The sequence below is a fragment of the Streptomyces sp. NPDC005551 genome (assembly GCF_042871785.1).
Classification (GTDB): Bacteria; Actinomycetota; Actinomycetes; order Streptomycetales; family Streptomycetaceae; genus Streptomyces.
Genome location: NZ_JBIAJE010000004.1, coordinates 515,177 through 572,847, shown reverse-complemented (window position 1 = coordinate 572,847; position 57,671 = coordinate 515,177). Strand labels below are relative to the sequence as shown.

The 57,671-nt window shown below is 70.6% G+C and carries 46 protein-coding genes, 1 tRNA gene and 1 pseudogene (2 of these 48 running past the window's edge); 21 read left to right on the top strand and 27 right to left on the bottom strand.

All coding sequences use genetic code 11. From position 1 onward, the window contains the following. From tmk to bldG, 8 genes are all read right to left on the bottom strand, one after another. Positions 1 to 2,033, bottom strand: partial view of a dTMP kinase gene (gene tmk, locus ACFYP4_RS14925; RefSeq protein WP_388785597.1) — the 5' portion only. Its footprint begins 1,408 nt before the window's first position; the window shows 2,033 of its 3,441 coding nt (coding positions 1–2,033); its start codon is at positions 2,031 to 2,033; its stop codon lies off the left edge, out of view. Positions 2,034 to 2,246: 213 nt separating this feature from the next. After that, complete coding sequence (gene topA, locus ACFYP4_RS14920) at positions 2,247 to 5,060, bottom strand: type I DNA topoisomerase (RefSeq protein ID WP_388785595.1); 2,814 nt, start codon at positions 5,058 to 5,060, stop codon at positions 2,247 to 2,249. Positions 5,061 to 5,319: 259 nt separating this feature from the next. Further along, positions 5,320 to 5,517 (bottom strand): hypothetical protein, encoded by a 198-nt coding sequence (locus tag ACFYP4_RS14915; RefSeq protein WP_388785593.1) that lies wholly within the window; start codon positions 5,515 to 5,517, stop codon positions 5,320 to 5,322. 381 nt (positions 5,518 to 5,898) lie between these two features. After that, on the bottom strand, positions 5,899 to 7,416 hold the full coding sequence (locus ACFYP4_RS14910; protein ID WP_388785591.1) for a methyltransferase: 1,518 nt from the start codon (positions 7,414 to 7,416) through the stop codon (positions 5,899 to 5,901). Between the two features lie 338 nt (positions 7,417 to 7,754). Next, positions 7,755 to 8,348 (bottom strand): small secreted protein, encoded by a 594-nt coding sequence (locus ACFYP4_RS14905; RefSeq protein WP_388785590.1) that lies wholly within the window; start codon positions 8,346 to 8,348, stop codon positions 7,755 to 7,757. Between the two features lie 202 nt (positions 8,349 to 8,550). Continuing rightward, entirely contained in the window at positions 8,551 to 10,959 is a 2,409-nt protein-coding gene (locus tag ACFYP4_RS14900; protein WP_358852880.1) for a sodium-translocating pyrophosphatase, read from the bottom strand. A gap of 491 nt (positions 10,960 to 11,450) precedes the next feature. After that, positions 11,451 to 11,894 carry an ATP-binding protein gene (locus ACFYP4_RS14895; protein ID WP_358852881.1) on the bottom strand — a complete coding sequence of 148 codons (444 nt, stop codon included), beginning with the start codon at positions 11,892 to 11,894 and terminating at the stop codon, positions 11,451 to 11,453. Between the two features lie 126 nt (positions 11,895 to 12,020). After that, positions 12,021 to 12,362, bottom strand: coding sequence for an anti-sigma factor antagonist BldG (gene bldG / locus ACFYP4_RS14890; RefSeq protein WP_010986038.1), 342 nt, complete (start codon positions 12,360 to 12,362; stop codon positions 12,021 to 12,023). 78 nt (positions 12,363 to 12,440) lie between these two features. Between bldG and ACFYP4_RS14885 the strand changes: the two genes are divergently transcribed. Continuing rightward, complete coding sequence (locus tag ACFYP4_RS14885; RefSeq protein ID WP_388785587.1) at positions 12,441 to 15,062, top strand: DEAD/DEAH box helicase; 2,622 nt, start codon at positions 12,441 to 12,443, stop codon at positions 15,060 to 15,062. Between the two features lie 19 nt (positions 15,063 to 15,081). On the opposite strand, the pseudogene ACFYP4_RS14880 reads toward ACFYP4_RS14885, so the two are convergent. From ACFYP4_RS14880 to ssd, 7 genes and pseudogenes are all read right to left on the bottom strand, one after another. After that, positions 15,082 to 15,333, bottom strand: a pseudogene (locus ACFYP4_RS14880) (Rv3654c family TadE-like protein); the annotation flags it as partial. Between the two features lie 89 nt (positions 15,334 to 15,422). After that, the gene (locus tag ACFYP4_RS14875) at positions 15,423 to 15,818 is read right to left on the bottom strand and encodes a TadE family type IV pilus minor pilin (protein WP_388785585.1); all 396 of its coding nucleotides are present in this window, start codon (positions 15,816 to 15,818) and stop codon (positions 15,423 to 15,425) included. A gap of 94 nt (positions 15,819 to 15,912) precedes the next feature. Next, entirely contained in the window at positions 15,913 to 16,146 is a 234-nt protein-coding gene (locus ACFYP4_RS14870) for a DUF4244 domain-containing protein (RefSeq protein ID WP_388785583.1), read from the bottom strand. 87 nt (positions 16,147 to 16,233) lie between these two features. Continuing rightward, positions 16,234 to 17,007: a type II secretion system F family protein gene (locus ACFYP4_RS14865; protein WP_388785581.1), complete on the bottom strand. Its 774-nt coding sequence runs from the start codon at positions 17,005 to 17,007 to the stop codon at positions 16,234 to 16,236. Next, positions 17,004 to 17,876, bottom strand: a complete 873-nt coding sequence (locus tag ACFYP4_RS14860) for a type II secretion system F family protein (RefSeq protein ID WP_388785579.1) — start codon at positions 17,874 to 17,876, stop codon at positions 17,004 to 17,006. The genes ACFYP4_RS14865 and ACFYP4_RS14860 overlap by 4 nt, the downstream gene beginning before the upstream one ends. Before the next feature lie 36 nt (positions 17,877 to 17,912). Next, a complete protein-coding gene (locus tag ACFYP4_RS14855; RefSeq protein ID WP_388785577.1) occupies positions 17,913 to 19,187 on the bottom strand; it encodes a TadA family conjugal transfer-associated ATPase in 1,275 nt (424 codons plus the stop codon). After that, positions 19,184 to 20,278: a septum site-determining protein Ssd gene (gene ssd / locus ACFYP4_RS14850; protein WP_358852888.1), complete on the bottom strand. Its 1,095-nt coding sequence runs from the start codon at positions 20,276 to 20,278 to the stop codon at positions 19,184 to 19,186. The genes ACFYP4_RS14855 and ssd overlap by 4 nt, the downstream gene beginning before the upstream one ends. Positions 20,279 to 20,850: 572 nt before the next feature. Here ssd and ACFYP4_RS14845 point away from each other — a divergent pair. Beyond that, the gene (locus tag ACFYP4_RS14845) at positions 20,851 to 21,684 is read left to right on the top strand and encodes an HAD family hydrolase (protein ID WP_358852889.1); all 834 of its coding nucleotides are present in this window, start codon (positions 20,851 to 20,853) and stop codon (positions 21,682 to 21,684) included. Between the two features lie 450 nt (positions 21,685 to 22,134). On the opposite strand, the gene ACFYP4_RS14840 is transcribed toward ACFYP4_RS14845, so the two are convergent. After that, positions 22,135 to 22,959, bottom strand: coding sequence for an oxidoreductase (locus ACFYP4_RS14840; protein WP_388785574.1), 825 nt, complete (start codon positions 22,957 to 22,959; stop codon positions 22,135 to 22,137). A 100-nt stretch (positions 22,960 to 23,059) separates the two neighbouring features. On the opposite strand from ACFYP4_RS14840, the gene ACFYP4_RS14835 reads away from it, so the two are divergent. Next, positions 23,060 to 24,067, top strand: a complete 1,008-nt coding sequence (locus tag ACFYP4_RS14835; protein ID WP_388785572.1) for an ATP-binding protein — start codon at positions 23,060 to 23,062, stop codon at positions 24,065 to 24,067. A gap of 4 nt (positions 24,068 to 24,071) precedes the next feature. Here ACFYP4_RS14835 and ACFYP4_RS14830 read toward each other — a convergent pair whose 3' ends face one another. Next, positions 24,072 to 25,343, bottom strand: coding sequence for a hypothetical protein (locus ACFYP4_RS14830; RefSeq protein ID WP_358852892.1), 1,272 nt, complete (start codon positions 25,341 to 25,343; stop codon positions 24,072 to 24,074). Between the two features lie 337 nt (positions 25,344 to 25,680). Between ACFYP4_RS14830 and ACFYP4_RS14825 the strand changes: the two genes are divergently transcribed. The 6 genes from ACFYP4_RS14825 to ACFYP4_RS14800 all read left to right on the top strand — a co-directional run bounded on the left by ACFYP4_RS14825 (position 25,681) and on the right by ACFYP4_RS14800 (position 33,865). After that, positions 25,681 to 28,083, top strand: coding sequence for a bifunctional SulP family inorganic anion transporter/carbonic anhydrase (locus ACFYP4_RS14825; RefSeq protein ID WP_388785570.1), 2,403 nt, complete (start codon positions 25,681 to 25,683; stop codon positions 28,081 to 28,083). Between the two features lie 300 nt (positions 28,084 to 28,383). After that, the gene (gene acs / locus ACFYP4_RS14820) at positions 28,384 to 30,384 is read left to right on the top strand and encodes an acetate--CoA ligase (protein ID WP_358852894.1); all 2,001 of its coding nucleotides are present in this window, start codon (positions 28,384 to 28,386) and stop codon (positions 30,382 to 30,384) included. A gap of 213 nt (positions 30,385 to 30,597) precedes the next feature. After that, positions 30,598 to 32,052, top strand: a complete 1,455-nt coding sequence (gene nhaA, locus ACFYP4_RS14815; protein ID WP_388785568.1) for a Na+/H+ antiporter NhaA — start codon at positions 30,598 to 30,600, stop codon at positions 32,050 to 32,052. A 43-nt stretch (positions 32,053 to 32,095) separates the two neighbouring features. Further along, positions 32,096 to 32,584 (top strand): phage holin family protein, encoded by a 489-nt coding sequence (locus tag ACFYP4_RS14810; RefSeq protein WP_358852896.1) that lies wholly within the window; start codon positions 32,096 to 32,098, stop codon positions 32,582 to 32,584. Then, positions 32,581 to 33,531 carry an alpha/beta hydrolase gene (locus tag ACFYP4_RS14805; RefSeq protein WP_358852897.1) on the top strand — a complete coding sequence of 317 codons (951 nt, stop codon included), beginning with the start codon at positions 32,581 to 32,583 and terminating at the stop codon, positions 33,529 to 33,531. The genes ACFYP4_RS14810 and ACFYP4_RS14805 overlap by 4 nt, the downstream gene beginning before the upstream one ends. 154 nt (positions 33,532 to 33,685) lie before the next feature. Beyond that, complete coding sequence (locus ACFYP4_RS14800; protein WP_388785565.1) at positions 33,686 to 33,865, top strand: hypothetical protein; 180 nt, start codon at positions 33,686 to 33,688, stop codon at positions 33,863 to 33,865. A gap of 57 nt (positions 33,866 to 33,922) precedes the next feature. On the opposite strand, the gene ACFYP4_RS14795 is transcribed toward ACFYP4_RS14800, so the two are convergent. The 3 genes from ACFYP4_RS14795 to nth form a co-directional block, all read right to left on the bottom strand. Further along, positions 33,923 to 35,122, bottom strand: coding sequence for a MarP family serine protease (locus tag ACFYP4_RS14795; RefSeq protein WP_358852899.1), 1,200 nt, complete (start codon positions 35,120 to 35,122; stop codon positions 33,923 to 33,925). Positions 35,123 to 35,135: 13 nt separating this feature from the next. After that, positions 35,136 to 35,903 (bottom strand): NUDIX hydrolase, encoded by a 768-nt coding sequence (locus ACFYP4_RS14790; protein WP_388785562.1) that lies wholly within the window; start codon positions 35,901 to 35,903, stop codon positions 35,136 to 35,138. Positions 35,904 to 35,964: 61 nt separating this feature from the next. Continuing rightward, positions 35,965 to 37,044 carry an endonuclease III gene (gene nth / locus ACFYP4_RS14785; protein WP_388785705.1) on the bottom strand — a complete coding sequence of 360 codons (1,080 nt, stop codon included), beginning with the start codon at positions 37,042 to 37,044 and terminating at the stop codon, positions 35,965 to 35,967. Positions 37,045 to 37,379: 335 nt separating this feature from the next. Between nth and ACFYP4_RS14780 the strand changes: the two genes are divergently transcribed. Further along, positions 37,380 to 38,054, top strand: coding sequence for a Crp/Fnr family transcriptional regulator (locus ACFYP4_RS14780; protein WP_016642758.1), 675 nt, complete (start codon positions 37,380 to 37,382; stop codon positions 38,052 to 38,054). Between the two features lie 167 nt (positions 38,055 to 38,221). After that, positions 38,222 to 39,043 (top strand): nucleotidyltransferase domain-containing protein, encoded by an 822-nt coding sequence (locus ACFYP4_RS14775; protein WP_388785560.1) that lies wholly within the window; start codon positions 38,222 to 38,224, stop codon positions 39,041 to 39,043. Positions 39,044 to 39,094: 51 nt separating this feature from the next. Here the strand turns inward: ACFYP4_RS14775 and ACFYP4_RS14770 are convergent, their stop codons facing one another. From ACFYP4_RS14770 to ACFYP4_RS14755, 4 genes are all read right to left on the bottom strand, one after another. After that, positions 39,095 to 39,925 carry an MBL fold metallo-hydrolase gene (locus ACFYP4_RS14770; protein ID WP_358852901.1) on the bottom strand — a complete coding sequence of 277 codons (831 nt, stop codon included), beginning with the start codon at positions 39,923 to 39,925 and terminating at the stop codon, positions 39,095 to 39,097. Continuing rightward, on the bottom strand, positions 39,922 to 40,791 hold the full coding sequence (locus ACFYP4_RS14765) for an NUDIX hydrolase (RefSeq protein WP_388785558.1): 870 nt from the start codon (positions 40,789 to 40,791) through the stop codon (positions 39,922 to 39,924). The genes ACFYP4_RS14770 and ACFYP4_RS14765 overlap by 4 nt, the downstream gene beginning before the upstream one ends. 175 nt (positions 40,792 to 40,966) lie before the next feature. After that, entirely contained in the window at positions 40,967 to 41,434 is a 468-nt protein-coding gene (locus ACFYP4_RS14760) for a RidA family protein (RefSeq protein ID WP_358852903.1), read from the bottom strand. Further along, positions 41,431 to 41,592 carry a DUF4177 domain-containing protein gene (locus ACFYP4_RS14755; RefSeq protein ID WP_010986011.1) on the bottom strand — a complete coding sequence of 54 codons (162 nt, stop codon included), beginning with the start codon at positions 41,590 to 41,592 and terminating at the stop codon, positions 41,431 to 41,433. Before ACFYP4_RS14755 ends, ACFYP4_RS14760 begins: the two co-directional genes overlap by 4 nt. A gap of 72 nt (positions 41,593 to 41,664) precedes the next feature. Between ACFYP4_RS14755 and ACFYP4_RS14750 the strand changes: the two genes are divergently transcribed. Together ACFYP4_RS14750 and ACFYP4_RS14745 are read left to right on the top strand one after the other, a co-directional pair. After that, on the top strand, positions 41,665 to 42,642 hold the full coding sequence (locus ACFYP4_RS14750) for an ArsA-related P-loop ATPase (RefSeq protein WP_358852904.1): 978 nt from the start codon (positions 41,665 to 41,667) through the stop codon (positions 42,640 to 42,642). After that, positions 42,639 to 44,201 (top strand): ArsA family ATPase, encoded by a 1,563-nt coding sequence (locus ACFYP4_RS14745; RefSeq protein ID WP_388785555.1) that lies wholly within the window; start codon positions 42,639 to 42,641, stop codon positions 44,199 to 44,201. The genes ACFYP4_RS14750 and ACFYP4_RS14745 overlap by 4 nt, the downstream gene beginning before the upstream one ends. Positions 44,202 to 44,544: 343 nt before the next feature. Here the strand turns inward: ACFYP4_RS14745 and wblA are convergent, their stop codons facing one another. Then, positions 44,545 to 44,883, bottom strand: a complete 339-nt coding sequence (gene wblA / locus ACFYP4_RS14740) for a transcriptional regulator WblA (protein WP_059133594.1) — start codon at positions 44,881 to 44,883, stop codon at positions 44,545 to 44,547. A gap of 409 nt (positions 44,884 to 45,292) precedes the next feature. Here wblA and ACFYP4_RS14735 point away from each other — a divergent pair, with 409 nt between their 5' ends. Next, positions 45,293 to 47,617, top strand: coding sequence for a transglycosylase domain-containing protein (locus ACFYP4_RS14735; protein WP_358852906.1), 2,325 nt, complete (start codon positions 45,293 to 45,295; stop codon positions 47,615 to 47,617). A 296-nt stretch (positions 47,618 to 47,913) separates the two neighbouring features. Here ACFYP4_RS14735 and ACFYP4_RS14730 read toward each other — a convergent pair whose 3' ends face one another. Further along, the gene (locus ACFYP4_RS14730; RefSeq protein ID WP_358852907.1) at positions 47,914 to 48,381 is read right to left on the bottom strand and encodes a GatB/YqeY domain-containing protein; all 468 of its coding nucleotides are present in this window, start codon (positions 48,379 to 48,381) and stop codon (positions 47,914 to 47,916) included. A gap of 164 nt (positions 48,382 to 48,545) precedes the next feature. On the opposite strand from ACFYP4_RS14730, the gene ACFYP4_RS14725 reads away from it, so the two are divergent. The 7 genes from ACFYP4_RS14725 (at position 48,546) to ACFYP4_RS14695 (ending at position 56,055) form a co-directional block, all read left to right on the top strand. Then, on the top strand, positions 48,546 to 49,472 hold the full coding sequence (locus tag ACFYP4_RS14725) for a metallophosphoesterase (RefSeq protein WP_388785552.1): 927 nt from the start codon (positions 48,546 to 48,548) through the stop codon (positions 49,470 to 49,472). Positions 49,473 to 49,869: 397 nt separating this feature from the next. Further along, complete coding sequence (locus ACFYP4_RS14720) at positions 49,870 to 50,649, top strand: Pr6Pr family membrane protein (protein WP_358852909.1); 780 nt, start codon at positions 49,870 to 49,872, stop codon at positions 50,647 to 50,649. A gap of 33 nt (positions 50,650 to 50,682) precedes the next feature. Further along, positions 50,683 to 50,756: transfer RNA gene (locus tag ACFYP4_RS14715), tRNA-Pro, on the top strand. Between the two features lie 170 nt (positions 50,757 to 50,926). Continuing rightward, the gene (locus tag ACFYP4_RS14710; protein WP_388785550.1) at positions 50,927 to 51,802 is read left to right on the top strand and encodes a hypothetical protein; all 876 of its coding nucleotides are present in this window, start codon (positions 50,927 to 50,929) and stop codon (positions 51,800 to 51,802) included. Positions 51,803 to 52,287: 485 nt separating this feature from the next. Then, positions 52,288 to 52,734, top strand: a complete 447-nt coding sequence (locus ACFYP4_RS14705) for a hypothetical protein (RefSeq protein WP_388785548.1) — start codon at positions 52,288 to 52,290, stop codon at positions 52,732 to 52,734. A 16-nt stretch (positions 52,735 to 52,750) separates the two neighbouring features. Then, positions 52,751 to 55,279, top strand: a complete 2,529-nt coding sequence (locus ACFYP4_RS14700; protein WP_388785546.1) for a hypothetical protein — start codon at positions 52,751 to 52,753, stop codon at positions 55,277 to 55,279. Positions 55,280 to 55,308: 29 nt separating this feature from the next. Next, positions 55,309 to 56,055, top strand: coding sequence for a hypothetical protein (locus tag ACFYP4_RS14695; RefSeq protein ID WP_388785544.1), 747 nt, complete (start codon positions 55,309 to 55,311; stop codon positions 56,053 to 56,055). Between the two features lie 187 nt (positions 56,056 to 56,242). Here ACFYP4_RS14695 and ACFYP4_RS14690 read toward each other — a convergent pair whose 3' ends face one another. Beyond that, positions 56,243 to 57,671, bottom strand: the 3' portion of a protein-coding gene (locus ACFYP4_RS14690; protein ID WP_388785542.1) for a LacI family DNA-binding transcriptional regulator. Its footprint extends 86 nt past the window's final position; only the last 1,429 of its 1,515 coding nucleotides appear in the window; the start codon falls outside the window, past its right edge; the stop codon is at positions 56,243 to 56,245.

Below are 57,671 nucleotides of genomic sequence, written 5' to 3'. Positions count from 1 at the left end.
GCGAGGGTGAGGAAACCGGCCCGCACGCGCGCGTGGAACTCGGCCGGCTCGGACTCCAGGCGGTCGGGCGCCTCCGTGAACCGCTCACGGGCCGTCTCCGGAGACACGTCCAGCAGTACCGTCAGATGCGGCACGAGACCGTCGGTCGCCCACCGCGAGATCCGCGCGATCTCGGTCGGCGACAGGTCGCGGCCGGCTCCCTGGTAGGCCACGGAGGAGTCGATGTAGCGGTCCGAGATGACGATGGCGCCGCGTTCGAGCGCGGGGCGCACCACCGTGTCCACGTGCTCCGCGCGGTCGGCCGCGTAGAGCAGGGCCTCCGCGCGGTTGGAGAGGCCGGCCGAGGACACGTCGAGCAGGATCGACCGCAGCCGCTTCCCGACCGGCGTCGCCCCGGGCTCGCGGGTGACCACGACCTCGTGTCCCTTGGCACGGATCCAGTCCGCGAGGGCCTCGGCCTGCGTGGACTTGCCGGCCCCGTCGCCGCCCTCCAGGGCGATGAAGAAGCCGGCTGCGGCGGGCGCCTGCTCCGGGTCGTCGCCACCGCGCAGCGCGTCCCGCAGGTCGTGCCGCAGCGGCACTCCGGACCGGTCGTCGATCTTGGCGAGCACCAGCGCGGCCACCGGCAGCAGCAGCGCGCCGACGAGCATCAGCGTGAAGGCGGCACCGCCGTGCGCGAAGACGAACTTGCCGTTCTCCAGCCGGTGCGGACCGATGGCGGCGGCGACCAGGGGCGCCACCAGCACACCCAGCGCCACGAACACGCGCACGACCGCGTGCAGGTGCTCGGTCGTTCGCGGTCGGCGGTACTCCTCGGTCTCCTGGTCGAGCAGCGTGTGCCCGGTGTTGGCGGCGACACCCGCGCCGATCCCCGCGAGACCGACTATCAGCAGCACCGTCGTGACGTCCGGGACGAGTCCGGCGGTGAGCAGGGCGACGCCGGTGAAGGCGATGGCCAGCGCGAGCAGCCGGCGCCGCGACAGCGAGGGCAGCAGGGACGGCGCCGTACGGATGCCGATCACGACACCGCCGGTCAGCACGAGCACCAGCAGTCCGTACGTCACCGGGCCGCCGCCGAGGTCCTTGGCGTGCAGCACGAAGACGGCGACGGCGGCCGCGACGGCCCCGGCGACGGCGGCGCAGGCCGGCACGAGCAGCGGTATGGCCCCCGTACGGCCCTTGTCGACGGCCGTGCCGGTCTTGGGACGCCGCAGCCCCTCCAGGGGCGAACGGGCGCGGGGGGTGCGCGTGCCGGGCAGTTCCAGGGAGGTGAGCACGGTGAGGGAGGCGGCGAACAGACCGGCGGCGACGTACGAGGCGAGGGCCGCCTGGTGCTGCTCGAACCAGTCGAGCCCGGCGCCCAGCAGGTTGTTCAGCAGCGACACGACGACGAGTGCGGCGGCCGCGAGCGGCACCGACACGAAGGCCGTACGCAGCGACAGGCGCCGCAGTGCGTCCATGTGGTCCGGCAGCGGGCGCACCGTCGCGCCCTCCAGGGGCGGCGCGGGCAGCAGCGCGGGCGCCGCGCTCTCGCGGCACACGGTCCAGAAGCGCTCGGCGACGCCGGCCACGAAGGCGGTCACCAGGAGGACGGCCGGCGCGTCGTCCGGAGTCCAGTCGATCCACAGCGGCGCGACGATCAGGAGGGCGGCGCGTACGGCGTCCGCCCCGATCATGGTCCAGCGGCGGTCGAGCGGTCCCTCCTGGGAGGTCAGGGAGCTGAGCGGGCCGAGGAGTACCGCGCCGAAGAGCAGCGTCGCGAGGACGCGGGCCCCGAAGACGGCCGCCACGGCGAGGCTCACCCCGCGATAGCCGCCGCCGAAGGAGCCATCGGCGATGGCCGCCTGGAGGACGAGGAGGACCAGGACCAGCAGGGCCAGGGCATCACCGACTCCGCCCACCAGCTGCGCACTCCACAGGCGTTTCAACTGCGGTCGGCGCAGGAGTGCGCGGACGGCACGCTCCCGGGAATCTGCGACCAGGGCGTCGTCGGGGGCCCGGTGGTGGGCCGTTGGCTGCTCGGCTCGCGTCATCCTGACAGCCTATCCGGAGGGAACCGGCTCCCCGAAGGGGCGGCCGAACATACGAGCGCCCCCACATCTGGAGGTGTGGGGGCGCGCGAGGCGGGCAGAAGAGAGCCCGCGTGGGCGGCGGGGAGCCGCCCTGAGGGATCCGTGCGGACCTCCGGAAAAGGCGCTCAGCAGAGGCGGCCTTTGGAGAGACTCCCCGGAAGTCCTCCGCGGAAGTCAGCTCTCCGAGGCGGTCGTCTTCTCGGCGGCGGCCTTCTTCGCGGGTGCCTTCTTGGCGGGTGCCTTCGACGCCGTCGTCTTCTTCGCGGCCGTCTTCTTGGCCGGGGCCTTCTTGGTGGCCGCCTTCTTGGCCGGTGCCTTCTTCGCGGTCTTCTTGACCGGGCCCTTGGCGCGCTTCTCGGCGAGCAGTTCGAAGCCGCGCTCCGGGGTGATCTCCTCGACGCTGTCGCCGGACCGCAGGGTCGCGTTGGTCTCGCCGTCGGTGACGTACGGGCCGAAGCGACCGTCCTTGACCACGACCGGCTTCTGGCTGACCGGGTCCTCGCCCAGCTCCTTCAGCGGCGGCTTGGCGGCGGCGCGTCCACGCTGCTTGGGCTGCGCGTAGATCGCGAGCGCCTCCTCCAGCGTGATGGTGAAGAGCTGCTCCTCGGCGGTCAGCGACCGCGAGTCCGTGCCCTTCTTCAGATACGGCCCGTAGCGGCCGTTCTGCGCGGTGATCTCCACGCCCTCGGCGTCCTTGCCGACGACCCGCGGCAGCGACATCAGCCTGAGTGCGTCGTCGAGCGTCACCGTGTCGGGCGACATCGTCTTGAACAGCGACGCCGTACGCGGCTTGACGGCGTTCTTGCCGGTCTTCGGGGTGCCCTCGGGGAGCACCTCGGTGACGTACGGGCCGTAACGGCCGTCCCTGGCGATGATCTGGTGGCCGGTCGCCGGGTCGGCGCCGAGCTCGAAGTCGCCGCTGGGCTTGGCCAGCAGCTCCTCCGCGTACGCGACGTCGAGTTCGTCCGGGGCGAGGTCCTCGGGGACGTCCGCGCGCTGGTGGTTCTCGGAGTCCTTCTCGCCGCGCTCGACGTAGGGGCCGTAGCGGCCGACGCGCAGCACGATGTCGTTGCCCACCGGGAAGGACGACACCTCGCGGGCGTCGATGGCACCCAGGTCGGTGACGAGTTCCTTGAGACCGCCGAGGTGGTCGCCGTCGCCGTTGCCCGCCTCGGCGGCGCCGCTCGCCTCGCCCTCGCCGAAGTAGAACCGCTTCAGCCACGGCACGGACTGCGCCTCGCCCCGCGCGATGCGGTCGAGGTCGTCCTCCATCTTGGCGGTGAAGTCGTAGTCGACGAGCCGCCCGAAGTGCTTCTCCAGGAGGTTGACCACGGCGAAGGAGAGGAAGGACGGGACGAGAGCCGTGCCCTTCTTGAAGACGTATCCGCGGTCGAGGATCGTGCCGATGATCGACGCGTACGTCGACGGGCGGCCGATCTCGCGCTCCTCCAGCTCCTTGACCAGGCTGGCCTCGGTGTAGCGGGCCGGGGGCTTGGTGGCGTGGCCGTCGACCGAGATCTCCTCGGCGGACAGCGGGTCGCCCTCGCTCACCTGGGGCAGCCGGCGTTCGCGGTCGTCCAGCTCGGCGTTCGGGTCGTCGGCGCCTTCGACGTACGCCTTGAGGAAGCCGTGGAAGGTGATCGTCTTGCCGGACGCGCTGAACTCGGCGTCGCGGCCGTCGGAGGCCCGGCCCGCGATCTTGACGGTGACGGAGTTGCCGACCGCGTCCTTCATCTGTGAGGCGACGGTCCGCTTCCAGATCAGCTCGTACAGCTTGAACTGGTCGCCGGTCAGACCCGTCTCGGCCGGGGTGCGGAAACGATCACCCGAGGGGCGGATCGCCTCGTGCGCCTCCTGCGCGTTCTTGACCTTCCCGGCGTACGTACGCGGCTGGGCAGGCAGGTAGTCGGCCCCGTACAGCTGCGTGACCTGGGCACGGGCGGCGCCGACCGCCGTGTCCGACAGCGTGGTGGAGTCCGTACGCATGTAGGTGATGAAGCCGTTCTCGTACAGCTTCTGCGCCACCTGCATGGTGGCCTTCGCGCCGAAGCCGAGCTTGCGCGAGGCCTCCTGCTGGAGCGTCGTCGTACGGAACGGGGCGTACGGCGAGCGGCGGTACGGCTTGGACTCGACCGAGCGGACCGCGAAGGCGGTGTCCCCGAGGGCGGCGGCGAGCGCGCGGGCGTTCGTCTCGTCCAGGTGGAGCGTGTTCGGGCTCTTGATCTGCCCGAGGGAGTCGAAGTCGCGGCCCTGGGCGACGCGCTTGCCGTCGACCGCCGTCAGCCTGGCGACCAGCGACGACGGGTCCGACGCGTCACCCGCGCGGCCCGTGCCGAAGGTGCCGGTGAGGTCCCAGTACTCGGCGGAGCGGAAGGCGATGCGCTCACGCTCACGCTCGACGACGAGGCGGGTCGCCACGGACTGGACACGGCCGGCCGACAGGCGCGGCATGACCTTCTTCCACAGGACCGGCGAGACCTCGTAGCCGTAGAGGCGGTCGAGGATGCGGCGGGTCTCCTGGGCGTCGACCATGCGCTTGTTGAGCTCGCGCGGATTGGCGACGGCGGCGCGGATGGCGTCCTTGGTGATCTCGTGGAAGACCATCCGGTGGACGGGGACCTTGGGCTTCAGGACCTCGAGGAGGTGCCACGCGATGGCTTCGCCCTCGCGGTCCTCATCGGTGGCGAGGAAGAGTTCGTCGGAGTCCTTCAGCAGGTCCTTGAGCTTCTTGACCTGGGCCTTCTTGTCAGCGTTGACGACGTAGATCGGCTGGAAGTCGTGTTCGACGTCGACGCCGAGGCGGCGCACCTCGCCGGTGTACTTGTCGGGCACCTCTGCGGCGCCGTTCGGGAGGTCGCGGATGTGCCCGACGCTCGCTTCGACGACGTAGCCGGGGCCGAGGTAGCCCTTGATCGTCTTCGCCTTGGCAGGCGACTCGACGATGACGAGTCGGCGGCCGCCGTGTGCGGTGTCGCTGGTCGGGGACAACTTCGCTCTTCTCTCCGGATCGACGAGGGGGGTCTCCCCAGGTCTTGCTCCCGGGGGTCGTGTCGTGCTGACGCTGCGGAGTGTGACGGTACATCCCGCCCCCGTGTCAAACGGGAAAAGCCCGCAACGGCCACTCGAACGGTAACCCGACTACCGCCATTCCTGCCGCCCGGAGTGGCCACCGGCTGTTTCACCCCCATCCGGAGCGTGACCCCTCAATTACCGGACGCCGTCCGTCCGGAGACCGGCGAACCCCTCCCTACGCGCGCGTGAAGCACCAAGCGGCGAGCACCAGGGCGCCTGCCGAGGCGAGGCCCGCGAGCGTCGCCGATGCGACGGGGTTCACACCGAGGGCGACGGGCAGGCGGTGCCGCAGCCGCATCGCGGTCCACGCCAGCAGTGCCCCTCCGAACAGGGTGAACGCCGATCCCGCGAAGATCGCCGGCCCGCTTTCCATGGCTCCACCCTTCCGTCCCGCCGTCCCAGGGTGCGGAGACTGGCACGTCAGGGAAGCGGCCGGACGAACCCACGGTGAACGCGGAACGGCCGACCTCGGGGAGCGCCCGTCGGACGCGGCCCCGGTCAGGCGCAGACACCGCCGGCCGAGGCCCGCCGCCGTTCGAAGCGTCCGCACGCCGAGAGAGCCGCAGGCCGAGGGATCCACCAGATCAGGGAGTCTCCGGCTCAGGGAGTCTCCGGCTCAGGGAGTCTCCGGCTCAGGGAATGTCCGGCTCAGGGAGCCGGCTGAGGGAGTGGCCGGTGGGGCTCACGCGAGCCGAAGCCCCGTCGGCGCCGAGCGAGCCGCCGGCCCAGGGGCCAGGCGAAGAGCCGCGCGGTGTCACCTCACCGGCTCGATGAACCCCTGTTCCACCAGCAACCGGATCTGCTCGGGTGTGCGGTCGCGCAGCAGGACGGGGTCCTCGCCGATGAGTTGCGCGATGGCGTCCAGAATCCGCCCCGCGCTCAGCGTGCCGTCGCAGACGCCCGCGAAGCCCGCGCCGACGGTGTCCACCTTGGTCGCCCGGCGCATTCCGCGGTGCTGACGCAGCACCACGTGCTCGGGGTCCTCGGCACCGGGCAGTCCGACCTGCTCCTGGACGACCTCGGCCACGAGCCTGAAGTGGCCGGAAAGCAGGGCCGCGTCGTCGTGCTCCCGCAGGTAGCCGACGCGGTCGAAGTGCGCGCGCACGGCGTCACCGAGCGGCTGTTCGACCGAATGCGGCCATTCCTCGACCGTGACCGAAGGCTCCGCGGCGCCGGTCCTGCGCAGGCTGATCCAGCCGAAGCCGACGGCCCTCACCTTGCGCGCCTCGAACTCGTCGAGCCAGGCGTCGTACCGCGTCTGGTACTCGGCAGGGTCGCTGCGGTGGTCGCCCGCGTCCCGCAGCCACAACTCCGCGTACTGCATGACGTCCTGCACCTCGCGCTGCACGATCCACGCGTCGCAGCCGCGCGGCACCCACGAGCGGAGCCGGTCCTGCCAGTCCTCCCCCTCCACGTGCTGCCAGTTGGCGAGAAACTGCGCGTACCCCCCTTCGTTCAGCCGCTCCCCCGCCTGCTGAACGAGCGTGCGGCAGAGATCGTCCCCGTCCATCCCGCCGTCCCGGTACGTGAGCCGGGCGCCAGGTGAGATCACGAAGGGCGGGTTCGACACGATCAGGTCGTACTTCTCGTCGGCGACGGGCTCGAAGAGGGAGCCCTCCCGCAGATCGGCCGCCGGGGCACCGGAGAGCGCCAGGGTGAGTGCGGTGATGTGCAGCGCGCGGGGGTTGACGTCGGTCGCCGTCACGCGCGTCGCGTGCTGGGCGGTGTGCAGCGCCTGGATCCCGGAGCCGGTACCGAGGTCGAGCGCGGAGGCAACGGGCGTGCGCACGGTGATGCCGGCGAGCGTCGTGGACGCCCCGCCGACGCCGAGGACGACACCTTCCTCCCGGCTGCCGATGCCGCCGGCCCCGCCGACCGCGCACCCGAGGTCGGACACGATGAACCAGTCCTCGCCGTCCGTCCCGCCGTACGGCCTGATGTCCACGGTCGCGGCGACCTCGTCCCCGCCCACCGAGGTCAGCCATCCGCCGTCCAGGCAGTCGGCGACGGGCAGCACGTCCGCCACGCGCGCGTGCTGCACAGGCTGCTGCAGCAGGAACAGGCGTACGAGGGTCTCCAGCGGGGTGTCCCCGCGGGTCGCCCGGAGCGCGGGCACGGTCTCGCTGCGCGCCAGCGCCGCGTACGCGGGGGCGCCGAGCAGATCAAGCATCCCGTCGGCGGTGTAGGACGCGCCGAGCAGGGCGTCCCGCAGCCGCGCGGCGACGTCGGGACGGTCGGACGAGGGCAACGGTGACAGGCTGGTGTGGCTCACCACCCCATTGTGACCCGCAGGGCGCGACGACGGCGCGACCGGGCACCGCACGCCCGCCACCACCCCCGCGCACCCAGCACCCATCACCCATCACGCACACCGGGCTCCGCCAAGGCCGCCATCACCCCAGGCACCGCGGGCTCCGCGCACCGCGCCGCGAAGCCACCCACACGGGCCCAGCACCGTCAGAGCCGCCCCGGACACGGTCGACCGTCAGCCCACCCCGAGCACGGAAAACGCGGGAGCCACCCCCATGCCCGGCTGACCGTCAGCGCCACTCCCGGGCACGGGAAACCGGCCCCGCCGCCGACACCGCGGGGCGGGGCCGTTCGGCCGGGTCAGCCCTTGGTGACCTCGGGAGAGCCGGACGCGCTCTTGCAGCTCGCCTGCTGGGCCATGGCCTGGCCCACGTCACCCTCCTCGAGCTTCTTCAGCGCGTCGTTACCGCTCTGGCTCAGCTTGTCGAGTTCGGTGGCGACATCCTTGAGGCCGTCGGCGAACTTCGCCTGGTCCTTGGTGTCGAGCCCGTCGACCTGCTTGCGCAGATCGGCGTACGCCGAGGAGATGTCGTCGAGTTCCTTGACCGCGTCGGTCTGCTTCTTCTCGCCACCGTCGACATTCGGCGCCCCGGCCTTCTTCACGGCGGCGCCGATCGCCTTGTAGGCGTCGGACATGTCCTGGAACGCCTGCGAGTCGGTCGACTGGACCGCCTTGGGCGTGCTGTTGTCCGACGTCTCCTTCTGGATCGCGGCGTTGGCCGCCTCGATCTTCCTCGCCTGCGGCTTCACCGCGTCACAGACCTGCTTGGCCCACGAGTCCAGCTTCTCGTTGCCGTCGTCGCTGCTGCCGCATCCCGACAGCGCCATCACCAGTACCGCACCGCCGGACACCGCGGCCGCGAGCTTCTTGTTCACCGGATTGGTCCCTTCCATGGCTCTCGGCCCCGGAACATACACGCCAAGTGGGGGACAACCGTATGCCGGACATCTGCTTTATCCGTTATTGCGCCATTTGCCCCACGGAGACAAGGCTCACGGAGAGAGCGAGAACGAGAGCGGGCGGGTGGGCGGCGCGTCAATGCGCGCCGCCCACCCGCCCGTTGCTCGATACCCGACCGGGCAGAGGTCGCCGAAGCTACGAAACCACCGCCGGATCGGGCGACTTGGCCGACCTGTCCGCGTCGCCGTCCTCGTCGCCCATGGCGATGCCGCGCCGCTTGGAGAGGTAGACGGCACCCACGATCACGAGGAACGACAGCGCCGCGATCAGCACACGCAGCCCGACGCTCTTGTCGTCGCCGTACGAGAACTTGACGACGGCCGGCGCGATCAGCAGCGCCACCAGGTTCATCACCTTCAGCAGCGGGTTGATCGCGGGACCGGCGGTGTCCTTGAAGGGGTCGCCGACCGTGTCCCCGATCACCGTCGCGGCATGCGCCTCACTTCCCTTGCCGCCGTGGTGGCCGTCCTCGACGAGCTTCTTGGCGTTGTCCCACGCGCCTCCGGAGTTGGCGAGGAAGACCGCCATCAGCGTGCCGGTGCCGATCGCGCCCGCCAGGAACGAGCCGAGCGCGCCGACCCCGAGCGTGAACCCGATCGCGATCGGCGTCAGTACGGCGAGCAGGCCGGGCGTGGCGAGTTCGCGCAGCGCGTCCTTGGTGCAGATGTCGACGACGCGCCCGTACTCCGGCTTCTCGCTGTAGTCCATGATCCCGGGGTGTTCACGGAACTGCCGCCGCACCTCGTAGACCACCGCCCCGGCGGACCGGGACACCGCGTTGATCGCCAGCCCCGAGAAGAGGAACACGACCGCGGCGCCCGCGATGAGGCCGACCAGGTTGTTGGGCTGTGAGATGTCCATCATCAGGTTCAGCGGGGCGCCGCTGCCGGAGACCTTCTCGCCCACCTCTCCCGCGGCCGTGGTGATCGCGTCGCGGTACGAGCCGAAGAGGGCCGAGGCCGCGAGGACGGCCGTGGCGATGGCGATGCCCTTGGTGATGGCCTTGGTGGTGTTGCCCACCGCGTCCAGGTCGGTGAGCACCTGGGCGCCCGCGCCCTCGACGTCGCCGGACATCTCGGCGATGCCCTGCGCGTTGTCGGACACGGGCCCGAAGGTGTCCATGGCCACGATCACCCCGACCGTGGTGAGCAGCCCGGTGCCGGCCAGCGCCACCGCGAAGAGCGCCAGCATGATCGACGTACCGCCCAGGAGGAACGCCCCGTACACGCCGAGGCCGATCAACAGAGCCGTGTAGACGGCCGATTCGAGGCCGATGGAGATGCCGGCGAGGACGACGGTGGCCGCGCCGGTGAGCGAGCTCTTGCCGATGTCCCGCACGGGCCGGCGGGTCGTCTCGGTGAAGTAGCCGGTCAGCTGCTGGATCAGCGCGGCCAGCACGATGCCGATCGCGACGGCGAGGATGGCGAGGATCCGCGGGTCGCCGCCCTTGGCCTGGATGGCCGAATCGGTGACACCGTCCAGGTCGGCGTACGACGACGGCAGATAGGTGAAGACGGCCACCGCCACCAGCACCAGCGAGATCACCGCGGAGATGAAGAAGCCGCGGTTGATGGCGCTCATCCCGCTGCGGTCCGCCCGGCGTGGTGCGACCGCGAAGATGCCGATCATCGCCGTGAGGACTCCGATCGCCGGAACGATCAGCGGGAACGCGAGCCCGGCGTCGCCGAACGCGGCCTTCCCGAGGATCAGCGCGGCGACCAGCGTCACCGCGTACGACTCGAAGAGGTCGGCGGCCATACCGGCGCAGTCGCCGACGTTGTCGCCCACGTTGTCGGCGATGGTCGCGGCATTGCGCGGATCGTCCTCCGGAATGCCCTTCTCGACCTTGCCGACCAGGTCGGCGCCGACGTCCGCGGCCTTGGTGAAGATGCCGCCGCCGACACGCATGAACATCGCGATCAGCGCGGCACCGAGACCGAAACCCTCCAGGACCTTCGGCGCGTCGGCCGCGTACACCAGCACCACGCAGGAGGCGCCCAGCAGACCGAGCCCCACCGTGAACATGCCGACGACGCCGCCCGTGCGGAAAGCGATCTTCATGGCTTTGTGCGAAACGGCGGTGAGATCCTTTTCGGGCTCACCCTCCGCGGGAGTCGCTTCCCGTGCCGCGGCGGCCACACGGACATTGCTGCGTACGGCGAGCCACATACCGATATAGCCGGTGGTCGCCGAGAACACCGCGCCGATCAGGAAGAAGATCGACCGGCCGGCCCGCTGATTCCAGTCGTCCGCGGGCAGCAGCATGAGCAGGAAGAACACCACGGCGGCGAATACGCCGAGGGTCCTCATCTGCCGCCCCAGGTAGGCATTCGCGCCCTCCTGGATCGCGGTCGCGATCTCCTTCATGCTGTCGGTGCCCTCGCCGGCGGCGAGGACCTGGCGCACCAGGATTCCGGCGACCACGAGTGCCGCGAGCGCGACGACCCCGATCACCATCACGATGATGCGGTTGTCATCCGTCAGTACCGCGGCTGCGAGGGTTGTGGGGTGGTCAAACTCATGAGGGGTAGAAAGCCCCGCCATTCGTCCTCCTTGACGCTTGGGCTGAGCTCAAGATGTGGACGGATTGTAGGTACCGGAACCTGATCAAAACAGTGTGCGGCAAACAGAATTAGCCTTCACAGGCCCCTCAGTAAATGATCCGGCCGTGAACGCGGAACCCGAAAGCGGTAATGGCCCTGAAGCGTTGACGCGTGATCCAATAATCGGGTCATTGATCGTGAATGAATTCACGCGAACGAGCCCGTTCACTCCGCGCACGCAAAAGGGCCCTGCTGAACAGGGCCCTTGAGGTTCTACGGGTACGCAGGCCGCGCCCTATGGGGGTGAGGAGACGTCCAGCGGGGCTTGTGCCACTTGCGACCCACGGGACGTCCGCGGGGTACGTAGCGGCGCGTCCGCGCCGCCGTATGTCCGTCGCGTCCGCGCCGCCGTATGTCCGTCGCGTCCCCGCCGCCGTACGTCCGTCGCGTCCGCGCAGTACCTCGATCGCGTCCGCGCGGTACTTCGGGGTGTTACGGGACGAGCGCGACGGGCGGTGTGGTCGGCCAGCTCATCCTGATCAGACCGCCGTTCTCACCGGCGGTCACCTCGAAGTCGTCGACCAGGCCGCTGATGACCGCGAGGCCCATCTCGTCCTCCTCGGTCTCCACGTCCGGCTCATCGGACGCACCGCGGGTACCCGGCAACCGGTCGCCCGGGACCGCACGCGGTGCCTCGTCCCCGACCTCGATGGAGAACTGCTTCTCGTCCTCGATCAGCGACACCCGGACCGGCGCCGACGTGCCACTGCTCTGGTGCAGTCCGACGGCACGGGTGCAGGCCTCGCCCACCGCGAGTCTGACCTCGTCGAGTACGGCCTCGTCCACTCCGGCCCTGCGCGCCACCGCTGCCGCCACCAGCCGGGCGGTCCTGACGTGCTCGGGCAGCGCGCTGAAGCGGAGTTCAACGGTGGCCATGCATCCCCCTAAGAACTACGGGCGTGCTGTCAGGGGGCCGGGCCGCCGAGGCCCGTCCCCCCTCGTTGCTTCTACCGTTGTGGGCGCACGACTGCTGCCGTCCTGTGGCCCACGCCCGCGGACGGGTCAGTCGGTGGCCGCCACCGCTTCCTCGACGGAGGTGTGGATGGGGAACACCTTGGTGAGGCCGGTGATGCGGAAGATCTTCAGAATGCGCTCCTGGTTGCAGACCAGCCGCAGCGAGCCCTCGTGGGCACGCACACGCTTCAGACCGCCGACCAGCACGCCGAGCCCGGTGGAGTCGAGGAAGTCCACGCCCTCCATGTCGACGACAAGATGGAAATTGCCGTCGTTCACCAGCTCGACCAGCTGTTCGCGCAGCTTGGGCGCGGTATATACATCGATTTCGCCACCGACCTCGACGACCGTACGATCGCCGACGGTACGGGTCGACAGGGACAGGTCCACGGATCCTCCAGCACCTTGCTAATCGAGCGGTCATCCCAAGGGACACCTCGGCAGCCCCGGGACGGTTCGCCAGCCGCGATGGCATTCAATCACTTACCGGCAGGCGTGCACGACGCCTTGGCTCCATTGTCCGTCACGCCAGTGACACACTCGGTCCCGATGGCCAAGAATCACCGATCCGATCGCACCCCGACGGACACCGCCTCCAGCCCCTCGCCGGGCACGGTCCTGGACCGGCTCGCCTCGGGGCCGAGCCGGGCTTCGCGCATCACTCATACGGAGCACTTGCCCCCGCGTGAGGGTCGGCATGCCGTCTGGCCCGACCGGATCCGCCCGGAGGTCGTCGCCGCCGTCCAGGCCGCCGGTATCACCCACCCGTGGGCCCACCAGGCACGGGCCGCCGAGCACGCCCTGGACGGCGAGTCGGTGATCGTCGCCACGGGCACGGCCTCCGGCAAGTCCCTGGCCTACCTCGCACCGGTCCTGACCGCCCTCCTGGACGGCTCCGAGGCTCCCAACGGCCGTGGCGCCACCGCCCTCTACCTGGCACCCACCAAGGCCCTGGCAGCCGACCAGTGCCGGTCGGTGAAGGAACTTTCACAACCTCTCGGGAACGCCGTGCGCGCCGCGGTCTACGACGGTGACACGCCGGTCGAGGAACGCGAATGGGTCCGCCAGTACGCCAACTACGTCCTGACCAACCCCGACATGCTGCACCGCGGGATACTGCCCTCCCACCCCCGCTGGTCCTCCTTCCTGCGCTCCCTGCGCTATGTCGTCATCGACGAGTGCCACACCTACCGGGGCGTGTTCGGCTCGCACGTCGCCCAGGTACTGCGCCGTCTGCGCCGTCTGTGCGTCCGCTACGGCTCCTCCCCCGTCTTCCTGCTGGCCTCCGCGACATCGGCCGAGCCCTCCGTCGCCGCGGGCCGCCTCACCGGCCTTCCCGTGGTCGAGATCACCGAAGACGCCTCCCCGCGCGGCGAACTGGTGTTCGCGCTCTGGGAGCCCCCGCTCACCGACCTGCACGGCGAGAAGGGCGCACCCGTACGGCGTACCGCCACCGCCGAGACCGCCGACCTCCTCACCGACCTGACCCTCCAGGGCGTGCGCTCCGTCGCCTTCGTACGCTCCCGCCGGGGCGCCGAACTGATCGCGGTCATCACCCAGGAACGCCTCGCCGAGACAGACCGTTCACTGGTCCGGCGTGTCGCGGCGTACCGCGGCGGCTACCTCCCCGAGGAACGCCGCGCCCTCGAGCGTGCCCTCCACTCCGGCGAACTCCTCGGCCTCGCCGCCACCACCGCACTCGAACTCGGCGTCGACATCTCCGGTCTCGATGCCGTCCTCATCGCCGGTTATCCCGGCACCCGGGCCTCCCTGTGGCAACAGGCGGGACGCGCGGGCCGCTCGGGGCAGGGGGCGCTGGCGATCCTGGTCGCCCGTGACGACCCGCTGGACACCTTCCTCGTCCACCACCCGGAGGCTCTCTTCGACCAGCCCGTCGAGTCCACCGTCCTGGACCCCGACAACCCGTACGTCCTGGCGCCCCACCTCTGCGCCGCCGCCGCCGAGATACCCCTCACGGACGAGGACCTCGCCCTCTTCGGACCCGCCGCGGCCGATCTGCTGCCTCAGCTGGAGGCCGCGAGGCTGCTGCGCCGCCGGACGAAGGCCTGGCACTGGACGCGCCGCGAACGGGCCGCGGACCTCACCGACATCCGCGGCGGTGGCGGCACCCCCGTCCAGGTCGTGGAGTCCGGGACGGGCCGGCTCCTCGGCACGGTCGACGAGGGCGCCGCGCACACCGCGGTGCACGAGGGTGCCGTCCACCTCCATCAGGGCCGCACGTATCTGGTGCGCAAACTGGACCTGGAGGACTCCGTCGCCCTCGTCGAGGAGGCCGCCCCGCCCTACTCGACGGTCGCCCGCGACACGACGTCCATCTCCGTCCTGGAGACGGACGTCGAAGTGCCCTGGGGCGACGGCCGGTTGTGCTACGGCTCCGTGGAGGTCACCAACCAGGTCGTCTCCTTCCTGCGACGCCGGCTCATCACCGGTGAGGTGCTCGGTGAGACCAGACTCGACCTCCCTCCCCGTACGCTGCGCACCCGTGCCGTCTGGTGGACGGTCACCGAGGACCAGCTGGACGCCGCCCGGGTGAATCCGGAGATCCTCGGCGGCGCCCTGCACGCCGCCGAGCACGCCTCGATCGGCATGCTGCCGCTGTTCGCCACCTGCGACCGCTGGGACATCGGCGGTGTCTCCGTCCCGCTCCACCCGGACACCCTCCTTCCCACGGTCTTCGTGTACGACGGTCACCCGGGCGGAGCGGGCTTCGCGGAACGCGCCTTCCACACCGCCCGCGCCTGGCTCACCGCCACCCGTCAGGCCATCGCGTCCTGCGAGTGCGACGCCGGCTGCCCGTCCTGCATCCAGTCCCCCAAGTGCGGCAACGGCAACGATCCGCTGCACAAGCGGGGAGCGGTGCGGCTGCTCACGGTGCTGCTCCAGGGGGCGCCGGACGAGCCGGCCCCTCCGGACCACCAGGACCGCCAGGTCCCGCAGGATCCGTCGGCCGACCCGCGGGATCCGCAGGACCGGCCCGACCCGCTGGGGCCGCCGGCCCCGGTGGGTCCGGGAGACCCGGAGGAGCGGGGGGACCCGCAGGAGCGGGGGAACCCGCAGGCCCCGCTCTAGACCGGACCTCCGCGGCCAGGAACCCTCCACCCGAGGCCGCCGTGACGTCCGACACCTCGCCCGTCAGGGCGCACCGCACCAGACGGGCGCCCTGCGCTAGGGCGATGCGCTCCGCGTCGGCGCAGGCGGAGGTGCCGCCGCCCATCCAGTGGTCCGCCGCCGCGAGCGCCGCGAGGTCCGCCGCGGCGGCCGTGCGATGACGGGTCACGATCGCCTGCCCCATGGCCAGCACGGCTCCGAAGACGACGCACAGGACGGCGATCGCACCCACCACCCAGACGGAGGCGGAACCTCGGTCGGACCGGCCGGGTAGGAAGCGCCGACGGTACCGGCCCGCCACCGCACCGCGTCCCACCCTCCTCACCCCGCACCCCCCACCGTCTCCTCGGCCAATGCCACTGCCTCGTGCCGCAGTTCGAGCGTGAGGGCGTCCGGGCCGGGCGGGTGGGCCGCGACCGCCACGCGCACCAGGTCGCCGTCGCGGCTCACCGTCACCCGTGCCCCGCCCGGTGCCGCCCGACGGGCCACCGCCACCACCGCGTCGGGCGGGTCCTGGCGGGCCGCCGCACGGGCTCCCGCCCGTGCCGCGTCCACGCACTGGATCTGCGCGGACGCGGCGAGCAGCGCCCAGACGAGAGCCATCGCGAAGAGCACGAGGGCAGGCAGCACGACCGCGGTCTCCGCCGTCACGAACCCCCGGTCCCGCCCCCGGGGCGGATGACCGCCCGAACCGTTCAGGAACGCCGGTGAGGACATGCGCCATCGCGGCCCGCCCTTGAGCCCCAACGACGCGCTCAGGCCTTTCTCGACGCCGGCCGCTGACGCCGCACCCACCGGCCCTCCGGTCCCCTCACATCCGGACATCGAGCGCCCGTCCCACGATGTCCTGCAACTCCCCGCTGACCTGTCCGCTCGTCAGCACCTTGTAGAGCACCGCGGCGAACGCCACCGCCGCGATGATCCCCATCGCGTACTCGGAGGTGACCATTCCCGCGTCCCTCCGTGCCGCCGCCCTCCTGGCCCTGCGCGCCTCGCGCATCCTGCCCGTCACAGCCCACAGCCGTGCCCAAACCGCTTTGTTCATCTCAACCCCCGTAAGGTCCGTACTCGTTCGTCTGTCGCTCGTGATCACTGCCGTGTCCCGCGCACCCTCACCGGGCGCCCGCTCCCGTCATCCACCACCGCCTCCCAGTGCGCCTTCCGCCAGCCCGATCACCACGGGCAGCACTCCGACCGCGATGAACGCCGGCAGGAAGCACAGTCCGACGGGCGCGGTCACCATGACTCCCGCGCGGCGTGCGCGGGCGGTCGCGGTGCGGCCCCACTCGGCGCGGGCCTCCGCGGCGATCCGGGCGACGGGCTCGGCAGCCGGCACACCCGACTCGCCCGACCGTTCCAGAAGCCGCGCCAGGGACGCGGCTCCGGGCATCGACGCCAACCCGCGCCACGAGGTGCCCGGTTCGCCACCGAGCCGGACCTCGGCCGCACCTCTCGTCAACCGCTCCCCGACCGGTCCACGCAGGGCGTCCCCCACCGCCTGAGCCGCCGCCACGGGACTCGCACCGGCTGCGATGCAGGCGGCCAGCAGGTCCGCCGCGAGCGGCAGTTGCCGGGCGGCCGCGGCCATGTCGTACTCCGGCACCGGCCCCGTCGCCTGTCTCAATCGCCACCGCCACGCCCCAAGTCCGGCGGCCGACCCGGCCAGGAGCCCGGCCATGCCTCCGACCAGCACCCAGCCGGCACACACGGCCCCGGCCACCGGCAGCCACCGGTGAGCCATCGCCCGCACCTCACGGCCCCGCCGCACGGCCGCCGCCTCCCGGAGGAGCAGCACGGCCAGCCTTCGCCGCGCCTTGCGCTCCCGCCCGGCCACGCCGACCAACCACCCCAGAGCCGACGCCACGCACAGGACCGCCCCCAGCCTGTGGACGATCTCCGCACTCATCCCGCCTCCGCTCCCCGTACGATCCGCAGCGCCCACCACAGGCCCGCCCCCTCCAGCACCGCGCCGACCAGCAGACAGCCCAGGCCGGGCCCGGTGTGCAGCACCACGTGCAGGGGGTCGGCGCCGAGGGCCGTGCCGAGCAGCAGTCCCAGCACCGGCAGCCCCGCGAGCATCACCGCCGTGGACCGGGCGCCCGCCAACTGGGACCGCAGATCCGCCCGCTGGTCCCGCTCCGCACGCAACGCTCCGCCCAGGCGGTCCAGGCCGCTCGCCAGACCGGCGCCCCGGTCCACGGCCACCCGCCAGCACGCCGCGAGCCCCGACAACCCCTCGGCACCCGGTTCTCGTGCCGCGGCGGAGAGGGCACCGGGCACGTCCCCGCCGAACCGGGCCGCCGCCAGCACCACCGCCTGCGCTTCACCGAGCCCGCCCGCGTCGGCCGCGGCACGCAGCAGCGCCTCACCCGGTTGCCGCCCGGCCCGGACCTCTCCCGCCAGCGCCGCACACAGCCCGATGACCGCGTCACCCCGCCGCTCCTGTTCCCGGCGCCGCTCCCCGGCCCGCCGCACCCGCCGCAACAGAGGCACACCGGCGGCACCCGCCAACAGGGGCAGCACGGACGCCCCCATTACCGCGATCACCAACCCGCAGGCCAACGACCACCACTCGGCTGTCAGGTGTCGGCGCAGTCGCGTCACCCGGGCTCGCGCTTCCTCCCACGGCGGCCGTCCGGCACCCAGTGCGCCGCCTTCCGCGCACAGCAACCGCGCCCGCCTCACCTGCGAGTCCCGGCCGCCCGTCGACCAGGCCGCCGCCCCGGCGCACGCCGCGGCCGCACCCATCGCCACCTCACCGATCGCCGTCGTCATCCCGGCCCCCGTCCACCTCTCGTCGTCGGACCTCCGTCACCACTGCTCGTTCCTTTCGGTTCCGGCCCGGAGCAGCCCCCGCAGCCGCTCCCACCCGCGCTCGTACGCGAACGCCTCCGCGCCCCAGCGCAGCGCGGGCACCGTGACCACCAGCCCGATGGGATCCCGCTCGAGCACGTGCACCTCGGCGATCCGGCGACGGCCCGCCCGGTCGCGCACCAGATGCAGGACCACCGCCAGCGCGGCCGCCAACTGGCTGTGCAGCGCCGCCCGATCGAGCCCGGCGGCCGTGCCGAGCGCCTCCAGCCGGGCGGGCACCTGGGCGGCCGCATTCGCGTGCACCGTGCCGCAGCCGCCTTCGTGTCCGGTGTTCAACGCCGCCAGCAGCGACACGACCTCGGGGCCGCGCACCTCCCCGACGACCAGCCGGTCGGGCCGCATGCGCAGTGCCTGCCGCACGAGATCCGGCAACCCGACCTGTCCGACGCCTTCCTGGTTCGCGGGCCGCCCTTCGAGGCGGACCACGTGCGGATGATCGGGCCGCAGTTCCGCCGAGTCCTCGGCGAGCACGATCCGCTCGCCCGGACCGACGAGCCCCAGCAGCGCGCTGAGCAGCGTCGTCTTTCCCGTCCCCGTGCCCCCGCTGATCAGGAAGGACAACCGGGCGTCCAGGAGTGCCCGGAGCACCCGGTCCCCGCCGGGCGGGACCGTCCCCGCGGTCACCAGCTCGTCGAGGGTGAAGGCCCGCGGCCGTACGACCCGGAGCGAGAGACATGTGGAGCCGACCGCGACCGGCGGCAGGACCGCGTGCAGGCGAGTGCCGTCCGGCAGGCGGGCGTCCACCCAGGGGCGGGCGTCGTCGAGCCGTCTCCCGGCGACGGCCGCCAGACGCTGCGCGAGACGCCGTACTGCCGCCGCGTCCGGAAAGGAGACGCCCGTCAGTTCCAGACCTCCGCCCCGGTCGACCCACACCCGGTCCGGTGCCGAGACCAGGACGTCGGTGACCGACGGGTCCGCGAGCAGCGGGTCGAGGGGCCCGCTGCCGACCAGCTCGGAGCGCAACGCGTCGGCGGCCCCGAGCACTTCCGCGTCCCCGAGCACCCGTCCCTGTTCGCGGAGCGCCTGTGCCACACGGGCGGGTGTCGGTTCGGCCCCGCTCTCGGCGAGCCACTGCCGGACACCGTCCAGCAGGCCCGTACCCGCGCCCGTGGCTCCGCCGGATGCCGTGTGCCCGGCGCGGCTCGGCTCCGTACCGGAATGCCTGCGTGCTCGTGGCCCTGGGCGGCCGTCCTGGCCCGGACCCCAGCTCATACGCCCCCTCCTTCGACGGGCATGTGCTCCCAGAACGCCGCGCAGAAGCGGGCGAGTGGGCCCCGCGTCGCTCCCCCGGGCGGTACGCCGCCGTCCGGACGGGGGACCTCTTCGGGCACCTCGCCGATCAGGGGCAGTCCGAGCAGGCGGGCGACCTCCCGGTCGTCCAGACCGGGTGCGTACGGACCTCTCACCGCGACGCGCAGGTCACGCAGCACCATGCCGACCGCCGACGCCACCCGCCCCGCGGACGCGACGGCGCGCAGCTCGGCGGGGACCACCAGCACTCCCAGGTCGAGCTGGGCGAGTGCCTCGGCGGCGCCCTCGTCGATCCTTCGCGGTAGGTCGACGACGACCGCGCCGCCGCGCCGCCTGGCCGCGGCGAGGACGGCCCGGACCGCCGGGGGCGGGATGGCCACCGCGTCGCCGCGGTCCCAGCTGAGGACCCGCAGCGCGTGAAGCTCGGGAAGCGACTCCTCCAAGGCGCCCCCACCGACCCTGCCGCGGGATGCGGCGAAGGCGGGCCAGCGCAGGCCTTCGACCGCTTCCCCGCCGAGGAGTACGTCGAGTCCGCCGCCCAGCGGATCGGCGTCCACGAGCATGGTGCGCCGGCCCTGGCGTGCCGAGGTGACCGCGAGGGCGCACGCCAGCGTGGAGGCCCCGGCACCGCCCCGGCCGCCGATCACGCCGACGGTGAGGGCGGGGCTGCCGACGCCCTCGGTCACGTCGGCGATGCGGTCGACCAGCCACCGCTCCCCGTCGGGCAGCATCAGGACGTGGTCCGCGCCGATCTCGACGGCCCGCTGCCAGACCCCGGAGTCGTCCTGATCCCGCCCCACCAGCACGACACCCCTTCTGCGGGTGGCTCCGCGCACCCGGGCAGCGGCGTCGTCACCGACGAGGACGAGCGGTGCCGCCTCCCATCCGCCGCCGCGCTCCGGTACGCCGGGGTGCACCTCCGGCCGGGCACCCGCCGCCGCGCACAGGCGCAGCAGGTCGTCGAGCAGCTCGACGTCCTCCGTGACGATCAACGGTCCGCCCTGCCGCCCTTCGGCGGTGGGCGGCCGTCCGTGTGTGATGGCTCCGGCCACGATCTCCAGCCCCCTTGGCTCCTGTCCCGGCGGGGTGCTGAGCGACCCCGCGATTCCCGCTCGTGTGGAGAGCCGGAGACCGGCCTCCATATGAACGGCCGATACGAACCGGCCAAACGCGTCCGGCAAACGGAACCGGCCATGAACTCGCCGCGAGCGGACGCGTTGGAATCACGGTGCAACGAACAGGGAAATCGTGTGGATCTTGGTCGATAACTGTGGACAACTCAGGGGCTGTGAATATCGGCTTCACTCATACCGGTGGCCCTTGCGCGACTTCCACAGCGCAGCGCCCTGAACACGTAGAGTGACGAATCATGAGCACACGTCAACAGGCCCGAAGGCGGCACACGGAGATCAAGAGACTGCGAACGTAAAGGAGAAAACCCACCCGGACATGCGACGACCCCCGCCGGGGGGGAGAGCGGGGGTCGTCTCCACGGCCGACTCGGGGGGGGGAGGAGCCGGGCCGGGTTAGCACGGTCGCGAACGATCCGTGACTTCCATGGTGTACCCGAGAGCCCTCTCAGGCAAACCCACACGCCCCACACTACGCCGAATGGTGGGCGCCTATGCTCACCCTCGTGGAAAACCACTCCTTGCCCCGTACAGCGGCCTTCTTTGACCTGGACAAGACGGTCATTGCGAAGTCGAGCACCCTCACCTTCAGCAAGTCGTTCTACCAAGGCGGGCTGATCAACCGAAGGGTCGCGCTGCGTACCGCGTATGCCCAGTTCGTGTTCCTGGCGGGCGGCGCCGACCACGACCAGATGGAGCGGATGCGCAAGTATCTGTCCGCCATGTGCCGCGGCTGGAACGTCCAGCACGTCAAGGAGATCGTCGCCGAGACGCTGCACGGACTGATCGACCCCATCATCTACGACGAGGCCGCCTCCCTCATCGAGGAGCACCACACCGCGGGCCGCGACGTCGTGATCGTCTCCACGTCGGGCGCCGAGGTGGTGGAGCCGATCGGCGAACTGCTCGGTGCCGACCGCGTGGTGGCGACCCGCATGGTGGTGGGTGACGACGGCTGCTTCACCGGCGAGGTGGAGTACTACGCGTACGGGCCCACCAAAGCCGAGGCGATCAAGGAGCTGGCCGCGTCCGAGGGGTATGACCTGGCACGCTGCTACGCCTACAGCGACTCGGCGACCGACCTGCCCATGCTGGGATCCGTCGGCCATCCCCACGCCGTGAACCCGGACCGCGCGCTGCGGCGGGAGGCGGTCGCCCGGGGCTGGCCGATCCTGGACTTCCACCGTCCGGTCCGCCTGAAGAAGCGGCTGCCGGCCCTGTCCGTGCCGCCCCGTCCGGCGCTCGTCACCGTCGCGGCGGTCAGTGCGGCGGTGGCCACGGCGGGGCTGGTCTGGTACGCGAGCCGGCGCCGGACGCCTCTCGTGTGACCTCCGCGGCAACCTCCGGATACCGGAAAGTCCCTCGCGTGGTCACGGATCCGCAGCGCCGAGTCGCCGCAGGCGTAGCAGACACTGACCCTTTCGCACCCTTTTGCAGGCAAAAGTAAAGAAGTACGACGGGGGGTTCCGCTTCCTGCGGACCTGGAGTACAAAGAACTTAACGGCCCGCGAGACCAAGGACATCCGAGAGGACTACCTTCGAACGCACCACGGCCCCACGGACCGAGCATGGACACCAGGCACCCACGCGACGTCGACCCGTCGAATACGGGCCAGCCGCACCAGGTGACGGGCAAGAGTTCCCGACCTGATGGGCAACATTTCGAGGACGCATGGTAACCAGGTGAACATGCCAGCGGCGGTACGAGTTCTCGTACCGCCGCAACCCTGTTCCAGGGGTTTTCCGCCCTCCAGAAGACGGGTCAGGGGGCTCCCCCGCTAGGCCGCTCCGCGCTGGAGCGCCTCGCACACCGCCGTCGACTCCCGGGCACCCAGTTCGACCGCCTTGCCGCAGTGGGCGATCCAGGCGGCCACGCCCTCCGGGGTGCCGGAGACGTAGCCGTCGAGCGCTGCCACGTAGGCCGCGCGGCCGAGTTCCCCGTGGCCGACCTCGGCCGGGCAGACGGACTTCGGGTCCAGGCCGCTGTTGATCAGGACGATGCGCTCTGCGGCGCGCGCCACCAGCCCGTTGTGCGAGCCGAAGGGCCGCAGGGCGAGCAGCTCGCCGTGCACGACGGCGGCCGTCACCAGGGCGGGGGCCGATCCTCCGGCGACGATCAGCCGGGACAGGCCTTCGAGGCGGCCGGCGACCTCGTTCGCGTCCGGCAGCGGCAGCTCGACGAACGGCTCGGCGACCGGCTCACCGTTCTGACGCGGCCGTCCCACCGCGTCCGCGTTGTCGGCGGCGGCAACCAGGTGCAGCCGGGCCAGTACCCGCAGGGGCGACTGCCGCCAGATGGAGAGCAGCTGGCCGGCCTCGGCGGTCAGCCGCAGGGCCGCGCCGACCGTACGGGCCTCGTCGTCCCCGCGGAAGTCGGTGCGCCGTCGCACCTCTTCGAGTGCCCAGTCGGCACCGGAGAGCGCCGCGGAGCCGCGCGCACCGCGCAGCGCCGCCTCGGACGTGATCTCGTTGCTGCGCCGGCGCATGATCCGGTGCCCGTAGACCCGGTCCACGGCCTTGCGCACGGACTCCACGGACTCGGCCACGCCGGGAAGCGAGCCAAGGGCCGCGAGCGGATCTGCGGTCGCGCCTGTCGTACTCATGAGTACGACCCTACGCACCCCCGCGGCCCTCCCCACGAAGGAGTGGTCTTCTTCACGTCGACACGCGTGTGGAGGCCCCCTCCGCACTATCTTCCTGAACATGAAAATTGCTTTCGTTGGGAAGGGCGGCAGCGGCAAGACCACCCTGTCCTCCCTCTTCGTCCGCCATCTGGCGGCCGTCGGCGCCCCGGTCGTGGCGGTGGACGCCGACATCAACCAGCACCTCGGAGCCGCGCTCGGACTCGACGAGGACGTGGCCGCGGCCCTGCCCGCGATGGGGGCGCACCTGTCGCTGATCAAGGACTACCTGCGGGGTTCCAACCCGCGGATCGGGTCCGCCGAGGTGATGATCAAGACCACTCCGCCCGGTGAGGGCTCGCGGCTGCTGCGGGTGCGCGAGGACAACCCCGTGTACGACGCCTGCGCGCGGCCGGTGGAACTCGACGGCGGCACGGTCCATTTGATGGTCACCGGCCGCTTCACCGAAGCCGATCTCGGGGTCGCGTGCTACCACTCCAAGACCGGTGCGGTGGAGCTGTGTCTGAACCACCTGGTCGACGGCCGCGACGAGTATGTGGTGGTCGACATGACGGCGGGCTCGGACTCCTTCGCCTCCGGGATGTTCACCCGCTTCGACATGACGTTCCTCGTCGCCGAGCCGACCCGGAAGGGGGTCTCCGTCTATCGCCAGTACAAGGAGTACGCCCGCGACTACGGCGTCACCCTGAGGGTCGTCGGCAACAAGGTGCAGGGCCAGGACGACGTCGACTTCCTCCGCGCCGAAGTCGGTGACGACCTCCTGGCCACCGTCGGACACTCCGACTGGGTGCGCGCCATGGAGAAGGGCCGCCCGCCCCGGTTCGAGCTCCTGGAGGACGTCAACCAGCAGACCCTGCGCACCCTGCGCTCCGCCGCCGACGCCACGTACGAGCTGCGCGACCGGGAGCGGTACACGCGCCAGATGGTGCACTTCCATCTGAAGAACGCGGACTCGTGGGGCAACGCGAAGACGGGGGTCGACCTGGCGGCGCAGGTCGACCCCGGCTTCATCCTCGGCGAGGACGCGACGGCGGCCGTTTCACCGGCGGCTGCCGACGCGACCGTGTGACCCGTTACTGCCGGAAGGCCGGGGCCCCGGGGACGCCCTTCGGGGCCGGGGCCGGACGGCCCGACAGGTACGCCGGCCAGCCCTCCTTCGGGGCCTGGCCCACCTTCAGGCCGCGCAGCTTCTCCAGCGTGGCCGGGTCTTGGGCGTCGAGCCAGTCGGCGAGCTGCCGGAAGGAGACGCAGCGCACCTCGGACCGGGTGCACACACTCCCGATGACCTCGTCGAGGGCACGCATGTACGTGCCGCCGTTCCAGGACTCGAAGTGGTTGCCGATGACCAGCGGCGCGCGGTTGCCGTTGTAGGCGCGCTCGAAGCCCTGGAGCAGGCCGTCACGCATCTGGTCGCCCCAGTACTCCTGCTTGGCGGGGTCGCCCTGGGTCGTGGTGCCCGACTGGTTCACCATGAAGTTGTAGTCCATGGTGAGCGTCTCGAAACCGCGGCCCGGGACCGGGACGAGCTGCATCGACAGGTCCCACAGGCCCTCCTTCTTCTTGGGCCAGACCTGGTCGTTGACGCCGCTGGTGTCGTACCGGAAGCCCAGTTGGCGGGCGGCGCGCATGAAGTTCTTCTGCCCTTCCAGGCAGGGGGTCCTGGCGCCGATGAGCTCGCGGTCGTAGTCGAAGGGCAGCGGGGACGCGTTCGTCATACCGGAGTTGGTCTTCCAGGACTTCACGAACGACTTCGCCTGGGCGATCTCGTTCTTCCACTCCTTGACCGACCACTCGCCGACTCCGCCCCCGCTGCCGCAGAAGTGGCCGTTGAAGTGGGTCCCGATCTCGTTGCCCTCCAGCCACGCCGCGCGCAGCTGCTTCACGGTCTCCTCGATGCCCTGCCTGTCGTTGAAGCCGATGTCGGAGCGGCCGGGCGAGTGCTGCGGCGGCTTGTAGAGCTCGGCCTTGTCCTTCGGCAGCATGTACACGCCGCTGAGGAAGTACGTCATCGTCGCGTTGTTGTCCTTCGCGACCTTGCGGAAGTGCGAGAACAGCTTCTGGCTGTCCTCGCCGGCGCCGTCCCAGGAGAAGACCACGAACTGCGGGGGCTTCTGGCCGGGCTTCAGCCGCTCGGGCCGGGGCAGATGCGGCTGCGCTCCGGTGTACGCGGTGGAGCCGTCGCCGATCAGGCGGACCGCCTTCTTGGGCGCCGGGACCGCGGCGGGCTTCCTCGCGCCGGGCGCGCCCTCCTCGGAACGGGTGGTGCCGGTGGCGCAGCCGGCGAGTGCCGTGGCGCAGGCCGCGGCGAGCGCGGCGCCCGCGGCGATCCTCTGGATGGCGGCCATCTTCCGCCCACCTTCTTCCTTCAGTCAGGGCAACGCTGCTCGGGGCGTTCTCGGGGTGCCGGGCAGGGGCGTGCCGTCAGCGCCGTCAAGGTCGCACGGACTTCGGAAGAGATTTGTATGACAAGCCGATGAAAATCCTCATTCACTCGGGCGAGTGTTTCCTTGACCCATTTGCGGCCTTTGACACCACCTCTCCTTTACTCTGCATTACGATCCATTTACCGAGCGTTGAATCATCCCGCCGCTGCACGCCGTGACCCACGGCCGCGACCCGCCCCCGTCTCGAGCGGGGGACCACCTGTTCCGCGACCGCGCTGCCCCGGAGGAGACGGGAACCATGTCTGCCTGCGCCCCCACCCACGCCGCCGACCCGACTCGGCCCCCTCGTGCCCCCGAGCCCCACAGCCCCCCGCCGGCCCCGCCCCGCCGATTCCGTATCGCGGGCGCCGATGTGTCGGCCTCCATCGCGGTCTTCCTGATCGCCCTGCCCCTGTCCCTCGGCATCGCCCTGGCCACCGACGCCCCGCTTCAGGCCGGCCTCGTCGCCGCGGCGGTCGGCGGGCTCGTCGCCGGACGGTTCGGCGGCTCCCCCCTCCAGGTGAGCGGCCCGGCCGCCGGCCTCACGGTGGTCACCGCCGAGCTGATCCACCGCTACGGATGGCGTACGACCTGCGCCATCACGGTCCTCGCGGGCATCGCGCAACTAGGCCTCGGCTGTCTGCGTGTGGCCCGCTCCGCGCTCGCCGTCAGCCCCGCAGTCGTCCACGGCATGCTTGCCGGCATCGGCGTGACCATCGCCGTCGCCCAGCTGCACATCGTGCTCGGAGGCACCCCTCAGAGTTCGGTGCCCGCCAACGTGCTGGCGCTGCCCGCCCAGTTGGCCGGGCTGCACCCCGCCGCCGTGTCCGTGAGTGTGCTGACCCTGGTGCTGCTGCTGGCCTGGCCGCGGATCCCCGGGCGGGCCGGGCGCGCCCTGCGCCAGGTCCCTGCCGCGCTCGTCGCCGTCGGCGGCGCCACGGCGGCCGCCTCACTCACCGGGCTGCGCCTGCCCATGGTCGACCTGCCGTCCTGGAGCAGCCACGCACTGGCCGGGCTTCCCGAGGGCCCCGTCCTCGGCCTCGTCGCCGCCGTCCTCGCGGTGACCCTGGTGTGCAGCGTGCAGTCGCTGCTCGGCGCCGTCGCCGTGGACAAGCTGGTGGCCGGGCGGCCGCCGGGACTGCACGCTCACGTCGGCCGGTCCGACCTCGACCGCGAGCTGCTCGGCCAGGGCGCCGCCAACGTGGTCTCCGGGGCACTCGGCGGTCTGCCGGTGGCCGGCGTGGCGGTACGTACGTCGGCGAATGTGCACGCAGGTGCGGTGAGCCGGAACTCCACGATGCTGCACGGCGTTTTCGTAGTAGCCGCCGCGCTGCTGATGGTCCCCGCCCTGGAGCTGATCCCGCTCGCCTCGCTCGCCGCCCTGGTGATGGCCGTCGGCATCCAGATGGTGTCCCTGCACCACATCCGCACGGTGACCCGCCACCGCGAGGTGCTGGTGTACGCCGTCACCACGCTCGGCGTCGTGGCCTTCGGCGTCCTTGAGGGCGTGGCGCTGGGGGTCGCCGTGGCCGTCGCTGTCGCCCTGAACCGCCTCGCCCGCACCCGGATCACGCACGAGGAGAGGGAAGGAGTCCATTACGTAGGAGTGCGTGGGCAGTTGACGTTCCTCGCCGTGCCGCGCCTGAGCCGTGCACTGCACCTGGTCCCGCGGGGCTCCGCGGTCGTCGTGGAGCTGGACGGCTCGTTCATGGACCACGCGGCCTACGAGTCGTTGCAGGACTGGCAGAACACGCATGTCGCCCAGGGCGGCAAGGTGGAGATCGCCGGACGCAGACTCGGGACGCGCATCGCCGAGCCCACGGACGGCTCCCACTGCCGGTGCCGCCCCTGGACACCCTGGCGCAACCACCACTGCGAGCCCTCCGCCGGCCCGCAGCCCGCGTCGGCCGGCGGGCCCTCGGACGACCGGGAGCGCACCGGCGGGACGACCGGTTCCTCCAGACGCAGCGGACACCAACTGGCCCGTGGCATCAGCGCGTTCCAGCGCAACACCGCGCCCCTGGTGCGTGGCGAGCTGGCCCGTCTGGCGCGCGAGGGGCAGCGGCCGTCGCAGCTCTTCCTGACCTGCGCCGACTCACGGCTCGTCACGTCGATGATCACGTCCAGCGGCCCGGGCGACCTCTTCGTGGTACGCAACGTGGGCAATCTCGTGCCGCCGCCCGGCGAGGAGAGCGGGGACGACTCGGTGGCCGCCGCGATCGAGTACGCGGTGGACGTGCTGGAGGTGCGGTCCATCACGGTGTGCGGGCACTCCGGGTGCGGGGCGATGCAGGCCTTGCTGAACTCGGAGCCCGGTGGAGCACAGACGCCCCTCAAGCGCTGGCTGAGGTACGGCCTGCCGAGCCTGAAGCGGATGGCCACCGCCGACCGGCCGTGGCCCCGGCTCGCCGGACGGGCCCCGGCCGACGCGGTGGAGCAGCTCTGTCTGACCAACGTGGTGCAGCAGCTGGACCATCTGCGGGCGCACGATTGCGTGAGCCGCGCCCTGGCGGCGGGGGCGCTGGAGCTGCACGGGATGTATTTCCACGTGGGCGAGGCGCGGGCGTATCTGCTGACCGGCGCCGACGATGGTGAAGGCGTCGGTACGGCCCAGCTGTTCGACCACGTGGACGAGCCCGAGGACCTGCCCAGTCCTGCATGAGCATGACCGGGGTGCGGCCGGATCAACGACGGCCGCACCCCGCCCGGCCTCCCCACGCCGCGCGACCTCGCACCCCGCCCGGCCTCCGCACCTCGGTACGAGCAGCCCTTCGTGCCGGCTGCCGCCCCTTCCGGATCGCCCCGCGTACCCGGGGCGGCGCAGGGCAGGGCCCGTCCGTACGCCGCAGACTGAACCCGGCCGCCCGCCCGTACGTGCCCCTGAGTGACCCCGCAGTCGCCGAATAGGTCTAAACCAATTCCGGATCTGCCCTTGTCATCGGGCCCTCCGGTCTGATGAGCTGTGGCCTGGGACACAACGGACACCCTGGGAAAGGGAGATGTCGTGAGCAACGAAAGCCTGGCCAACCTGCTGAAGGAAGAGCGCAGGTTCGCGCCGCCCGCCGACCTGGCCGCGAACGCCAATGTCACCGCGGAGGCGTATGAGCAGGCCAAGGCTGACAGGCTCGGCTTCTGGGCCGAGCAGGCCCGTCGGCTGACCTGGGCCACCGAGCCCACCGAGACCCTCGACTGGTCGAATCCGCCGTTCGCCAAGTGGTTCAAGGACGGCAAGCTCAACGTCGCGTACAACTGCGTGGACCGCCATGTGGAGGCCGGCCACGGCGACCGGGTCGCCATCCACTTCGAGGGCGAGCCGGGCGACAGCCGCGCGATCACCTACGCCGAGCTCAAGGACGAGGTGTCGAAGGCCGCCAACGCGCTGACCGAGCTGGGCGTCCGGAAGGGCGACCGGGTCGCCGTCTACCTGCCGATGATCCCCGAGGCGGTCGTCGCGATGCTCGCGTGCGCCCGCATCGGCGCCGCCCACTCCGTCGTCTTCGGCGGATTCTCGGCGGACGCGATCGCGGCCCGGATCGCGGACGCCGACGCCAAGCTCGTCATCACCTCGGACGGCGGCTACCGGCGCGGCAAGCCCTCCGCGCTGAAGCCGGCCGTCGACGACGCGGTCAGCCGGACGGACGCCGTCGAGAAGGTGCTCGTCGTGCGCCGGACCGGCCAGGACGTCGCCTGGACCGAGGGCCGCGACGTCTGGTGGCACGAGATCACCGCCAGGCAGTCCGCTGAGCACACACCGGAGGCCTTCGACGCCGAGCACCCGCTGTTCATCCTGTACACGTCCGGTACGACGGGTAAGCCCAAGGGCATCCTGCACACCTCCGGCGGCTACCTCACCCAGGCGTCGTACACCCACCACGCGGTGTTCGACCTCAAGCCGGAGACCGACGTGTACTGGTGCACGGCCGACATCGGCTGGGTCACCGGACACTCGTACATCACGTACGGGCCGCTCTCGAACGGTGCGACGCAGGTGATGTACGAGGGCACGCCGGACACCCCGCACCAGGGCAGGTTCTGGGAGATCGTCCAGAAGTACGGGGTGACGATCCTGTACACGGCGCCGACCGCGATCCGTACGTTCATGAAGTGGGGCGACGACATCCCCGCGAAGTTCGACCTGTCCTCGCTGCGCGTCCTCGGCTCCGTCGGCGAACCGATCAACCCCGAGGCGTGGATCTGGTACCGCAAGCACATCGGCGGCGACCGCACCCCGATCGTCGACACCTGGTGGCAGACGGAGACCGGCGCGATGATGATCTCGCCGCTGCCGGGCGTCACCGAGACCAAGCCGGGCTCCGCCCAGCGTGCCCTGCCGGGCATCTCGGCGACCGTCGTCGACGACGAGGCCAACGAGGTCCCGGACGGCGGCGGCGGATACCTCGTCCTCACCGAGCCGTGGCCGTCGATGCTGCGCACCATCTGGGGCGACGACCAGCGGTTCCTGGACACGTACTGGTCCCGTTTCGAGGGCAGGTACTTCGCGGGCGACGGAGCGAAGAAGGACGACGACGGGGACATCTGGCTGCTCGGCCGGGTCGACGACGTCATGCTCGTGTCCGGGCACAACATCTCCACCACCGAGGTCGAGTCGGCGCTCGTGTCGCACCCGTCGGTCGCCGAGGCGGCCGTCGTCGGCGCCGCGGACGAGACGACCGGACAGGCCATCGTCGCCTTCGTCATCCTGCGCGGGACGGCCTCCGCGGAGGACGAGGGCCTGGTCGCGAACCTGCGCAACCACGTGGGCACGGCGCTCGGGCCGATCGCCAAGCCGAAGCGGATCCTGCCGGTGGCGGAGCTGCCGAAGACCCGTTCCGGCAAGATCATGCGAAGGCTGCTGCGTGACGTCGCGGAGAACCGCGAGCTGGGCGACGTCACCACGCTCACCGACTCCACGGTGATGGACCTCATCCAGGAGAAGCTGCCGGCGGCGCCCAGCGAGGACTGAGGTCACGGCCGACAGGCCTGAGCATGCCCGGAGAGGGCACCCGGCGCCGCGCCGGGTGCCCTCTTTGTGTTTAGTGTGAAGATCACCGGATCCGTCCGGCAGCACCTTAGGTAAGCTAAGGAACGCGTCAACAACGTCATACGTGGACCCAAGGTGCGCCGGGAAGTCTGGTCGGCATGTGCTCAGCCCTGCCCACCGACCGGAGGTCGCCCCGTGACCGCGCCCAGCACCGCCACTCGTAAGTTCCTCGGCCGGCTCTCGCTGCCCGAGCGGAGCTTCGTCGCGAACGCGCTGCGCGCCGAGACCGTCGGCGGCATCCTGCTGCTCGCCGCCGCGATCGCCGCACTGATCTGGGCGAACGTACCCGCGCTGCACGACAGCTACGAGAGCGTCCGCGACTTCCACCTCGGCCCCGCCGCGCTCGGGCTCGACCTGTCCGTCGAGCACTGGGCGGCCGACGGCCTCCTCGCCGTCTTCTTCTTCGTCGCCGGCATCGAGCTCAAGCGGGAACTGGTCGCGGGCGACCTGCGGGACCCGAAGGCCGCGCTGCTGCCGGTCGTCGCCGCGCTCTGCGGCATGGCCGTACCGGCGCTCGTCTACACCCTCGTCAACGTCACCGGCGGCGGCTCCCTCCAGGGCTGGGCGGTCCCGACCGCGACCGACATCGCCTTCGCGCTGGCCGTCCTCGCCGTCCTCGGCACGTCCCTGCCCTCGGCCCTGCGCGCCTTCCTGCTCACGCTCGCCGTCGTCGACGACCTGTTCGCCATCCTGATCATCGCGGTGTTCTTCACCGACCGGCTGAACTTCCCGGCGCTCGGCGGCGCCGTCGTGGGCCTCGCCGTCTTCTGGCTGCTGCTGCGCAAGGGGGTACGCGGCTGGTACGTGTACGTCCCGCTGGCCCTGATCATCTGGGGGCTGATGTACAACAGCGGCATTCACGCCACCATCGCCGGTGTCGCGATGGGTCTGATGCTGCGCTGCCACCGGGTGGAGGGCGCGGGACCGGACGGCAAGCCCGAGGAGCAGTCCCCCGGCGAGCGCGTCGAACACCTGGTGCGCCCGGTGTCGGCAGGACTCGCCGTTCCGCTGTTCGCCCTGTTCAGCGCGGGTGTCGCGATGTCCGGCGGTGCCCTGGGCGCCGTCTTCACCCGGCCCGAGACGCTCGGTGTGATCCTCGGCCTGGTCGTCGGCAAGACGGTCGGTATCTTCGGCGGGACCTGGCTGACGGCCCGTTTCACCCGGGCCTCCTTGAGCGAGGACCTCGCCTGGCCGGACGTCCTCGCGGTCTCCTCACTCGCCGGTATCGGCTTCACCGTCTCGCTGCTCATCGACGAACTGGCCTTCGCGGGTGACCCGGTGCTCGCCGACGAGGTCAAGGCGGCCGTCCTCATCGGCTCGCTGATCGCTGCCGTACTCGCCGGGACACTGCTGAAGGTACGGAACGCCAAGTACCGCCACCTGTGCGAGGCCGAGGAGCGTGACGAGGACAGCGACGGCATCCCCGACATCTACGAACTGGACAACCCGGCGTACCACTTGCGCATGGCCGACATCTACGAGAAGAAGGCGGCCGAGCACCGCAGGCTCGCCGCGGAGAAGGCAGCCGAGCGACGCGCGCTTGCCGAAGTGAAGGGCGGGGCAGGCGAGGAGAACGCCGGTCCGGCATGATCTGACGGGACCGCACCATTCCATGCAGAAGAGGGAGATCGCGATGAGCGCACCCGACGGCAGCCCGGTCGGCGCCGAACGCAGCATCGGCCAGTTGTTCGCCTCGGCGACGACCGAGATGTCCGCGCTGGTGCATGACGAGATCGCGCTGGCGAAGGCGCAGCTCAGGCAGGACGTCAAGCGCGGGGCGGTCAGCGGCGGCGCGTTCTCCGCGGCCGGCGCGGTGCTGATCTTCTCCCTGCCGATGCTGAGCTTCGCCCTGGCGTACGCCATCCGGACCTGGACCGACTGGAACCTCGCCGTCTGCTTCCTGCTCTCCTTCGCCGCGAACGTGCTGGTCGCCGGAGTGCTCGCGCTGATCGGCGTCGTCTTCGCGAAGAAGGCCAAGAAGGGCAAGGGCCCGCAGAAGGTCGCCGCCTCGATGAAGGAGTCGGCGGGCGTCCTGCAGAACGCCAAACCGCACCCCCGTGAGGTGACCGCCCACGAGCGTGTCCCGGAGGCCATCGAGGCTGTGGCACGCTCATCCTCATGACCGACCCCGCCACACCTTCGGCTCCACCCGCTTCAGTCGTACGGCTCGACGTGCCCGGCGGGAAAGAGGTCGTCCACCGGGACGTCGCGGCCAACGGCGCGCGTTTCCACATCGCCGAGATGGGCGACGGGCCGCTCGTTCTTTTGCTGCACGGCTTCCCGCAGTTCTGGTGGGCCTGGCGGCATCAGATGGCGGCTCTCGCCGACGCGGGCTTCCGTGCGGTGGCCATGGACCTGCGGGGCGTCGGCGGCAGCGACCGCACCCCGCGCGGCTACGACCCGGCGAACCTCGCCCTCGACATCACCGGGGTCGTCCGGTCGCTCGGCGAGCCCGACGCCGCGCTCGTCGGCCACGACCTGGGCGGCTACCTGGCGTGGACGGCCGCCGTGATGCGCCCGAAGCTCGTCCGCCGGCTGGCGGTGTCGTCGATGCCCCACCCCCGCCGCTGGCGCTCGGCCATGCTCTCGGACGTCAAGCAGACGACCGCGGGTTCCTACATCTGGGGGTTCCAGCGGCCGTGGATCCCCGAGCGTCAACTCGTCGCCGACGACGCCGCTCTGGTGGGCCGTCTGTTGCGGGACTGGTCGGGGCCGCGCCTGCCGGACGACGAGGCCGTGGAGACGTACCGGCGTGCCATGTGCATCCCGTCGACGGCGCACTGCGCGATCGAGCCGTACCGCTGGATGGTGCGTTCGATGGCACGCCCGGACGGCATCCAGTTCAACCGGCGCATGAAGCGGCCGCTGCGGGTGCCGACGCTCCATCTGCACGGTTCGCTGGACCCGGTGATGCGCACGCGCAGCGCCGCGGGCTCCGGGCAGTACGTCGAAGCCCCGTACCGCTGGCGGCTGTTCGACGGACTGGGGCACTTCCCGCACGAGGAGGATCCGGTGGCATTCTCCACCGAGCTCATCAACTGGCTGAAGGACCCCGAACCCGACCGGTGACGAGTCCCGCGGGCGTCCGGTAGATGGGCGTTCGCACCCGTTCGGCATCCAGTGGGGAACGCTTGTCCTTCGAACAGCCAAATGCCTCGCGCATAGGCCAATTGGGGGCCCGTGAGGCGATTACCGACCATGAGGCCCGGGCAGACGTCGGGGTATGGGCTGGACGCACGACTACAGTGACGCAGCACGCACCCGTCGCTCGGCCACGGGCCTGAGCTACCACCGGAGGGGTGCCCCGCAACTGCAGGGCACGGAGCTCAGGTTGGGAATCCCGCACATCCTGCGCCGCCGGGCCCGCTGGGTCTCGGCGCGACTGCGTCACCCCCGCGGCTGACCCGCAGACCGGACGCCACGGCTGCTCGGCCCGGCCGACGGGGCAGCCTCCGCCTCGTCAGAGCGCGCAGCTGTCGCTGTCCACCTGCTGGTTCGCCGTACGACCCTTGGTGATGTCCTCCCGGACCTCGTCCGCGGTCAGCGCGTAGCCGGTGTCGTCGTTGTCGAGGGACTTGGCGAACACCACGCCGTACACCTTGCCTTCGGGTGTGAGCAGCGGTCCGCCGGAGTTCCCCTGGCGCACGATCGCGTAGAGCGAGTAGACGTCGCGCCGGACCGTGCCGCGGTGGTAGATGTCCGGGCCGTTCGCGGTGAGCCGGCCGCGCACCCGGGCGGGCTGCACGTTGTACGCCCCGTTCTGCGGGAAGCCCGCGACGATCGCGCCGTCGTCCCTGGTCGCGTCCTTGGACGTGAACTGCAGGGTGGGCGCGCGCAGGTTCGGCACGTCCAGTACGGCGATGTCGCGCTCCCAGTCGTACAGGACGACCGTCGCATCGTACTTCCGGCCTTCGCCGCCTATCTGGACCGTGGGCTCGTCGACACCGCCGACCACGTGCGCGTTGGTCATGACGCGGCGCTCGCCGAAGACGAAGCCGGTGCCTTCCAGGACCTTGCCGCAACTCTGCGCGGTGCCCATGACCTTGACGATGGACTTCTGCGCGCGCTTGGCCACCGCGCTGTTGGCGAGCGCCGGGTCGGGGGGCTGGACCTCGGTGATCGGTTCGTTCGCGAAGGGGCTGAAGACCTGCGGGAAGCCGTTCTGCGCGAGGACCGAGGAGAAGTCGGCGAACCAGGTGTCGGCCTGGGTGGGCATCGCCCGCGACACGCCCAGCAGCACCTTGGAGCCGCGCACTTCCTTGCCGAGCGTCGGCAGCGTCGTACCGGCGAGGGCGGAGCCGATCAGCCAGGCCACGAGCAGCATCGCCACCACGTTGACCAGGGCGCCGCCCGTCGCGTCCAGGGCGCGGGCGGGGGACCAGGTGATGTGCCGGCGGAGCTTGCTGCCGAGGTGGGTGGTGAGGGCCTGGCCGACGGAGGCGCAGACGATCACGACGATCACCGCGACGACGGCGGCGGTCGTACTGACCTCCGTGTCCTCGGTCATGGCGCCCCAGGCGACGGGGAGCAGGTAGACCGCGACGAGGCCGCCTCCCAGGAAGCCGATCACCGACAGGATGCCGACGACGAAGCCTTGGCGGTAGCCCACGATCGCGAACCACACGGCGGCGACCAGCAACAGGATGTCCAGCACATTCACGGAGGCCACCCTGTCATGCGCGCCAGTCGAGCGGGACCTGCTTCTCCCGGTCCCAGGGCAGCTCCCAGCCCGCGTAGTGCAGGATCCTGTCGATGATCCCGGCCGTGAAGCCCCAGACGAGGGCCGATTCGACCAGGAAAGCCGGGCCCCGGTGACCGCTGGGGTGGACCGCCGTCGCCCGGTTCGCCGGGTCCGTGAGATCCGCCACGGGGACGGTGAAGACCCGCGCCGTCTCGGCCGGATCGACCGCGTCGACCGGGGTCGGACGGCGCCACCAGCCGAGCACCGGCGTCACCACGAAGCTGCTCACCGGAATGTAGAGCCGGGGCAGCACGCCGAAGAGCTGGACGCCGCTCGGGTCGAGGCCGGTCTCCTCCTCGGCCTCGCGCAGAGCGGCGCGCAGCGGCCCGTCGGTCTCGGGGTCGCCGTCCTCGGGGTCGAGGGCGCCACCGGGGAAGGACGGCTGGCCCGCGTGCGATCTGAGGGAGCTCGCGCGTTCCATGAGCAGCAGCTCGGGGCCGCGCTCCCCCTCGCCGAAGAGGATCAGTACGGCGGACTGGCGGCCCGCGCCGTCGGCCGGCGGCAGGAAGCGGCTCAACTGGAGCGGCTGCACCGTCTCCGCGGCGCGGGCCACCGGTTCCAGCCAGCCGGGCAGGCCGTTCCTGCTCGGCGCGATCCCCTCGGCGGACGGGACCCGTCCCAGGTGCGTGCCGTGGCCGTGCTGCGTGCCGTGGTCCTGGTGTGTGCCGTGGCCCTGGTGCGTATGGCTCGCGTGCGTCATCGCCACCCCCGTTCTTCCGGTCTCAACGCGTGCGGTGCCGCGGATCGTTCCGCGCCGCAGGTCATCCGGTGCCCAGGGGCGGTGCCGCGATACCACCTGCGTCCAGGTAGGCCTGCGGGGGCTTGAGACGCTGGCCCGGGAAACCGCCCTTCTCGTACTTCAGGAGCTTCTTCGCCTTCTCGGGGTCCGTCTCGCCCTCCCCGTACGCCGGGCAGAGCGGGGCGACTGGGCAGGCGCCGCAGGCCGGTTTACGGGCATGACAGATGCGGCGGCCGTGGAAGATCACGTGGTGCGACAGCATCGTCCACTCGCTCTTCGGGAAGAGGGCGCCGACGACCGCCTCGACCTTGTCCGGGTCGGTCTCGTCCGTCCACTGCCAACGGCGCACGAGGCGTCCGAAGTGGGTGTCCACGGTGATGCCGGGCCGCCCGAAGGCGTTGCCGAGCACCACGAACGCGGTTTTGCGGCCCACTCCCGGCAGCTTGACCAGGTCTTCCAGCCGACCGGGCACCTCGCCCCCGAAGTCGTCCCGCAGCGCCTTGGACAGCCCTATCACCGACCTGGTCTTGGCCCGGAAGAACCCGGTGGGCCGCAGGATCTCCTCGACCTCCTCCGGGTTGGCGGCGGCCAGGTCCTCGGGCGTGGGGTACTTCGCGAAGAGCGCCGGTGTCGTCTGGTTCACCCGCAGGTCGGTCGTCTGTGCGGACAGCACGGTGGCGATCACGAGCTGGAACGCGTTCTCGAAGTCCAGTTCGGGGTGCGCGTACGGGTACACCTCGGCGAGCTCGCGGTTGATGCGGCGGGCCCGACGGACGACGGCGGGGTCGGGCTTGGGCTGCTGCGCCGGGGGCTTCTTGACCGCGGTCTTAACCGTCTTGGCCGTCTTGGTTGTCTTGGTTGTCTTGGCGGGCACGGCCTTCTTCGCGGGCACGGCCTTCTTCGCGGGCACGGCCTTCTTCGCGGGTGTCGCCTTCTTCGCGGGCGTCGCCTTCTTGACGGCGGTCTTCGCCGACGCGGTCGTCCGCTCCGTCGACGCGGTCGTCTGCTCCGCGGGCGTGGTCGTCTGCCCGGCGGGGGCCGGCTTCTTCACGATGGCCTTCGTCTTCTCGTTCTCGGCGGGCTTCTTGGCGGCGGCCTGCAGCGGCGCCGACCCTGCCGCATTTGTCGGTTTGCTGGTCCCGCCCGCGGCCTGTTCGCCCACAGCGGAATCGCGACGTACAACCACCCGCCCAGCCCCCTTGGCCTGTGCTCTCACCGGCGATTTGGACACCCGGCCAGCCTAAAGCCCGGCACCGACATCCGCCCCGGACCCTGAAGATCGGCCCCCAATTGGCCCCCTGCCGCACTCGCCAGGACGCCAGTACGGCAGACTTGTGACTGATCACACTGTTTGGAACGCCCGGCAAAATGGGGAACACGGTCCCCTGGCACACGGGGGAGCAAGATCCCCTGAGCAGGTCGACAAGGAGAGAACTCGTGGACGACGTTCTGCGGCGCGCCCCGCTCTTCGCGGCGCTCGATGACGAGCAGGCCGCGGAGCTCCGCGCCTCCATGAGTGAGGTGACCCTCGCCCGCGGTGACGCTCTCTTCCACGAGGGCGACCCCGGGGACCGGCTGTACGTGGTCACCGAGGGCAAGGTGAAGCTCCACCGCACCTCCCCCGACGGCCGGGAGAACATGCTGGCCGTCCTCGGCCCCGGCGAGCTGATCGGCGAGCTGTCGCTGTTCGACCCCGGTCCGCGTACGGCCACGGCCAGCGCGCTCACCGAGGTCAAGCTGCTGGGCCTCGGCCACGGCGACCTCCAGCCCTGGCTGAACGCGCGGCCCGAGGTGGCCGCAGCCCTGCTGCGCGCCGTCGCCCGGCGCCTGCGCAAGACCAACGACCAGATGTCCGACCTGGTCTTCTCGGACGTGCCGGGCCGGGTGGCCCGCGCGCTCCTGGACCTCTCCCGCCGCTTCGGTGTGCAGTCGGAGGAGGGCATCCACGTCGTGCACGACCTGACGCAGGAGGAGCTGGCCCAGCTGGTCGGCGCCTCCCGCGAGACGGTCAACAAGGCCCTCGCCGACTTCGCCGGGCGCGGCTGGCTCCGCCTGGAGGCCCGTGCCGTGATCCTGCTGGACGTCGAGCGGCTCGCGAAGCGCTCGCGCTGACACCGCCCGCTTCATCGCCGTACGCGACGGGGCCCCGCCTTCCGTAGAGGCGGGGCCCCGTCGTCGTCGACGGACGTTCCCCGCCCCTTCGTCCCATCCCGGCTCCGCGCTGGCGCGCTCCCTGAAATGCCGGACGGGCCGACCAGCACATCGGGCACAGTGGGTGCGTGAGCGGAAGTGAGCAGCGCCGAGGGCTGGACGCCCGGGGATACGTGGAGCGTGAGGGATCCCTCGGGAGGATCCAGCCGGCGTTCCGGCCCGTCGTCACCGCGGCGCGCACCCGGGTCGGCGAGGTCTTCGGAGCGCGGCTGCACGGCGCGTACCTCTACGGATCGATCCCGCGCGGCACCGCGCGCGTGGGCCGCAGCGACCTGGACCTGCTGCTGGTCCTGCGCGAGGAACCGACGCAGACCGACCGCGCGGACGCCCGCGCGCTGGACGAGGCCCTCGACGCGCGGTTCCCGCAGATAGACGGCGCCAGGACGCTGCTGCTCGGCCGGGAGCGCGCGCTCAGCGACCTGGAGAGGTACGACGGCGGCTGGTTCGTCGCCTGCCTGTGTACGCCCCTCCTGGGCGAGGACCTGGCCGCCCACCTGCCCCGCTACCGGCCCGACTCCCTGCTGGCCCGGGAGACGAACGGCGACCTGGCGGTGCTCCTGCCGCGCTGGCGTGAACGGATCAGGGACGCGGCGGACACCGACGAGGCACGAAGCCGCCTGGTGCGTTTCATGTCACGCCGCCTCGTCCGCACCGCGTTCACCCTCGTCATGCCGCGCTGGAACGGCTGGACGAGCGATCTGCGGGAGATGGCCGAGGCGTTCGGCGCGTACTACCCGGGGCGCGCCCGCGAGCTGCGCGAGGCGGCCGCCCTCGGATACGAACCGCGCGGCGACCCGGCCGTCCTGCGTGCGTACGTCGACGACCTCGGCCCCTGGCTTGCCGAGGAGTACGCGCGCGTGCACGGCGTCAAGGCGCCACGCCCTGACTAGGGCTGGTCCGGCAGTCCGGCAGTCCGGCAGTCCGTCAGTTGCCGCGACCGGCTAGATGAGGCCGTGTTCCTGGAGGTAGTCCATCTGGGCCCGTACGGACAGTTCCGCGGCGGGCCACAGCGAGCGGTCCACGTCGGCGTACACGTGGGCGACGACCTCGCCCGGCGACCGCAGGCCGTTCTCGACGGCCGTCTCCACCTGGGCGAGGCGGTGGGCGCGGTGGGCGAGATAGAACTCGACGGCGCCCTGCGCGTCGTCGAGGACGGGGCCGTGGCCCGGCAGGACGGTGTGGACGCCGTCGTCGACCGTCAGGGACCGCAGCCGCCGCAGCGAGTCGAGATAGTCCCCCAGGCGGCCGTCGGGATGGGCCACCACGGTCGTACCGCGCCCGAGGACGGTGTCCCCGGTCAGGACGGCCCGGTCGGCCGGGAGATGGAAGCACAGCGAGTCGGCGGTGTGCCCGGGGGTCGGCACGACCCGCAGTTCCAGGCCGCCGACGGTGACGACGTCCCCGTGGGCGAGTCCTTCGTCGCCGAGCCGCAGCGCCGGGTCCAGCGCCCGCACCTTCGTGCCCGTCAGCTCGGCGAACCGCCCGGCGCCCTCCGCGTGGTCCGGGTGCCCGTGCGTGAGCAGGGTCAGCGCGACCCGCTTCCCCGCCCGGTGCGCCGTGTCCACGACGTTCCGCAGGTGTCCGTCGTCCAGTGGCCCGGGGTCGACGACGACCGCGAGCTCGGAGTCCGGCTCGGACAGGAGCCAGGTGTTCGTGCCGTCCAGGGTCATCGCGGACGCGTTCGGGGCCAGGACGTTGACGGCCCGCAGGGTGGCGGGACCGGAGAGGACGCCGCCCCGCGGCTGTCCTGGAAGGGCTGCTGCTTCCGTCATGCGGGGGCTCCCCCGGTCGGGATGTGCTTGGTGAACTCGTCGTGCCCCGGCCAGGACAGGACCACTTCGTCGCCCTCCAGACGGGCCTGCGCCAGAACGGGCGTCAGGTCGCGGCCCTGCGCGGCGGCGAGGGCGTCGGCGGCCGTGGCGTACGGGAGCAGCTGGCGCAGGGTCGCGATGGTCGGCGGCATCATGAGCAGCTCGCCCCTGTCGTACCCCCGCGCCGCTTCCGCGGGCCTGATCCACACGGTGCGGTCGGCCTCCGTGGAGGCGTTGCGGGTGCGCTGGCCTTCGGGGAGGGCGGCCACGAAGAACCAGGTGTCGTAGCGCCGGGGTTCGAACTCGGGGGTGATCCAGCGGGTCCAGGCGCCGAGCAGGTCCGACCTCAGGACGAGCCCGCGGCGGTCCAGGAACTCGGCGAAGGAGAGGTCCCGGGCGACCAGGGCCGCGCGGTCCGCCTCCCACTCCTCGCCCGTCGTGTCGCCGACCACGGTGTCCGGGGTGGGCCCGGCGAGCAGGACGCCGGCCTCCTCGTACGTCTCACGGACCGCCGCGCAGACGACGGCCTGGGCGGACGTCTCGTCGACGCCCAGCCGGTCCGCCCACCACGCGCGCGTGGGACCCGCCCAGCGGATGTGGTGCTCGTCGTCGCGGTGGTCCACGCCGCCGCCCGGATACGCGTACGCGCCTCCGGCGAAGGCCATGGAGGCGCGTCTGCGCAGCATGTGCACCACGGGGGCGCCGTCGGTGTCCCTGAGCAGCATGACGGTGGCCGCCCGTCTCGGGGCGACCGGTGTGAGCGTGCCGTCCGCGAGCGCACGGATCCGCTCGGGCCACTCCGGTGGGTACCACTGCCCATTCGCCATGGCCGGAGGCTATCCCGTGGCGCGATGATGTTCGAGAGGCGGCCGTCGGCCGACCGGGAGCGGTCCCGGACCGACCTGGGGGCGACCCCCGGGCGGCAGGGGCCGGGTCCCGGGCCGGGTCCGGGCCGGCAGGCGCCGGGTCCCGCACGGAAAGGGCCTGCCCCTGGGGGGCGGGTTACGCCCCGGTCAGCTCCACCTGGATCTCGACCTCGACCGGCGCGTCCAGCGGCAGGACCGCCACACCCACCGCGCTGCGGGCGTGCACGCCCTTGTCGCCGAGAACCTCGCCCAGCAGTTCGCTCGCACCGTTCAGGACACCGGGCTGGCCGGTGAAGTCCGCGGCGGAGGCCACGAAACCGACGACCTTCACGACGCGCGCGATGCGGTCAAGGTCCCCCGCCACCGACTTGACCGCGGCGAGCGCGTTCAGCGCACAGGTACGGGCGAGGTCCTTGGCCTCCTCGGCCGTGACCTCGGCGCCCACCTTGCCGGTCACCGGGAGCCGGCCGTCCACCATCGGCAGCTGGCCGGCCGTGTAGACGTACACGCCGGACTGCACTGCGGGCTGGTACGCGGCCAGCGGCGGAACGACCGCCGGCAGCGTCAGGCCGAGCTCGCGGAGCCTGGACTCGACGGCACTCATGCCTGCCTCTCCCGCTTCAGATAGGCCACCAGCTGCTCGGGGTTGTTCGGCCCGGGCACGACCTGGACGAGCTCCCAGCCGTCCTCGCCCCAGGTGTCCAGGATCTGCTTCGTGGCATGGACGAGCAGCGGCACGGTTGCGTATTCCCACTTGGTCATGTGGCCGACTGTATCCGCTGTTATCCACAGCCTCCCGCGTAGCCCGGGCGCGGACTGGTTAGGCTCGAAGACGTGAGCAGGCTCCAGGTCGTCAGTGGCAAGGGCGGTACCGGCAAGACCACGGTAGCCGCCGCCCTCGCGCTCGCCCTCGCGACCGAGGGCAAGCGGGCCCTCCTCGTCGAGGTCGAGGGCAGGCAGGGCATCGCGCAGCTCTTCGAAACAGAAGCGCTGCCTTACGAGGAGCGGAAGATCGCCGTCGCTCCGGGGGGCGGGGAGGTGTACGCACTGGCCATCGACGCCGAGCTGGCCCTTCTGGACTACCTCCAGATGTTCTACAAGCTCGGCGGCGCGGGACGGGCCCTGAAGAAGCTGGGCGCCATCGACTTCGCGACCACCGTCGCACCCGGCGTACGGGACGTCCTCCTCACGGGCAAGGCCTGCGAGGCCGTCCGCCGCAAGGACAAGAGCGGCCGCTTCGCCTACGACTACGTGGTGATGGACGCCCCGCCCACGGGCCGCATCACCCGCTTCCTGAACGTGAACGACGAAGTGGCCGGCCTGGCCAGGATCGGCCCGATACACAATCAGGCGCAGGCCGTCATGCGCGTCCTGAAGTCCGCCGAGACGGCCGTCCATCTGGTGACCCTGCTGGAGGAGATGCCCGTCCAGGAGACCGCGGACGCCATCGCCGAACTGCGCGCGGCCGGGCTGCCGGTGGGGCGGCTCATCGTGAACATGGTGCGTCCCGCCGTACTGGGTCAGGCCGATCTGGAGCTCGTCGGGGCCGCTCCCCGGAGCGGCATCGCCAAGTCGCTCTCCACGGCCGGACTCGGCGGCGCCCGTCGCGGCGGGCTCGCCGAACGGCTCGTGGAGCCGCTCCTCCAGCAGGCCGAGGAGTACGCCGAGCGCCACACCCTGGAGCACGAGCAGCGGGCCGTGCTCAGGGAGTCGGGCCTGCCGCTGCACGAACTCCCGCTGCTCGCCGAGGGCATGGACCTCGCGGGCCTGTACGAACTGGCCAAGGAACTGCGTCAGCAAGGGATCTCATGAGTCCGGACCCGGCACGCGCCCAGGGCCACGGCCCCGCATCCGATCAGGCCCGCGCGATCGACTCCGCACGCCTTCTGGACATCGATCCGCTGATCGACGACCCGAAGACCCGCATCGTGGTGTGCTGCGGCTCGGGCGGTGTCGGCAAGACGACCACGGCGGCGGCCCTCGGGCTGCGCGCCGCCGAGCAAGGCCGCAAGGTGGTCGTGCTGACCATCGACCCGGCCCGCCGGCTCGCCCAGTCCATGGGCATCGACTCCCTCGACAACACCCCGCGCCGGGTGAAGGGTGTCGAGGGCGAGGGTGAACTGCACGCCATGATGCTGGACATGAAGCGCACCTTCGACGAGATCGTCGAGGCGCACGCGGACGGTGAGCGGTCGGCCGCCATCCTGAGCAACCCCTTCTACCAGTCGCTTTCGGCGGGCTTCGCGGGCACGCAGGAGTACATGGCGATGGAGAAGCTGGGGCAGCTGCGTTCCCGCGACGAGTGGGACCTGATCGTCGTCGACACGCCGCCCTCGCGTTCGGCGCTGGACTTCCTGGACGCGCCGAAGCGGCTCGGCTCGTTCCTCGACGGCAAGCTGATCCGGGTCCTGATGGCACCGGCGAAGGTCGGCGGACGCGCGGGGATGAAATTCCTGAACGTCGGGATGTCCATGATGACGGGCACCCTGGGCAAGCTGCTGGGCGGTCAGCTGCTGAAGGACATCCAGACGTTCGTGGCGGCGATGGACACGATGTTCGGGGGCTTCCGCAAGCGGGCCGACGCCACGTTCAAGCTGCTTCAGGCGCCCGGGACGGCCTTCCTGGTGGTGGCGGTCCCGGAGCGGGACGCGTTGCGTGAGGCCGCGTACTTCGTGGAGCGCCTGGCCGCCGAGCACATGCCGCTGGCGGGTCTGGTCCTCAACCGGGTCCACGGCAGTGGCGCCGCGCATCTGTCCGCCGAACGGGCGCTCGCCGCGGCGGAGAACCTGCAACTCGCCACCGCGGAGAATCGTCACTCCGGAAGCGCCGGGGGCCAGGGAAGCGCCGGGGGTGACGAACTCGCCGGAGCGGGCGAAGTCGTCGGGGCCCCCGGGGGCGAGGGCCACACGACCCCGGTCACCGGGGACTCCACGGTCGTAGAAAATCTTGCGGCCGCCCGCATTGTGGATCAGGGCGACGGGAAAGCTGGTCTTCGTAACTCTCCCGAAACGTACGGCAGTTCAGAATCTCCCGTCGATCCGGTTCCCGCTTCTCCTTCTGTCTCCCCGTCCCCGTCCGCGTCTCCGTCCTCGTCCCCGTTCGCTTCCGCTTCCGCTTCCGCCGAAGGCTCCCCCGCCACGGACGGAGCAGTCGAACAGCTCACCTCGGGCCTGCTGAGGCTGCACGCCGAGCGGATGCAGCTGCTCTCCCGTGAGCGACGTACACGCGACCGCTTCACGGCGCGCCATCCCGAGGTCGCGGTGGTCGAGGTGGGCGCACTGCCCGGCGATGTGCACGACCTCGCGGGGCTGCGGGACATCGGGAACCGGCTGGCGGCCCATCGGCCGGAGCTGCCCGAAGCCGACGCCTGAGGCGCGAGGCTCGGCCTGCGCCGCGCATGACAGCCCGAGGCTGAGCGGTGCACAAGGCAACCGAGGCCCGGGATGCGGCCGGGTAGCCGAGGCCCGGGATGTGGCCGGGTCACTAGCCGCGGTCCGTGCTGCGCCGGCGTGACGCGGCACCCGGGCCCGAGGGCTCGACCAAGCGGCCGGGGGCGCCGACGCCTGATCGAGGCGTCCCGCGCCCGCACCTGAGAGGCCCCTGTCGTGTGTCACGGGGGCGTGCTCTTCGTGCCAGGGGGTGGTGGAGACGGACCCGGCGGACCCGCCGCCGCGGCCCGAAGGCACGGCGTCCGAGTCCGAGGGACAGGTCCCCTCAGCCCACCGCCGCGTAGTTCTCGTACACCTCTTCCTCGTCGAGGGGCAGCAGGCCGGCACCGCGCTCGTACTCCGTACGCGCGGTCTCCAGCAGCCGACGCCACGACGTCACGGTCGGTCGCCTGCGCAGCAGTGCGCGGCGCTCACGCTCCGTCATGCCACCCCACACGCCGAATTCGACGCGGTTGTCGAGCGCATCGGCGAGGCACTCCGTGCGCACCGGACATCCGGTGCACACCGCCTTCGCCCGGTTCTGCGCTGCTCCTTGAACGAACAGTTCATCCGGATCGGTAGTGCGGCAGGCCGCCTGCGCACTCCAGTCGGTTACCCAGCCCATACCGGCGCCGTCCTCTCCCGAATCGAGGCTCCCCCACGGCGGCAGCGGCATATTCACCGCCGCCAGTTGAGGACGTTACGGAAGGCGGGCACAGCGCAACACCCCCTTCGGGCCCAATCTTGAATGGTCCGAACGGACTATGCGTAAGCGGCAGATCACCCGGGGGAGTGAGCGCAGGACATACGGCGGTTTCCCGGCAGACCGGGACAGTTCAGTTGAGCCACAACGGACGCCTGATGACACACGAGGCGGATTCGGACACGCCCCCGACAAAAATATCGGAAGACGTCCGGAACGATTCGGGGTCGCCGGACGTACTTGATACGTGGCCCTGCTGCTGTGACAGTTGAGAGCAGCTTAGGCCAAGGCATATACGCGTGTCCGGCGAATGAGAACGTAGGCTGCCCTCATGCCAAAGAAGCGCTCGGGCGGTGGTCTGTCCCCATCGCAGCAGGCCGCCAAGTTCCTCGGTGTCAGTGTGCTCGCCGGAGCGGTGCTGGCCGGAATCGCGTTGCCCGCCGCCGGCGCGCTGGGCCTCGCGGCCAAGGGTTCCGTCGAGGGTTTCGACGAGATCCCCGCCAACCTCAAGCGGCCCCCGCTGAGCCAGCGCACCTCCATCCTGGACAACCAGGGCGGCCAGATCGCGACGGTCTACTCGCGCGACCGCACGGTGGTCGACCTCAAGGACATCTCGCCGTACATGCAGAAGGCGATCGTCGCCATCGAGGACTCGCGCTTCTACGAGCACGGCGCCGTGGACCTGAAGGGCATCCTGCGTGCTGTGAACCAGAACGCGCAGAGCGGCGGAGTCGCCCAGGGCGCGTCCACGCTGACGCAGCAGTACGTGAAGAACGTCTTCGTGGAGGAGGCGGGCGACGACCCGACCAAGGTCGCCGAGGCCACCCAGCAGACGCTCGGCCGCAAGATCCGTGAGCTGAAGTACGCGATCCAGATCGAGGAGAAGCTCGGCAAGAAGCGCATCCTCGAGAACTACCTGAACATCACCTTTTTCGGGGAGCAGGCCTACGGCGTCGAGGCCGCGGCCCAGCGTTACTTCTCCAAGCCGGCCAAGAGGCTGAACCTCCAGGAGTCCGCGCTGCTCGCGGGCATCGTCCAGTCGCCCAGCCGGTACGACCCGGTCAACGACGAGGCGGAGGCCGTCAAGCGGCGCAACACCGTCCTCCAGCGCATGGCCGAGGTGCACGACATCTCCCGGCAGGAGGCCGAGAAGGCGAAGAAGAAGCCGCTCGGACTGCACGTCAGCGAGCCGAAGAACGGCTGCATCACCGCGGTCAAGGGCGCCGGTTTCTTCTGCGACTACGTGCGCGAGGTCTTCCTGAACAACACGGTCTTCGGCAAGACCAGGGAGGCCCGGGCCAAGGTCTGGAACCAGGGCGGCCTGACGATCCGTACGACGCTGGACCCGCAGGCCCAGGAGTCGGCTCAGGCGTCGATCAAGGAGCACGTCAACAAGAGCGACGACGTGGCCACCGCCGCGACCGTCGTCGAGCCCGGCACCGGCAAGATCCTCGCGATGGGCCAGTCGCGTCCGTACGGCTTCGGCAAGAACCAGACGCAGATCAACCTCTCCGTGGACAAGTCGATGGGCGGCGGCGCGGGGTACCAGCCCGGTTCCACGTTCAAGCCGATCGTGGCCGCGGCCGCCGTGGAGGGCGGCAAGCCGGCGACGCAGCAGTACTCCTCCCCGTACGAGATGGAGTACCCGAGCCCGGTCTCCGTCTGCGACGGCAAGAACTGGACCAACCTCCAGAACGAGAAGCTCACGAACGAGAACGAGTCGGAGCACGGCCCGTACGGCATGAAGGAAGCGACCGCCAAGTCGGTCAACACCTACTACGTGCAGCTGATCAGCGACATCGGCATCTGCCCGGTGACCGACATGGCGAAGAAGATGGGCGTGAAGCGCGCCGACGGTTCCAAGATGGCGCAGGCACCGTCCATCGCGCTCGGCACGCAGGAGATGTCGCCGCTGACGATGGCGAGCGCGTACGCGACCTTCGCCTCGCGCGGCACGTACTGCACGCCGATCGCCATCGAGTCGATCAGCCAGATCGTGGGCGACGAGAAGAAGTCCCTGCGGGTGCCGCGGACGAGCTGCTCGCGGGCGATGTCCGAGACCACCGCCGACACCATCAACACGCTGCTGAAGGGCGTGGTCGAGGACGGTACCGGTACCGAGGCCGGCCTCACCGGCCGCGCCAGCGCGGGCAAGACCGGTACGACGGACTTCCGCTACGCCGCCTGGTTCGTCGGGTACACGCCGAACATGGCCGGCGCGGTCTGGGTCGGCGACCCCGCCCACAAGCGCCGGATGACCGACATCACCATCGGCGGCGTCTACCGCGACAAGGTGTACGGCGGTGAGGTCCCCGGCCCCATCTGGCGGGACATGATGACGGGCGCCCTGCAGAACAAGCCCGCGCCCGACTTCAACCTCGTCAACATCCCCGACGGCGGCAGCGGCAGCGGCCGCGGTCAGGACGACGGCGGCAACGGCGACGGCAACGGGCACGGGAACGGGGGCGGGGGCGGGAACGGCAACGGGGGCGACGGCGGCATGACGACCGACGGCGGTATGACCACCATCGGCGGTACGACGACCGGCGGCGGCACCGACGGCGGCGCCTTCCCGACGCCCTCCTTCTCGATCCCCGAAGGCTTCATCCGGGGCCAGGGCAACGGCGGCAACGGGTTCGGGGGAAGGAACGGCTAGCCGGGCCGCCCGGCCCGGCGGGGCTCCGCGCTCCACGTTCCTCTGCGACACGGCGGTGGGGGCGCCCCTGGTGAACGGGGGCGCCCCCACTTTTTCGCGCGTCGACACTCTGGGGTGAGCCGGGGCTCAGCAGGCCGCGGGAAGCTCTCTCACGCGTTCGACCTCTCGGGTGAGCTGAGGGCTCAGCTGTCCGCGGGAAGCCCCCTAGCGCGTTCCACTTCGCGGGATGGTCCGGGGGCTCAGGTGCCCCCGGGAAGCCCCCTCGCGCGTTCCACCTTTCAGGATGGTCCGGAGGCTCAGCCGCCCGCGAGGAGCTGCTTGACCACGGCGGCGACGCGGCCTCCCTCGGCCTGACCGGCCACCTTCGGGTTCACGATCTTCATGACCTGGCCCATGGCGCGCGGTCCCTCGGCACCTGCCGCCCGGGCCTCCTCGACCGCCTGGGCGACGATCTGCCGAAGCTCCTCGTCCGACATCTGCTTGGGCAGGTACGTGGCGAGGACCTCGCCCTCCGCCTTCTCCCGCTCGGCCGACTCGGCACGCCCGCCCTGCGCGAAGGCGTCCGCCGCCTCGCGGCGCTTCTTCGCCTCGCGGGTGATCACCTTCTGTACTTCGTCGTCGGAGAGCTCGCGCTTCGTCTTGCCCGCGACCTCCTCCTTGGTGATCGCGGCGAGGGTCAGCCGGAGCGTCGAGGAGCGGAGCTCGTCGCGCTCCTTGATGGCGGAGTTGAGGTCTTCCTGCAGCTTCGACTTGAGCGTGGTCATGTCGTCGATTGTCGCAGGTACGGGGAGACGAACGCCCGTCGATTTCGCGGGGGCCGTCCCGTTGCCGGGCCGGGAGTTGCTCCTGGGGCACCTCGGGAGGTGCGGGCCCCGAAGGTTGTCCACAGGCGGGCGTCGGTCCCTTCGCGGTCTGACACGATGGACGCATGCGCGCGCTATACGGAGTACCAATGGGAATCACGGCGGTGGGCGCCGCCGGTCTGTTGTACGCGGCGGGTTTCGAGGCCCGCTCCTTCCGTCTGCGACGGGTGACGGTCCCGGTCCTGCCACCGGGTATGCGTCCCCTGCGGGTGCTCCAGGTGTCCGACATCCACATGGTGAGCGGTCAGCGCAAGAAGCAGCGCTGGCTGCGCTCCCTCGCGGGGCTGCGGCCCGACTTCGTCATCAACACCGGGGACAACCTCTCCGACCCGGAAGGCGTCCCGGAGGTACTGGACGCGCTGGGCCCCCTGATGGAGTTCCCCGGGGCGTACGTCTTCGGGTCGAACGACTACTACGGCCCAAAACTCCGCAACCCCGCCAAGTACTTGTTCGAGAAGGCCCAGGGCCGGCACGGCCTGAACGGCAACGCGCCGGCGGTGAACGCGGTGCACAACCCGTGGGAGGACCTGCGGGACGGTTTCGACTCGGCGGGCTGGCTCAACCTGACCAACACACGCGGGACGCTGAAGATCGAGGGCGCCTCCGTCGAGCTGACCGGCCTCGACGACCCGCACATCAAGCGCGACCGCTACGCACGCGTGGCCGGCGGCCCGTCGGAGTCCGCGGACTTCTCGATGGGTGTCGTGCACGCTCCGTACCTGCGCAGCCTGGACGCCTTCACAGCGGACGGCTATCCGCTGATCCTGGCGGGCCACACCCACGGCGGTCAGCTCTGCCTCCCCTTCTACGGCGCCTTCGTCACCAACTGCGACCTGGACACGGACCGGGTCAAGGGCCTGTCCCGGCATCACGCGGAGGGCCGGACGGCCTACATGCACGTGTCGGCTGGCTGCGGCACGAACCGCTACACACCGGTACGGTTCGCGTGCCCGCCGGAGGCGTCGCTGCTGACGCTGGTGGAGCGGAAGTAGACGGGGGCCGCCCTGGCACGCGGCCCTTGCTGATCCCTGGCGGAGGGTTGGCTGCTCAGTGGGTGAGTGACTGGGGCGAGGGCTTGACGGCTCGGGTTCGGGGCCGCCGGGGTCGGTGGAGAGCGATGCCGGGACTACCCGGGGGTCTTAGGACGCCGGGAGCGCCGGGGGTCTGGGGAGGCCGGGACTATCCACGGGAGTGAGGACGCCGGGACTATCCGGGGTCTGAGGACGCCGGGACTGCCAGGGGGCCTGGGGAGGCCGGGACTGCCGGGGGCGGGGCCTGCTGGGGGCGGGCCTGCTGGGGCGGGCCTGCTGGGGCGGGCCTGCTGGGCGATGTAACCCGCTCGGCTTGTCCCGTATCGCCCGATTCGCGGCATCCACTTAGCGTGAGCTCATGACCGCCCCGATACCCAAGGACATGCCGGACCTCCCCGCGATTCCCGGTATCCCCGCGCCGGCCCCGTTCATCGTCCCCGCGACCGCGGTGGTGGCGCCCGTACGCCGCCGCGCGACAGCCGTCTACCGCCTTCTGGTGGTCCTGGCGGCCGCGGCCGGCGTGGCCATGGAACTCCGCTGGGGCAGCCCCGTCCGGGTACTGAGCTACTTCACGATCCAGAGCAATGTGCTGCTGGCCGTGGTGCTCCTCGCCTCGGCGCGGCGCGCGTGGACGGCCCGACGCCCCCTGCATCCGCTGGTGAACGGCGGCGCCCTGCTCTGCATCGTGATCACGGGCCTCGTGTACCACGTGATCCTGGCGAATGCGGCCAGCCCGTTCTCGATGACGGGCGACGCGCCGAGCGGCTGGCACGCGGTCGCGAACCATCTGCTGCACACGGTGACGCCGATCGCGGCGCTGGTGGACTGGCTGCTGCTGACGAGCCCGGCACCGGTGCGGGTGAGCCAGGCGGCCGTGTGGCTCGTCTACCCCGTGGCCTACCTGGCGTTTTCCGTCGCCCGCAGCGCGATGATCCCCTCGACCTCGTCGGTGCGGTACCTGTACCCGTTCCTGGACGTGGACCGGCACGGTCACCTGGGCGTTCTCAGCAACGCCCTGCTCCTGGGCCTCGCCTTCTACGCCCTCGCCCTCCTGCTCGTGGCCGCCGACCACCTCCGCCCGGACCCGGTCCGCCGCCGCGCCAAAACCGGATTTCGTCTCCAGCCACCGGTGGGCTAAAGTAAACGACGTCGCCGCGACAGCAGCGACAATCGGGGTGTAGCGCAGCTTGGCAGCGCGCTTCGTTCGGGACGAAGAGGTCGTGGGTTCAAATCCCGCCACCCCGACAGCTGAAACACCAGGTCAGGGGCCTGATCCGCGAGAGCGGATCAGGCCCCTGAGTGGTTTTCCAGGCATCTTGGGAGCCGTTTGGGAGCCGACTTCGGGATCCGGCTCCCGAGGCACGAAGATCTCCTGTGCAACAGAGACTGTCGGTGTCGGTGGCTAGCCTGCTGCCATGGCCATCCAGACCCTCACGCTAAGCGTTCTCATCGCATCCCCGGGCGACACTGCCCCTGATCGCGATGTGGTGGAGGACGCCATCCGCAGTTGGAACAGCGATCACACGATGCGGCGCAAGATCCATCTCCTCCCTCTGCGCTGGGAGCTAGGAGCCGTGCCGTTGGTCGGTCAAGGCGATGCGCAGGAAGTGATCAACGCGCAGTTCGCCGACGAGGCAGACATCGTCATCGCGGTGTTCAACAGCCGACTCGGCCAGGCAACGAAACGCGCCGTCTCCGGCACGGCCGAGGAGATTCTCCGGGCCCGTGATCGCGGCGCGGCGGTGCATGTCTTCTTCTCCGACGCGCCCATCCCGCGCGACCATGATCCGGAGCAGCTCGCCGCGCTGAACTTGTTCCGCAAGGAGGTCCAGGAGCACGGCCTGACGGGCAGCTACGCCTCCGCTGACGACCTGAAGGCGAAGGTCAGGACGTGCCTGGAGCACGACGCGTACAAGGCCGGCAACCTTGGCGGCGGCGAGCCGGACCGCTCGCGGCCAGGGGCTGTTCTCCGCTCCAGTTACACGTGGGAAAACGAGCCCAAGCAAGACAGTCGCGGTCGGGTCAAGATGCGGCGTACGAGGCAACGGCTCCTCGTGGAGAACCTCGGAGAAGTCGCAGCGGAAAACGTCGAGCTGGAGATGAGCCCCGTGGGCGAGGGGAACAACCCCACAGCACTGGGAGAGCTCACCGCTATGCGCATTCCGCCCAAGTCGTCTGTGAACTTTCCCATCGCGCTCCATATGGGGGCCGCCAGGCAAGGAACCATCGTGCACCGATGGACGGAGTCGGGCAAGCCGTTCTCGGAGCAACAGACGATCTCGTGGACTTAGGCGGACAGCGCTCTGAGGACTGCTCGGCGGCAATCCAGGCAGCCTTCAGAACGACGCCTCCTCGACAGCAGAACGCAGTCCACCGGCAGCACGGGCACCTGACATCCAGAATCAGACACCACTCCAGCGCGAACACAGATCGAACATCGTGTGGTTCCAGCCGAGGACGAGAGCTGCAGGGGCAAACGCTTGAAGCCACCGACTCATCACTCAGGCCACATGATGCCGCTACCGACTGTCAACACTTGCTCTTCGGCCACCTCACCAAGAGACCGATTTCCCATCTGTCCTTCCCCTTGATCACCCTCGTACGGTGAAGCCCGTTTTTGCCCGCGTACATGCCGGTCGCACCTACCGATGGGAATTGCGGCTGTCGTACGGGCTCAGGGGGAGGAAGCACGCACATGGACCCGTTGGCATTTCCCGTCCTTGCCGGAACGCTGCTGACCGAGGCGGTCAGGTTTCTCTTCGACCGAGCGAGTGCGGTGTTGGACCGGCGTGCAGGTCGAGTACCGGTGGAAGAGCCGGAGCAAGTGCCGGAGCAGCTGCAGCCCCTGTTGGTCAGGGCCCCCGCACTCACTGACGAGCGCGTCGCACGCATCACCGGGGCCCATGGCGCGCTCCGCGTCTACCTGTCGCGGCCCGAGATCCTCCAGGGCGATGACAACGAATTGCGGGAGCTTCTGGGACGCCTTCGTCGGGACCTGGAGGAGGTATATGGGCGCCGCTTGCCCTTTGGCGACGAGAAGGAGGCGGACCGGCCCGGGGTGGAGGTCTCGCAGAGGGCCGACTCCCTTCGTGGCAAGCAGGTCGGCATGCGCGTCGGCGGCGGCATCACGGAACGCGGACGGGCACGCGTCGATCAGGAGGCCGAGACCATCGAGGAGACGGGCGAACAGGTCGGCATCGAGGTAGAAGGCACGATCGGCTGAGGCAGGCGGCAACAGCATGAGCTTCGATGACAGCCCTACTGGAGAGCGCCCGCCGCAGGCCCTGCCCCCATCCGCGGAAAGCGACGGGCGAGAGGGCGAGCAGCCGGCACCCTGGGCGCAACCCGCGTCGGGACCGCAGAATCCAACTACCGAACCGAGCAGCCTGCCCGAACTGCCACCTTTCCCTCCCGACCCGTCCAGCAACGATGCGTCGACCATGCCGGCAATCAAGACGTCGGCAGAGACCGCGGACGCCGAGCGCCCCTCCGACGACAGCTTCCCGCGGCGGCCTACGGCGTGGACACCGACGCGTGACGCGGTCGAGGCGGTCGGGCAGGCCGCCGTGCTGCAACGGGCCTTCATCAACAACGGCGAACAAGTCGGCACGAAGTACGTGTACGAGCAGACTCTCGACTCGCACGCCCCAATCTCGCCTGAGTACCTGGCCGTAGTCCACGAGGTGTACGCCGAGCCCCGTTATGAGGACCGACTGGCGCCCAGCTCCTTTAAGCAAGCTCTTGAAGCCCTGCGTGCGGCAGGCTCCGTCCTGGTCATCAGCCGGCCGCCGAATAGCAGCCGGACCTTCACCGCCTACGCATTGTTCGCTCATCTCCTGGACGACGGCGTCATAACCGAAGTGCGGCCGCTGCCCTTCGGCGGCTCCAAGCACTTCCCAACCAGGCGCCTTCCACACGACCACCGCTGCGGGTACCTGCTGGAACTGCCGCCCGACGAGGATGACTTCGCGGTCGAGGACTCCTTCGGGGCCAACCTCAACAAGCTCGTCGAGCGCCTCCAGCGGCGTGACTGCCGACTGATCGTCCTCACTCGACCCGAGCAGTGGAGGCGCATAAGCCATGGGGCGCCGGACGGCGTCGCCGCGGAGTTGGGCACGGTGGATCCGCGGGACATCGCTGAGCGGTGGCTACTCGGGCAGGAGCCCGACTTTCCAGCAGATCAGTGGCTTGATCACCCGAACATCAAGCCACTCCTTACCGGCCAAGCCCCAACCGATGTGCTCAACCTCGTGCACCTCATGTTGGAAGAGCACCGGGCAGCCCAATCCGCAGCCGCAGATGCATCCGACCCAGGCCAGACGCTCAAGCATCAGCGGGACGGTTCCCCCTGCCTGACGTTCGAGGAGCAAGTGGTCAACGTTGCGGCTGCCCACAGCAACTGGGAAGACGCGCTGTACATGTGGCACGAGCCCGAAGGGCGCTCCCGTACCAGCTTCGAGCGCAACTTCCTGCTGGCTGCCGCTGTTCTGCGCGGCGATCCGGTCGGACATGTCTACGCCAGGGCGGCGAAGCTGACCGAACAGCTCGACAGTGCAAAGGTCGAGGTGGACGGACAGCGGGAACCCGGAGTCATCGCCATGACGAGGGCCATCGGAGCAGAGCGCAAGGATGACGGCACCCTCACCTTCACCCGCCCGCACTGGGACGACGCCGTCATCGAGTACTTCTGGAACGACCGCCCTCTGGCTCGCACCACGTTCTTGAAGTGGCTCGCACAGGCACCTGTCCTCGACACCAACACGAGCAGGGAAGCCCTGGAGATCATCAGCAGGGATGGTCGGCTTGCCCTGGCAGAGCGCGTAGGCCAGTTCGCTCTGCAATGGGCCGTTCGCCATCGGCGTCAGACGCCGCTGGAGCGGATCGTCGAGGAGTGGTACAAGCACGGAACCACCAAGGAGCTGTGGCCGCTGGCCGTTGAACTGCTGGACTCCGCAGCCATCCATGCCGCCAGCGCTCCCTACATCCATTCCATGCTGCTCGCCTGGTCGAACCGAAGCCAGCCCCACCTGCAGAGAGCCGTTGTAGAGGTGTGTACAGGCGCGTTCGGCCGTCGGCATACCGCCAAGGCACTGCGTCGGCTCAGGAATGTCGCCGCGCAAGGTCGTCCGGACGTGCTCGACGTGTTGCGCGAGGCGGTACGCGTCCTATGGGAGGACGCCACCGTACGGCAGATGTTGTTCGGGTACGTCGTCGATTGGTGCAAGTCGGATACGACGAGCCAGACCGTCGGTCACCGAACGTTCACCGCGCTGGCCCTGAACTCCCCGTCCGAGGCAACCGGCCTTCCGCCACTCCTCCAAGCGATGTCCGAAAAGAGCCTCGACGAGGAGGACTCCTTCCGCCCCACGGTGCAAGGACTTGTTACGGGCTGGCGCACTCTGCTGCGTCAGGCCGCGGGGCCGACAGGGGAACGCGACCTCGACAAAGCCGTCTTCACCTGGCTTGATGCGGCACTGGAACGGCATGAGCTCAGGTCGGTCATCTTCGACACGCTGCGCCGGGCCGTGAATGTTCCAGGTACCGAAGGGCCAATCCTTCGCGAGACTCTGCGCACTTCCGCCCAGTGGTGGGTCCAGGGCCAGGACCGTCCCTACGCCGAGGAGAAGGAAGACCTCAAACGCGAATTGTCCGCCCTGCTCGACCAGGACCTCATCGCCCGACGTAATCAGCCGGTCGTGTCTCAGCCTGTCTCGCCCAGCGCGCCCGGTGATGAGCCTCAGGGCGATGCGGAGGTCAACGCCGCATGAGACGCCGGACCGCCAAGGCGCCTACGCCGATGACAGACGAAGACGCCCGCTGGACGTCCGTCTTCACGGACCGCCTCAAAAGCACGGACCCGTTGCTGTTCTTCACTGCCGAGATCCGGGTGACCTGGCACCGCGCCGACGCCACCGCGCCGGCGAATCGGCATACGGCGCCGCGCCTTGCGAGAAGAGCGATCGAGAAGGAGGCCGAGCGCTGTGCCGTCCTCCGTCCCGAAGCCGCCGAGCAGGACATCACCATCGCCGTCCGGGCACAGCTGCCCCTCGTGGCGGACGGCGTGGTGGTCACCGACGTGCACGTACGCATCAGCGTGGAGGACACCACGCGGAAGGCTGCTCTCCACTCGGAACGCGTGCAGCAGGAGTATCGGCGGCAGGAGGAACGCATCCTGCACGACCACGAGCTGGACGAGCTGGCACGACGGCAGGTCCGAGCCCGCGAGGCGTTCCTTCGGGAGGAGATCCTCTCCAACCCGGCCGCCGCCCGCCTCTATGGGCTCCTGGAGGGGGCGTCGAAGCAGTGGTCCCGGCTCGGCGGCCCGCCGACGGGCACCGACCTCGACGACCTGGTGCGTGAGGTGCAGCAGTGGCAGCCAGGACAGCAGTGGGTGACGGTGGCACAGCTGCTCCACAACTTCGTTGCCGGTCTGACAGAGGAAGGGCGCAGAGAACTGCTCACCCTCCTTGTCGACGCTGTCCGCGCGTTCGGCGACGAGTACACCGCCGACCGCCTCGCACTCCTCTCGGATGAGGTGCGGTGAAGACTGCTGTGCTGCGCTGGGTGCTTGCCCCTGTCACCAGCATGTTGGCTCTGCGGCTGCGTGTACGGGGGCGTGGTCGTTTGTCCTATGACGCCGCCTGGCGCCTTGCGCGGGTCATGCGGCATCCAGACGAGATGGGCTACCGCCTTCACGGCCACCGCGGCGACGACACGTAGTGGGGAATCAGTCAGCGCATGGCGAGACGTACCCGCAGCAGGTCGTTGAGTACGCGCACTGGTGACGTTGCGCACATCGCCAGGCGGGCATCGAGTGCAGCCTCCCACTGCTGGGTCAGGCCCCCCATGAGCCGCCGGCGCATGCCCGGGGTGACGTGGGCGTAGCGCGCGGAGACGGAGCCGTCGATGTGGCCCATGCGCTCGTCCATGAGGACCTTCTCGGTGCCGAGATCCTCCATCATCGTCCGGTGGGTGTGGCGCAGGCCGTGGGGCGTGAGGCCCCTGGCGATCGGAACCCAGCAGGCGTCAGCCCGGTCCGTGGCGTTGCGTCCCCGGGCCGGGACACCTGGCCACGGCTCACCGAGGAGCGGTACGGGTCGTGCCTCCTGGGGCGCCTTCTTCGGGTACCAGCCGGAGACCGCCGGGGTGAACAGCCAGGTGGCGAAGCCATTGCGGCGCCAGTGGGCGGCGTGTTCCGACACGGTGCCGCCTCGTACGAATCCGAGGTCCGCGATGGCCTGTTCCACCTTCGCCCTCGTGGCCTTGGCGACGCGCGCGGGGTGGTTGAGGACGTTGGACACCGTGCCCGTGGAGACGCCGGCGCGGCGGGCGACGTCGACCAACTTGGCACCCTGATGGCCGCCGGTGCGGGCCGCGCCGAGCCCTCGGTAGACGTAGGACTTGCCATGGCAGGGGCACGGCGTCGGCTTCGTACGGGCGATGTGGTTGGCGACCAGGGCCGAGAGCCAGTCCGGTGAGTCGAGCGTCCGGTAGCTGTCGTCCTTGGGCGGGACGCGCACCAGCTCGCCTGTGTCCAGCTCGTACAGCTGCCACTCGACGCGGAAGGATCCGGGCCGGACGAACTCCCTCTCCAGCCCGACCATTTCGGCCCAACGCATCCCGGTGTGGCCCTTCTGCACCACGGCGACGAACTCGTCGTCGCGGCCGGAGAGCAGCGAAGCGCGCTCAGCGGTCAGCAGGATGCCGAGCGCATCGGTGATGACCTTCTCCGGGCCGCGGTCGCGTGAGCGGCCGGCGCGCTTGCCACGCCCGCGCCGCCTGGCGGCCGGATTCGACGTGATCAGGCCCTCGTCGATCGCGTCCTCGAGGATCAGGTGGAGCGTCGAGCGCCAGGTCTTGACGCTGGAGGCCGCGTACACGGCCCGCTCCTTCTTCTCCCACAGCTCGACGTCCGTGCGGAGGATGCCGACAAGCGCCTTGTCCTCGAACTCGGGGAGCAAGTGCTCCTCGATGTGCCGCCGGTAGTTCTGCATCGTCGACGCTGCCAGGTCCTGGGCTTGGTACCAGCGGCTCGCGTACTCGCCGAACGTCTCCTGCCCGAGGGCCGGATCGCGCCAGTCGCCGCGCCGGTACTTGTTCTCGGCCTCGCTCGCGGCGCGCTGGGCTTCGCCCTTGGTGGCGAACCTGATCGCCTTGCCG

What these genes read in the sequence shown, in the direction of transcription:
- ACFYP4_RS14915 (WP_388785593.1), bottom strand. Translation starts at nt 5,517, where the DNA reads ATGGAAAGCGGGCCGGCGATCTTCGCGGGATCGGCGTTCACCCTGTTC.
- ACFYP4_RS14905 (WP_388785590.1), bottom strand. Translation starts at nt 8,348, where the DNA reads ATGGAAGGGACCAATCCGGTGAACAAGAAGCTCGCGGCCGCGGTGTCC.
- ACFYP4_RS14900 (WP_358852880.1), bottom strand. Translation starts at nt 10,959, where the DNA reads ATGGCGGGGCTTTCTACCCCTCATGAGTTTGACCACCCCACAACCCTC.
- ACFYP4_RS14895 (WP_358852881.1), bottom strand. Translation starts at nt 11,894, where the DNA reads ATGGCCACCGTTGAACTCCGCTTCAGCGCGCTGCCCGAGCACGTCAGG.
- ACFYP4_RS14885 (WP_388785587.1), top strand. Translation starts at nt 12,441, where the DNA reads ATGGCATTCAATCACTTACCGGCAGGCGTGCACGACGCCTTGGCTCCA.
- ACFYP4_RS14875 (WP_388785585.1), bottom strand. Translation starts at nt 15,818, where the DNA reads ATGTCCTCACCGGCGTTCCTGAACGGTTCGGGCGGTCATCCGCCCCGG.
- ACFYP4_RS14870 (WP_388785583.1), bottom strand. Translation starts at nt 16,146, where the DNA reads ATGAACAAAGCGGTTTGGGCACGGCTGTGGGCTGTGACGGGCAGGATG.
- ACFYP4_RS14865 (WP_388785581.1), bottom strand. Translation starts at nt 17,007, where the DNA reads ATGAGTGCGGAGATCGTCCACAGGCTGGGGGCGGTCCTGTGCGTGGCG.
- ACFYP4_RS14860 (WP_388785579.1), bottom strand. Translation starts at nt 17,876, where the DNA reads ATGACGACGGCGATCGGTGAGGTGGCGATGGGTGCGGCCGCGGCGTGC.
- ACFYP4_RS14855 (WP_388785577.1), bottom strand. Translation starts at nt 19,187, where the DNA reads ATGAGCTGGGGTCCGGGCCAGGACGGCCGCCCAGGGCCACGAGCACGC.
- ACFYP4_RS14845 (WP_358852889.1), top strand. Translation starts at nt 20,851, where the DNA reads ATGCTCACCCTCGTGGAAAACCACTCCTTGCCCCGTACAGCGGCCTTC.
- ACFYP4_RS14840 (WP_388785574.1), bottom strand. Translation starts at nt 22,959, where the DNA reads ATGAGTACGACAGGCGCGACCGCAGATCCGCTCGCGGCCCTTGGCTCG.
- ACFYP4_RS14835 (WP_388785572.1), top strand. Translation starts at nt 23,060, where the DNA reads ATGAAAATTGCTTTCGTTGGGAAGGGCGGCAGCGGCAAGACCACCCTG.
- ACFYP4_RS14830 (WP_358852892.1), bottom strand. Translation starts at nt 25,343, where the DNA reads ATGGCCGCCATCCAGAGGATCGCCGCGGGCGCCGCGCTCGCCGCGGCC.
- ACFYP4_RS14825 (WP_388785570.1), top strand. Translation starts at nt 25,681, where the DNA reads ATGTCTGCCTGCGCCCCCACCCACGCCGCCGACCCGACTCGGCCCCCT.
- ACFYP4_RS14810 (WP_358852896.1), top strand. Translation starts at nt 32,096, where the DNA reads ATGAGCGCACCCGACGGCAGCCCGGTCGGCGCCGAACGCAGCATCGGC.
- ACFYP4_RS14805 (WP_358852897.1), top strand. Translation starts at nt 32,581, where the DNA reads ATGACCGACCCCGCCACACCTTCGGCTCCACCCGCTTCAGTCGTACGG.
- ACFYP4_RS14800 (WP_388785565.1), top strand. Translation starts at nt 33,686, where the DNA reads ATGGGCTGGACGCACGACTACAGTGACGCAGCACGCACCCGTCGCTCG.
- ACFYP4_RS14790 (WP_388785562.1), bottom strand. Translation starts at nt 35,903, where the DNA reads ATGACGCACGCGAGCCATACGCACCAGGGCCACGGCACACACCAGGAC.
- ACFYP4_RS14770 (WP_358852901.1), bottom strand. Translation starts at nt 39,925, where the DNA reads ATGACGGAAGCAGCAGCCCTTCCAGGACAGCCGCGGGGCGGCGTCCTC.
- ACFYP4_RS14765 (WP_388785558.1), bottom strand. Translation starts at nt 40,791, where the DNA reads ATGGCGAATGGGCAGTGGTACCCACCGGAGTGGCCCGAGCGGATCCGT.
- ACFYP4_RS14760 (WP_358852903.1), bottom strand. Translation starts at nt 41,434, where the DNA reads ATGAGTGCCGTCGAGTCCAGGCTCCGCGAGCTCGGCCTGACGCTGCCG.
- ACFYP4_RS14755 (WP_010986011.1), bottom strand. Translation starts at nt 41,592, where the DNA reads ATGACCAAGTGGGAATACGCAACCGTGCCGCTGCTCGTCCATGCCACG.
- ACFYP4_RS14745 (WP_388785555.1), top strand. Translation starts at nt 42,639, where the DNA reads ATGAGTCCGGACCCGGCACGCGCCCAGGGCCACGGCCCCGCATCCGAT.
- wblA (WP_059133594.1), bottom strand. Translation starts at nt 44,883, where the DNA reads ATGGGCTGGGTAACCGACTGGAGTGCGCAGGCGGCCTGCCGCACTACC.
- ACFYP4_RS14735 (WP_358852906.1), top strand. Translation starts at nt 45,293, where the DNA reads ATGCCAAAGAAGCGCTCGGGCGGTGGTCTGTCCCCATCGCAGCAGGCC.
- ACFYP4_RS14730 (WP_358852907.1), bottom strand. Translation starts at nt 48,381, where the DNA reads ATGACCACGCTCAAGTCGAAGCTGCAGGAAGACCTCAACTCCGCCATC.
- ACFYP4_RS14725 (WP_388785552.1), top strand. Translation starts at nt 48,546, where the DNA reads ATGCGCGCGCTATACGGAGTACCAATGGGAATCACGGCGGTGGGCGCC.
- ACFYP4_RS14720 (WP_358852909.1), top strand. Translation starts at nt 49,870, where the DNA reads ATGACCGCCCCGATACCCAAGGACATGCCGGACCTCCCCGCGATTCCC.
- ACFYP4_RS14710 (WP_388785550.1), top strand. Translation starts at nt 50,927, where the DNA reads ATGGCCATCCAGACCCTCACGCTAAGCGTTCTCATCGCATCCCCGGGC.
- ACFYP4_RS14700 (WP_388785546.1), top strand. Translation starts at nt 52,751, where the DNA reads ATGAGCTTCGATGACAGCCCTACTGGAGAGCGCCCGCCGCAGGCCCTG.
- ACFYP4_RS14695 (WP_388785544.1), top strand. Translation starts at nt 55,309, where the DNA reads ATGACAGACGAAGACGCCCGCTGGACGTCCGTCTTCACGGACCGCCTC.